The sequence below is a fragment of the Bacillus spizizenii TU-B-10 genome (assembly GCF_000227465.1).
Taxonomy (GTDB): Bacteria; Bacillota; Bacilli; order Bacillales; family Bacillaceae; genus Bacillus; species Bacillus spizizenii.
In genome coordinates, this window is sequence record NC_016047.1 from 2,545,948 (window position 1) to 2,602,276 (window position 56,329).

The 56,329-nt window shown below is 42.2% G+C and carries 64 protein-coding genes and 1 other annotated feature (2 of these 65 running past the window's edge); of the genes, 11 read left to right on the forward strand and 53 right to left on the reverse strand.

Annotated features, from left to right (window positions below; translation table 11 throughout):
- Positions 1–544 carry the 5' portion of an MBL fold metallo-hydrolase gene (locus GYO_RS34660; protein ID WP_041521000.1) on the reverse strand. It extends 92 nt beyond the left edge of the window, so only the first 544 of its 636 coding nucleotides appear in the window; the start codon lies at positions 542–544; its stop codon lies off the left edge, out of view.
- Positions 545–700: 156 nt separating this feature from the next.
- Between GYO_RS34660 and GYO_RS34665 the strand changes: the two genes are divergently transcribed.
- Positions 701–874, forward strand: a complete 174-nt coding sequence (locus GYO_RS34665) for a DUF2759 domain-containing protein (protein WP_014114408.1) — start codon at positions 701–703, stop codon at positions 872–874.
- Between the two features lie 31 nt (positions 875–905).
- Here GYO_RS34665 and GYO_RS34670 read toward each other — a convergent pair whose 3' ends face one another.
- The 12 genes from GYO_RS34670 to GYO_RS34725 all read right to left on the reverse strand — a co-directional run bounded on the left by GYO_RS34670 (position 906) and on the right by GYO_RS34725 (position 11,169).
- Positions 906–1,220 (reverse strand): MTH1187 family thiamine-binding protein, encoded by a 315-nt coding sequence (locus tag GYO_RS34670; protein ID WP_010334936.1) that lies wholly within the window; start codon positions 1,218–1,220, stop codon positions 906–908.
- 2 nt (positions 1,221–1,222) lie between these two features.
- Positions 1,223–2,278: a YqgU-like beta propeller domain-containing protein gene (locus GYO_RS34675; protein ID WP_014114409.1), complete on the reverse strand. Its 1,056-nt coding sequence runs from the start codon at positions 2,276–2,278 to the stop codon at positions 1,223–1,225.
- 66 nt (positions 2,279–2,344) lie between these two features.
- Positions 2,345–3,475: a M14 family metallopeptidase gene (locus GYO_RS34680; protein ID WP_080010089.1), complete on the reverse strand. Its 1,131-nt coding sequence runs from the start codon at positions 3,473–3,475 to the stop codon at positions 2,345–2,347.
- Between the two features lie 81 nt (positions 3,476–3,556).
- Positions 3,557–5,473 carry an LTA synthase family protein gene (locus GYO_RS34685; RefSeq protein WP_014114411.1) on the reverse strand — a complete coding sequence of 639 codons (1,917 nt, stop codon included), beginning with the start codon at positions 5,471–5,473 and terminating at the stop codon, positions 3,557–3,559.
- Between the two features lie 115 nt (positions 5,474–5,588).
- The gene (glcK, locus tag GYO_RS34690; RefSeq protein WP_014114412.1) at positions 5,589–6,554 is read right to left on the reverse strand and encodes a glucose kinase GlcK; all 966 of its coding nucleotides are present in this window, start codon (positions 6,552–6,554) and stop codon (positions 5,589–5,591) included.
- Positions 6,555–6,571: 17 nt separating this feature from the next.
- Positions 6,572–6,781 carry a YqgQ family protein gene (locus tag GYO_RS34695; protein WP_014114413.1) on the reverse strand — a complete coding sequence of 70 codons (210 nt, stop codon included), beginning with the start codon at positions 6,779–6,781 and terminating at the stop codon, positions 6,572–6,574.
- Positions 6,782–6,889: 108 nt separating this feature from the next.
- Positions 6,890–8,413, reverse strand: a complete 1,524-nt coding sequence (gene yqgP, locus GYO_RS34700) for a rhomboid protease YqgP (protein ID WP_014114415.1) — start codon at positions 8,411–8,413, stop codon at positions 6,890–6,892.
- 88 nt (positions 8,414–8,501) lie between these two features.
- Positions 8,502–8,675, reverse strand: a complete 174-nt coding sequence (yqgO, locus tag GYO_RS34705) for a protein YqgO (protein ID WP_003226278.1) — start codon at positions 8,673–8,675, stop codon at positions 8,502–8,504.
- A gap of 66 nt (positions 8,676–8,741) precedes the next feature.
- Complete coding sequence (locus GYO_RS34710) at positions 8,742–9,305, reverse strand: 5-formyltetrahydrofolate cyclo-ligase (protein ID WP_014114417.1); 564 nt, start codon at positions 9,303–9,305, stop codon at positions 8,742–8,744.
- 84 nt (positions 9,306–9,389) lie between these two features.
- Positions 9,390–9,539 carry a 50S ribosomal protein L33 gene (gene rpmG, locus GYO_RS34715; protein WP_003153056.1) on the reverse strand — a complete coding sequence of 50 codons (150 nt, stop codon included), beginning with the start codon at positions 9,537–9,539 and terminating at the stop codon, positions 9,390–9,392.
- Positions 9,540–9,622: 83 nt separating this feature from the next.
- Entirely contained in the window at positions 9,623–10,702 is a 1,080-nt protein-coding gene (locus tag GYO_RS34720; RefSeq protein WP_014114418.1) for a glycosyltransferase family 4 protein, read from the reverse strand.
- The gene (locus GYO_RS34725; protein ID WP_041521003.1) at positions 10,699–11,169 is read right to left on the reverse strand and encodes a hypothetical protein; all 471 of its coding nucleotides are present in this window, start codon (positions 11,167–11,169) and stop codon (positions 10,699–10,701) included. The genes GYO_RS34720 and GYO_RS34725 overlap by 4 nt, the downstream gene beginning before the upstream one ends.
- A 179-nt stretch (positions 11,170–11,348) precedes the next feature.
- On the opposite strand from GYO_RS34725, the gene GYO_RS34730 reads away from it, so the two are divergent.
- Positions 11,349–11,702, forward strand: a complete 354-nt coding sequence (locus GYO_RS34730; RefSeq protein WP_003226272.1) for a hypothetical protein — start codon at positions 11,349–11,351, stop codon at positions 11,700–11,702.
- The gene (locus GYO_RS34735) at positions 11,699–12,163 is read left to right on the forward strand and encodes an endolytic transglycosylase MltG (protein WP_014114420.1); all 465 of its coding nucleotides are present in this window, start codon (positions 11,699–11,701) and stop codon (positions 12,161–12,163) included. Before GYO_RS34730 ends, GYO_RS34735 begins: the two co-directional genes overlap by 4 nt.
- A gap of 29 nt (positions 12,164–12,192) precedes the next feature.
- Here GYO_RS34735 and pstB (GYO_RS34740) read toward each other — a convergent pair whose 3' ends face one another.
- From pstB (GYO_RS34740) to GYO_RS34780, 9 genes are all read right to left on the reverse strand, one after another.
- Positions 12,193–12,975 (reverse strand): phosphate ABC transporter ATP-binding protein PstB, encoded by a 783-nt coding sequence (pstB, locus tag GYO_RS34740; protein WP_041521004.1) that lies wholly within the window; start codon positions 12,973–12,975, stop codon positions 12,193–12,195.
- A 10-nt stretch (positions 12,976–12,985) separates the two neighbouring features.
- A complete protein-coding gene (gene pstB / locus GYO_RS34745; protein ID WP_041521005.1) occupies positions 12,986–13,795 on the reverse strand; it encodes a phosphate ABC transporter ATP-binding protein PstB in 810 nt (269 codons plus the stop codon).
- A gap of 21 nt (positions 13,796–13,816) precedes the next feature.
- Positions 13,817–14,701 carry a phosphate ABC transporter permease PstA gene (gene pstA, locus GYO_RS34750; protein WP_014114423.1) on the reverse strand — a complete coding sequence of 295 codons (885 nt, stop codon included), beginning with the start codon at positions 14,699–14,701 and terminating at the stop codon, positions 13,817–13,819.
- On the reverse strand, positions 14,701–15,630 hold the full coding sequence (gene pstC, locus GYO_RS34755; RefSeq protein WP_013308020.1) for a phosphate ABC transporter permease subunit PstC: 930 nt from the start codon (positions 15,628–15,630) through the stop codon (positions 14,701–14,703). The genes pstA and pstC overlap by 1 nt, the downstream gene beginning before the upstream one ends.
- A gap of 68 nt (positions 15,631–15,698) precedes the next feature.
- The gene (locus tag GYO_RS34760) at positions 15,699–16,601 is read right to left on the reverse strand and encodes a phosphate ABC transporter substrate-binding protein (protein ID WP_014114424.1); all 903 of its coding nucleotides are present in this window, start codon (positions 16,599–16,601) and stop codon (positions 15,699–15,701) included.
- A 154-nt stretch (positions 16,602–16,755) separates the two neighbouring features.
- Complete coding sequence (gene pbpA / locus GYO_RS34765; RefSeq protein WP_014114425.1) at positions 16,756–18,906, reverse strand: penicillin-binding protein 2A; 2,151 nt, start codon at positions 18,904–18,906, stop codon at positions 16,756–16,758.
- Between the two features lie 113 nt (positions 18,907–19,019).
- Positions 19,020–20,312, reverse strand: a complete 1,293-nt coding sequence (locus GYO_RS34770; RefSeq protein ID WP_014114426.1) for an MFS transporter — start codon at positions 20,310–20,312, stop codon at positions 19,020–19,022.
- Between the two features lie 106 nt (positions 20,313–20,418).
- Positions 20,419–21,027, reverse strand: coding sequence for a superoxide dismutase SodA (gene sodA / locus GYO_RS34775; protein ID WP_014114427.1), 609 nt, complete (start codon positions 21,025–21,027; stop codon positions 20,419–20,421).
- A gap of 180 nt (positions 21,028–21,207) precedes the next feature.
- Positions 21,208–21,690, reverse strand: coding sequence for a DUF456 domain-containing protein (locus GYO_RS34780; protein WP_003226254.1), 483 nt, complete (start codon positions 21,688–21,690; stop codon positions 21,208–21,210).
- 110 nt (positions 21,691–21,800) lie between these two features.
- Between GYO_RS34780 and GYO_RS34785 the strand changes: the two genes are divergently transcribed.
- Positions 21,801–22,568, forward strand: coding sequence for a DUF1189 domain-containing protein (locus tag GYO_RS34785; RefSeq protein WP_014114428.1), 768 nt, complete (start codon positions 21,801–21,803; stop codon positions 22,566–22,568).
- Between the two features lie 530 nt (positions 22,569–23,098).
- Here GYO_RS34785 and yqgA read toward each other — a convergent pair.
- The gene (gene yqgA, locus GYO_RS34790) at positions 23,099–23,527 is read right to left on the reverse strand and encodes a cell wall-binding protein YqgA (protein WP_041521006.1); all 429 of its coding nucleotides are present in this window, start codon (positions 23,525–23,527) and stop codon (positions 23,099–23,101) included.
- A 268-nt stretch (positions 23,528–23,795) separates the two neighbouring features.
- On the opposite strand from yqgA, the gene yqfZ reads away from it, so the two are divergent.
- Both yqfZ and ispG read left to right on the forward strand, forming a co-directional pair.
- Positions 23,796–24,095 (forward strand): protein YqfZ, encoded by a 300-nt coding sequence (gene yqfZ, locus GYO_RS34795; protein ID WP_014114429.1) that lies wholly within the window; start codon positions 23,796–23,798, stop codon positions 24,093–24,095.
- A 121-nt stretch (positions 24,096–24,216) separates the two neighbouring features.
- Positions 24,217–25,350 (forward strand): flavodoxin-dependent (E)-4-hydroxy-3-methylbut-2-enyl-diphosphate synthase, encoded by a 1,134-nt coding sequence (gene ispG, locus GYO_RS34800; protein ID WP_072181759.1) that lies wholly within the window; start codon positions 24,217–24,219, stop codon positions 25,348–25,350.
- Between the two features lie 25 nt (positions 25,351–25,375).
- Here the strand turns inward: ispG and GYO_RS34805 are convergent, their stop codons facing one another.
- Positions 25,376–25,765, reverse strand: a complete 390-nt coding sequence (locus GYO_RS34805) for a DUF308 domain-containing protein (protein ID WP_072181758.1) — start codon at positions 25,763–25,765, stop codon at positions 25,376–25,378.
- 133 nt (positions 25,766–25,898) lie between these two features.
- On the opposite strand from GYO_RS34805, the gene GYO_RS34810 reads away from it, so the two are divergent.
- Complete coding sequence (locus GYO_RS34810; protein ID WP_014114432.1) at positions 25,899–26,480, forward strand: nucleotidase; 582 nt, start codon at positions 25,899–25,901, stop codon at positions 26,478–26,480.
- 41 nt (positions 26,481–26,521) lie between these two features.
- On the opposite strand, the gene zur is transcribed toward GYO_RS34810, so the two are convergent.
- Positions 26,522–26,959, reverse strand: a complete 438-nt coding sequence (zur, locus tag GYO_RS34815; RefSeq protein WP_014114433.1) for a zinc uptake transcriptional repressor Zur — start codon at positions 26,957–26,959, stop codon at positions 26,522–26,524.
- Between the two features lie 137 nt (positions 26,960–27,096).
- Positions 27,097–27,978, reverse strand: a complete 882-nt coding sequence (locus GYO_RS34820) for a YitT family protein (RefSeq protein ID WP_014114434.1) — start codon at positions 27,976–27,978, stop codon at positions 27,097–27,099.
- A gap of 116 nt (positions 27,979–28,094) precedes the next feature.
- On the opposite strand from GYO_RS34820, the gene GYO_RS34825 reads away from it, so the two are divergent.
- Positions 28,095–28,349 (forward strand): DUF2624 domain-containing protein, encoded by a 255-nt coding sequence (locus GYO_RS34825; protein WP_014114435.1) that lies wholly within the window; start codon positions 28,095–28,097, stop codon positions 28,347–28,349.
- A gap of 26 nt (positions 28,350–28,375) precedes the next feature.
- On the opposite strand, the gene GYO_RS34830 is transcribed toward GYO_RS34825, so the two are convergent.
- Together GYO_RS34830 and cshB are read right to left on the reverse strand one after the other, a co-directional pair.
- Positions 28,376–29,269, reverse strand: coding sequence for a deoxyribonuclease IV (locus tag GYO_RS34830; protein ID WP_032727307.1), 894 nt, complete (start codon positions 29,267–29,269; stop codon positions 28,376–28,378).
- A gap of 9 nt (positions 29,270–29,278) precedes the next feature.
- Positions 29,279–30,595 (reverse strand): DEAD-box ATP-dependent RNA helicase CshB, encoded by a 1,317-nt coding sequence (gene cshB / locus GYO_RS34835; RefSeq protein WP_014114437.1) that lies wholly within the window; start codon positions 30,593–30,595, stop codon positions 29,279–29,281.
- Between the two features lie 168 nt (positions 30,596–30,763).
- On the opposite strand from cshB, the gene vrrA reads away from it, so the two are divergent.
- Positions 30,764–31,486: a VrrA/YqfQ family protein gene (gene vrrA, locus GYO_RS34840; protein ID WP_014114438.1), complete on the forward strand. Its 723-nt coding sequence runs from the start codon at positions 30,764–30,766 to the stop codon at positions 31,484–31,486.
- A 122-nt stretch (positions 31,487–31,608) separates the two neighbouring features.
- Complete coding sequence (locus GYO_RS34845) at positions 31,609–32,553, forward strand: 4-hydroxy-3-methylbut-2-enyl diphosphate reductase (protein WP_014114439.1); 945 nt, start codon at positions 31,609–31,611, stop codon at positions 32,551–32,553.
- Between the two features lie 22 nt (positions 32,554–32,575).
- On the opposite strand, the gene GYO_RS34850 is transcribed toward GYO_RS34845, so the two are convergent.
- The 25 genes from GYO_RS34850 to rpsU form a co-directional block, all read right to left on the reverse strand.
- Entirely contained in the window at positions 32,576–33,697 is a 1,122-nt protein-coding gene (locus tag GYO_RS34850; RefSeq protein ID WP_014114440.1) for a Nif3-like dinuclear metal center hexameric protein, read from the reverse strand.
- Positions 33,690–34,340: a tRNA (adenine(22)-N(1))-methyltransferase TrmK gene (trmK, locus tag GYO_RS34855; protein WP_014114441.1), complete on the reverse strand. Its 651-nt coding sequence runs from the start codon at positions 34,338–34,340 to the stop codon at positions 33,690–33,692. The genes GYO_RS34850 and trmK overlap by 8 nt, the downstream gene beginning before the upstream one ends.
- A gap of 254 nt (positions 34,341–34,594) precedes the next feature.
- Positions 34,595–34,957 carry a cytochrome c550 gene (gene cccA / locus GYO_RS34860; RefSeq protein WP_014114442.1) on the reverse strand — a complete coding sequence of 121 codons (363 nt, stop codon included), beginning with the start codon at positions 34,955–34,957 and terminating at the stop codon, positions 34,595–34,597.
- Positions 34,958–35,283: 326 nt separating this feature from the next.
- A complete protein-coding gene (gene rpoD / locus GYO_RS34865) occupies positions 35,284–36,399 on the reverse strand; it encodes an RNA polymerase sigma factor RpoD (RefSeq protein ID WP_003226225.1) in 1,116 nt (371 codons plus the stop codon).
- Positions 36,400–36,597: 198 nt separating this feature from the next.
- Positions 36,598–38,409: a DNA primase gene (gene dnaG, locus GYO_RS34870; RefSeq protein WP_014114444.1), complete on the reverse strand. Its 1,812-nt coding sequence runs from the start codon at positions 38,407–38,409 to the stop codon at positions 36,598–36,600.
- 33 nt (positions 38,410–38,442) lie between these two features.
- Positions 38,443–38,937, reverse strand: a complete 495-nt coding sequence (locus GYO_RS34875; RefSeq protein WP_014114445.1) for a YaiI/YqxD family protein — start codon at positions 38,935–38,937, stop codon at positions 38,443–38,445.
- A 253-nt stretch (positions 38,938–39,190) separates the two neighbouring features.
- Entirely contained in the window at positions 39,191–40,003 is an 813-nt protein-coding gene (locus GYO_RS34880; RefSeq protein WP_003226219.1) for a pyruvate, water dikinase regulatory protein, read from the reverse strand.
- Between the two features lie 25 nt (positions 40,004–40,028).
- Entirely contained in the window at positions 40,029–40,667 is a 639-nt protein-coding gene (gene ccpN, locus GYO_RS34885; RefSeq protein WP_003237058.1) for a transcriptional regulator CcpN, read from the reverse strand.
- A 132-nt stretch (positions 40,668–40,799) separates the two neighbouring features.
- Positions 40,800–42,839 (reverse strand): glycine--tRNA ligase subunit beta, encoded by a 2,040-nt coding sequence (gene glyS / locus GYO_RS34890; RefSeq protein WP_014114446.1) that lies wholly within the window; start codon positions 42,837–42,839, stop codon positions 40,800–40,802.
- Entirely contained in the window at positions 42,832–43,719 is an 888-nt protein-coding gene (glyQ, locus tag GYO_RS34895; RefSeq protein WP_003226213.1) for a glycine--tRNA ligase subunit alpha, read from the reverse strand. The genes glyS and glyQ overlap by 8 nt, the downstream gene beginning before the upstream one ends.
- Positions 43,720–43,801: 82 nt before the next feature.
- Positions 43,802–43,977, reverse strand: a binding site (T-box leader).
- A 39-nt stretch (positions 43,978–44,016) separates the two neighbouring features.
- Positions 44,017–44,784: a DNA repair protein RecO gene (gene recO, locus GYO_RS34900; protein WP_014114447.1), complete on the reverse strand. Its 768-nt coding sequence runs from the start codon at positions 44,782–44,784 to the stop codon at positions 44,017–44,019.
- Between the two features lie 36 nt (positions 44,785–44,820).
- Positions 44,821–44,964 carry a YqzL family protein gene (locus tag GYO_RS34905; protein ID WP_003230053.1) on the reverse strand — a complete coding sequence of 48 codons (144 nt, stop codon included), beginning with the start codon at positions 44,962–44,964 and terminating at the stop codon, positions 44,821–44,823.
- A gap of 143 nt (positions 44,965–45,107) precedes the next feature.
- A complete protein-coding gene (gene era / locus GYO_RS34910; protein WP_014114448.1) occupies positions 45,108–46,013 on the reverse strand; it encodes a GTPase Era in 906 nt (301 codons plus the stop codon).
- Entirely contained in the window at positions 45,994–46,404 is a 411-nt protein-coding gene (locus tag GYO_RS34915) for a cytidine deaminase (RefSeq protein ID WP_003226204.1), read from the reverse strand. Before GYO_RS34915 ends, era begins: the two co-directional genes overlap by 20 nt.
- A 120-nt stretch (positions 46,405–46,524) precedes the next feature.
- Entirely contained in the window at positions 46,525–46,896 is a 372-nt protein-coding gene (locus GYO_RS34920; RefSeq protein WP_014114450.1) for a diacylglycerol kinase family protein, read from the reverse strand.
- A complete protein-coding gene (gene ybeY, locus GYO_RS34925; protein ID WP_014114451.1) occupies positions 46,877–47,350 on the reverse strand; it encodes an rRNA maturation RNase YbeY in 474 nt (157 codons plus the stop codon). The genes GYO_RS34920 and ybeY overlap by 20 nt, the downstream gene beginning before the upstream one ends.
- Entirely contained in the window at positions 47,351–49,486 is a 2,136-nt protein-coding gene (gene pgpH / locus GYO_RS34930; protein ID WP_072566562.1) for a cyclic-di-AMP phosphodiesterase PgpH, read from the reverse strand.
- Positions 49,487–49,564: 78 nt separating this feature from the next.
- Positions 49,565–50,524: a PhoH family protein gene (locus tag GYO_RS34940; protein WP_003226195.1), complete on the reverse strand. Its 960-nt coding sequence runs from the start codon at positions 50,522–50,524 to the stop codon at positions 49,565–49,567.
- Positions 50,521–51,717, reverse strand: a complete 1,197-nt coding sequence (gene yqfD / locus GYO_RS34945; protein WP_041521008.1) for a sporulation protein YqfD — start codon at positions 51,715–51,717, stop codon at positions 50,521–50,523. The genes GYO_RS34940 and yqfD overlap by 4 nt, the downstream gene beginning before the upstream one ends.
- 18 nt (positions 51,718–51,735) lie before the next feature.
- The gene (gene yqfC / locus GYO_RS34950; RefSeq protein WP_003226191.1) at positions 51,736–52,017 is read right to left on the reverse strand and encodes a sporulation protein YqfC; all 282 of its coding nucleotides are present in this window, start codon (positions 52,015–52,017) and stop codon (positions 51,736–51,738) included.
- Between the two features lie 56 nt (positions 52,018–52,073).
- Entirely contained in the window at positions 52,074–52,493 is a 420-nt protein-coding gene (locus GYO_RS34955) for a YqfB family membrane protein (RefSeq protein ID WP_014114454.1), read from the reverse strand.
- Positions 52,494–52,517: 24 nt separating this feature from the next.
- Complete coding sequence (floA, locus tag GYO_RS34960) at positions 52,518–53,513, reverse strand: flotillin-like protein FloA (protein ID WP_014114455.1); 996 nt, start codon at positions 53,511–53,513, stop codon at positions 52,518–52,520.
- A 21-nt stretch (positions 53,514–53,534) separates the two neighbouring features.
- The gene (locus GYO_RS34965) at positions 53,535–54,848 is read right to left on the reverse strand and encodes an NfeD family protein (RefSeq protein WP_014114456.1); all 1,314 of its coding nucleotides are present in this window, start codon (positions 54,846–54,848) and stop codon (positions 53,535–53,537) included.
- 130 nt (positions 54,849–54,978) lie between these two features.
- Positions 54,979–55,425 (reverse strand): GatB/YqeY domain-containing protein, encoded by a 447-nt coding sequence (locus GYO_RS34970; RefSeq protein WP_003226182.1) that lies wholly within the window; start codon positions 55,423–55,425, stop codon positions 54,979–54,981.
- 14 nt (positions 55,426–55,439) lie between these two features.
- Positions 55,440–55,613, reverse strand: coding sequence for a 30S ribosomal protein S21 (gene rpsU, locus GYO_RS34975; RefSeq protein ID WP_003152957.1), 174 nt, complete (start codon positions 55,611–55,613; stop codon positions 55,440–55,442).
- Positions 55,614–55,785: 172 nt separating this feature from the next.
- Between rpsU and GYO_RS34980 the strand changes: the two genes are divergently transcribed.
- Positions 55,786–56,329, forward strand: partial view of a Na/Pi symporter gene (locus tag GYO_RS34980; RefSeq protein ID WP_014114457.1) — the 5' portion only. The gene runs 380 nt beyond the window's last position; 544 of the gene's 924 nt are visible here — the first part of the coding sequence; it begins with the start codon at positions 55,786–55,788; its stop codon lies off the right edge, out of view.

Sequence of the window (56,329 nt, forward strand, 5' to 3'; positions counted from 1 at the left end):
CCGGCAGCGTTAGCAGTTTTTCATGAATGGACGTCAGCAGCGTCTCTTGATCGCCGCCTATTAAATCAGTACGCCCTATGCCGCCTTGAAACAGGACATCACCGGAGATCACCAAGTCTGCATCCTTCACGTAGTAAGAAACACTGCCTGGCGAATGTCCCGGCGTAAATAATGTTTCTAAATGAAACGGTCCGATATTCAGCTCACCGTCTCCTTCAATCAGATGATCTGCAGGCTTAGCTGTGATTTCTATCCCTCGCAGCATGCCGGAGCCGTTTAAAGAGGCATCCGTAAGCCAATTCTTTTCATTCTGATGCAAGTAAACAGGGATATCCCATTTTTCTCTCACTTCATCAAGTGCCCCTATATGGTCAAAATGGGCATGTGTAAGCAAAATGGCTAAAGGCGTCAACCCTTTTTCTTTTATGTATTGATTGATTTTATTTCCTTCGCCGCCCGGATCAAAAATCAGGCATTGATCATCATTGATGAGAAAATATGCGTTCGCTTGAATCGGCCCTACTGGCATTCGTCTCCATTTCACTTATATCACCTCTTTCTTTTTTATGTTCCTATTATGAGGGTTTTTGAAAAAAGATTCAATCAATCGCAATGAAAACGCTATCGACAAACCTATAAAAAACAGGTAGAATAAAAATGGAAAGAATTGCAGGTTTTTCAATGTAAAGGGGGCTGCGTAATGTTACTTGTCGTGATTTTCGGCCTTGTCGCTCTTTTCGCTTTATGGGGAGTCTTGCGTTCTGTTAAAAATAGAAATATACTTGGATTTTTATTGGCCGGAGCCACCTTATTTGTCTTTGGCTGGTTTACCGTGATGACCGTGATAAACAGCGGCTATCCAACTGCACATTAAAACCTGTATCCGATCGGATACAGGTTTATTTTTATTGCTGTAAATGTTTATTGACACTTTCAATTTTGCTTTCAAGCGTCGTTTTTTTGTCACGCCTGTCATCGATGCGGATGTTCGTTGCCACTCTGTGCAGCCCTTTTTGAAACGGCGCTTCGTGAATAGCCTGAATGACTGTGAAAAGGTCACTGAGTTCTCCCTCGATCAGCGTATTCATCGGTGTCAGCTGGTATTTGATTTTCCCTTCAGCTTTATACCCTTCTAAAATCTTTTGCACATCGGCCACGTAAGCACTTACACTAGGTGTTTCCGTACCAATTGGGATAATGGTTACATCTGCGATAGCCATCGTTATTCCATCTCCTTTTGATCAATGATAAGTTGCTTCATTTCATGTGATTTCAATAAAATGATCTGCTCAAAATGAAAGCCGTATAACGCATATTCCCCGTTCGGAGATATTTGAATCGGCTCCATTTCCGGCAGAGAGAAAAGATCTTTTGCCTTTCCCGATGCCACATTGACAGCTGCGAGCTTATATGCATCGCCGCTTTCTCTAAACGTATAAAACAGGCCTTTTGCTTCATCATAGTCATACTCCATTGGAGCCAAACTTGTATATTTCGTTTGGAGCGGCCATTCCGCTGTAACTGGCGATTTTGTTTGCGGCGTTTTAAACTGATACGTCCCTTTTTCTCCGGAAGCTGGTTTGACAGTAAAACTCATTTGATGAAAAGAATCAAAGAAGAGAACGTCATCCTCGAGCTTCTGTTCCGCTTTGGAGGCTGTATCGAATGTATATAAAGGCCCTGACTTATCGCCTCTTCCCTCTTTTATATAATCAAATGTGTTTTTGGATGTCCAATGAATAAACGGAACCTGTATTGGACTTAAGGAAGTCTCATCTTTTTTAGCATCCACCTGATATGTATGGAAATCCCAGTTTTCAGTGAATACCGTGACCATCATTTGATAAGGATCATATTGATTCCAAGCAGCCTCAAGTTCATACGTTTCGTAATCTTTTTGGTAAAGCGTCTCTCCTTTTGCATTAAGCAAAACAACTGCCGTCTTTTGGCTGTGTGTGATTTGCAGCAAAATCATCTGCTTCCTCGGATTAATTTGAACATCAACGATTTGACCATCCGTTTGATAGAGCTTTTTCGCTTTGCCGGTAAAGATGCGGTACGCAAAAAGCTCCGTTTTCGTCGGATCAGACGCGGTATATAAAATTGTGCTGTTATTAAGCCATCCTTCCATTCCATCCGCTTTTTCCGCGGAAAGCGGTATGATGTCTTTTTCCTCATCTTTTGCCGCCGCTGCCTGTTTTTGCTGCTGATGAGATGGTTCGCATGCCGATAAACTAAACAGCAATGCCGACAACAGAATGAAACAAACTGATCTCATCAGCTTTCCCCCCGATCATCTTTATTGTCTCATATTTACTTCGGCAGAAAAAAGAAAAAGTTTCAGTTACTCATGAAAAAATAACGCCCTCCACAAAATGCCGTTTGTGGCGTTATAAATATGTGAAAACTGCTGAAACGGCAAAGGGTTTTGGCCTTTTCCAAGTTCCACCGTATACCCTTCTTTAAAATAATGGTGAATAAACCAATCGCGAAATCCCGCATAGCTGTCTATATCCCGTATTCCTTTATAAATGTTCCCGCTTAACTTCTCAAAATCCTTTATGACAGCAGCAGATTCTTCAGGCTCAAGGCCTTTATAGCCCCAATAAATTTCTTCCCCCTGAGTATGGAGAGCCAGCAGTCTGTCAGGCGGATTCTCCGTTATCAGCCGGTACATCGCGATGGATTCCGGCTCCGTGAGTGGAGAGATTCCCGGAAAATCGCGGTAGCTGGGTGCTGTAGGTTTGCGGTATTTTTCAATTTCCCATAGTGACGGAAATTGTTTATTTAAATCGACTCCGTTTATATTTGCCTTCCATTCATTAAAATTCGGACGATGATCATTTAGCCTTTCAAGCTCATCTTGCCTGGCTCCCATGCCTTCTGGTCCGTTCAAGACAAGATCAACGCCATCCGGATTAACAAGAGGTACGAGAGACAAGGATGTGCTGCTGAACAGCTTCATGGGAGAAAAGCCAAAAAAAGGCGAGTTGCAGCATAATGATATACAGTATTCCTTAAACCATTTCAGCAGGACAGACGTTGTGATCCACTCATTCGCATGAAATGAGGCGTTCATATGAACCTTTTTTGCGGCATGCCCCCCGCCAGTTTTTAGCTCCCAGATTGGCCTGCCGAGTACAGAACGGCCGATTTCCCGGCATGAGACAAACGGAAACACATCAATGATCTTCTTTATTTCCTTTTCAACAGCTGAAGCATCATAGATTTTTTCTTGCTCCACCCAGTTATCAGAAAGGTCCAGCTGCCGAGGCTGTAAAAAGCTCTTTATGTCCTGAATGGTTTGAAGCTCTTTATCGTTATACTCTTCTATAAGATAACCAGGACAATACAATTGATGTTTCTGTGCGGATCGATTTGAACTTCTAAGCAATTCCTCGTCTATCTTCAGTTCTCTCGCCACTCTGGCCAAATTGTGCTTGATCTCAGGTTTCACCGTAATAAACGCCATCATCATCCTCCTTTTTTGTTACTATATGACAGTGTATTAAAAAAAAGAAAGCCTCCCGCCACTTTGATGCGGGAGACATTGTGATTACGATGCCTGATCAAGCATTTGTTCTTCTTTTCGTTTTGACGAATTGTCCAGCCTTTTCTGATCATAAAATCGTAACAAATCCCCATAAATGATTTCATCAGAAAGTGATAGCTCCTGTTTTGCTTTATCAGCAAATGCTTCACATTGTTTTGCCTCTTTTAGCGGCTTTCCTGTCTCTTTGTCATAACAAGCACCATCTGTATAAACAACCTGATCCGTAATAAAACTCCCGTCCCGTAGTACCGTAAAGTCCAGTTTTTCATCTGAAAGCAGATCGTTTCCGAATTGAATGTGATCTTTCGTATCAATTCCTAAAAGATTCATCAGCGTCGGCCTGATATCAATCTGCCCGCCTACTGTTTCAATGGTTTGCGGCTTTTTATCGGTAATACCGGGAATATGAATGACAAGCGGCACCTTTTGGAGCTGCACTTCTTCAAATGGTGTAATCTCTTTCCCTAAAAATTGCCCCATCGCTTCATTATGGTTTTCCGATATCCCATAATGGTCACCGTATAATACGATAATAGAGTTGTCGTATAACCCGTCTTCTTTCAGCTTTTCGATAAACCGTTTCAACGCCTCATCCTGATAGCGCACTGTCGGGAAATATTTATTTAGCGTCTGGCTGCTTGAATCATATTCATCAATCAATTGATCCTCTTCATCTAGATCAAACGGGAAGTGGTTCGTCAGTGTGATCAGCCTCGAGTAAAACGGCTGAGGCAAATTTTTCATCAGCTCTGAAGACTGCTCAAAAAATTCTTTATCCTTCAGCCCCCAGCCGACAGAATTTTTGTCAGTTACGTCATACGAGTTAATATCAAAAAACGAATCATATCCAAATGAGTCGTACATTAAATCACGATTCCAAAAGCTTTTATTATTCGCGTGAAGCACCGCTGAATAATAGCCGCTGTTTTTCAAAATCTCAGGTGCGGCCATGTATTGATTGCCCGCATTTGTAAAAAACACGGCACCTCGTCCAAGCGGATACAGTGAATTGTCCACGATGAATTCTGAATCCGATGTTTTCCCCTGGCCGGTTTGGTGGTAAACATTATTGAAGTTGTAGCTCTGTTTTATAAAATCATTCAGAAAAGGCGTGATTTCTTCACCATTCATCTTTTCATTAATCACAAAGCTTTGCGTCGACTCTAAGGATACGAGAATGACGTTTCTTCCTTTTGCAGCGCCGAATAAGCTTTTGTTGGCATCTTTCGCATTAGCGGTTACGTAGTTTTCAATTTCCGTCAGGCTGTTGCTGTCAGCCAAGGCCCTTTGTGCGGACTGTTTTGACTGAAGAACACCGTCGTAAATATGAAAATTAAACAGGCTGATGTTTTTAACAAGCATTTCCCTGTCAAATGAGCGTGTCAATAGCTGAGGTCTTTCCGCTTCAGACAGGCCTAAATTGAAGAAATAAACAGAAGCAACAAACAGAAAATATGCCGCCCGTTCATTTTTCGTGGAAGGAATGTCCGATTGAAAAGCTTTTTGCCGGATGTGAAGCCATATTAAAACCGCAATATCTACAGCCAATAGGAGGTCTGTCGGCTCAAGAAGTGTTCCGATGCTGCTTCCGAGATCACCCATATTGCTCGTTTGAAAAAGGACAGGGATCGTTAAGAAATCATTGTAAAATCGGTAAAAAACCATATTAGCCAGCAATACAAACGTAACAAGACAGCTCATCGCGATAATGTAGCGATTTCTGCTTTTGCCTTTTAAAAACAGGCTGAAGCCAAAGATGAGCAGCAAAAAGCTCAATGGGTTGATAAACAAAATAAATTCCTGCGTTAGATTGTCGATTTTAATATGAAAACTGGTTTTGTAAACAGCATACGTTTTCAGCCACATCAATAAAATGGCAATCAGCATAAATGAAATCTTCGAAAAAAACGTTTTTCGCATTTCAACCTCCTATGCAGCACGCTCAAAAAATCAGTCTATTCCCAACATTCTCATTAACACATCAAATTAAATCTTAACCTGAACATAACGAAAAATCAATTTCATTTACACAATTTTAACAATTTTGGTGTTTCAGCCATTCATTTTTAGCGATCCAAGCGCCTCCGATAACGCCGGCATCATTTCCAAGTGCTGCGATTGAAATATCAGCCGCTTCGGCTGCCCGCGGAAACGCACATTTGCGGAATGTTTTCTCGACTTTGGATCTCAGCAGTTCTCCGGCTCTTGATACACCGCCGCCAAGAACGATTTTTGATGGATTAAGCGAGCTTGCCAAATTTCCCAGCACCACACCAAGATGCTTGGCCACATAATCAACCACTTCAAGGGCAATTTCGTCATTTTCACCCGCCGCTTCAAATACATCCCGCGCTGACAATTGTTCAGTTGCTTTTAAACGTGTCGTCTGCTTAGCTTTTGCAATTTTCTCTTTTGCAATTCTTACAATTCCGGTTGCCGACGCAATCGTTTCGATACAGCCCGTTTTGCCGCAGTTGCAAGGCGCCCCGCCTTCAGGAATGCTACAAATATGGCCGATTTCCCCGCCGGCGCCATTTATGCCATGTACAATTTCACCATTTGCAATGATGCCGCCGCCAACTCCTGTGCCAAGCGTCACGAGAATGACGTCTTTCGCGCCATCACCCGCTCCCTTCCACATTTCCCCGAGCGCAGCAATATTTGCGTCATTTTCTATAACAGCCGGGATTCCGGTTTCTGTCTCGAGATGGTTTTTTAAAGCATAGTTTTTCCACCCCAGATTTACCGTTTCATAAACGACTCCTGCCGCCATATCTACAGGGCCTGGTGCGCCCATTCCGATGTATTTGATGATATGCTTCGGTTTTTGCAGTTCATCCAGCTTACTGTCGATTGTTTTTGCAATTGTAACGGTAATGGTGTCGCCGCTTTTATCAGTCGGGACTTCCCACTTATGCTGAATTTCACCATATTGATTAATAAAAGCGAGTTTAATTGTCGTTCCTCCCAGATCAATGCCCGCAAACCATATTTCGTCCATTTTTATCACCTTAGCCTTTACATCAATCTCTTTTGTTTTTTTGTTTGTTCCAATTCTTTTCGAAGGACCGCTGCCGCTTTGGCCCACTGCTCCTTTTCGATCATGTGATTCATGTATAATTCCTTTAATTCATCTAGCATAAACTCAATTTCAAGCTCTCTGTCCCCAAAGTAAACAATGTGGCCAAACGTTTTTAAAAGCTGCTGCACATCATAAAATGTATTCATTTTCCTCACCATTCTTGATCTTAACTATCATAAGCGTATTCATATGGAAGCGGCCAGTCAAGAAGAAAACGCTGACAAAAAAGCCAGCCTCCTTACCATCTTCCATTACTAAGATTCTTTATTATTTTCAATTTGCTGCTGCAGCTCCTTGTAGCGCTGCTCCTTCGGCTTCAGTTTTACAGCCGACTTGATAGCCGTTTCTGCTTGACCAAGCTCATTTTTTTCCGCATACAACAAGGCTAAATAATAATATGAGGCATGGTCTTTAGGGTCTTTTTTCACTGCTCTTTCCAAAAGGGAAACCGCCTGATCATATTCGCCGATTTGAATATCAGAAACAGCTAGAATTTTCAAAAGATCGGCAGAGGCATCTTTTTGCTCTGCTTCTCCGTTCAGCAATTCTGTTACTTCTTCATACTTTCCTTCCTGATACAGCTCATTTGCCTGCTGAATCAGCGCTGACTCCTGGTGTGAAGGCGAATGCAATCCGTAATATAAAAATCCGGCCGCCAAAGCAATCAGCAAAACCGCTGATAACAATCTTTTTCCTAAGGCTCCGCCTTTGGGTAACCCCAGTGCTGCAGCAGCGAAAAAGCCGCCAATCAAGCCGCCAATATGTCCCGAATTGTCTATATTCGAAACCGCAAAACCAAAGCCAAGGTTGATGATAATGATGACAATAATATTGGTTCCAATGGTTCTTAAAAACATTTTCCGATTTGACAAAGCTACATACAGCAATGCGCCTAAGCATCCGAATATGGCTCCTGAAGCGCCCGCTGAAGGATAGGGACTGAACACAAAGCTCGCGATTGAACCTGTAATGCCAGCCGCCAAATAAATCAGCAGAAATCTGCCCGATCCGTACATCCGTTCAACCACTGTACCAACTGACCATAAAGCAAGCGTATTAAAGGCTAAATGCGTTATGCCGATATGAAGCACAATCGGAGTCAGAAGCCGCCACCATTCTCCGGCTGCAATCAGACTGTTTTCCTTTGCTCCAAAAGCGACCAGTGTCTCCGTATTTGTGCTGCCCCCGTTTATTTCAAGCAAGAAAAACATTAAGACCTGAAACGCGATGAATAAATATGTAAAGATTGGTTTTCCGTTTTGAAAAACCGCCGCTTCATTTTTTCTCTTTTCTTCTTGTTTCAATACGAGCGAAAGGAAGCGTTCTCTCGCCATTTGCACGTCTTCAAATGAATTACGGGCCTCTGTGCATTCTTCTGCAGGAAATGATGGAAAAACAGCTTGAAGATCATCATGAAGCATCGTTCCCCTCACGACCGCCGGCTCAACTGACACAGTTCCGTTCTCAAAGGGCTTTTCGGCAATCTCTTCCCAGTCATCAACAGGGGCTTCCGCTGAAAAAAATACATTCAGCAGCTTCATCTTGCGTCTGCCAAGTTGCTTTCTGACTCGTTCTACCCGCTCAGCCTGCTCTTCGATATCTCTTTCCATTTCTTGACGGAAATCAAGGTCATGCTTATAAAGGCGAACCAGATCATGAGAGGACTTGTCCGGTGCTTCCAGCCATATTTCATCTGACTCACCGGCTTGTATGACGCCATACCCGCTTTTCACTAGGTGCGCCGCGATTTTCCAATATGTATACTCCAGCAAATACATGTTTACCGCTCCAATGGTTTTTTCTCATTATAACAGCTGGCGCTCCGAACGCCTACTGAAAGCAAAAAATCCCGTTTTTCACGGGATTTTAGAAAGCTTGCTGTATAAATTTATTACGGATAAACGGAATTCTTAAAAAGAAATGGATAAAAGACCGCCTGATTCCCGGCTGGCTGAGTACGGTATTCATAAGACGGTAGCGATTTTGATAAAACATGACGGCAGAAACAGCGAAAATGGCATAAATCATAATTTTTTTCATTATATCCCTCCTGCCAATAGGGTTTGTCATTCTTTCATATTTATTCTTGAATAAGGAGCAGGAAAGTTATGAAAAACAAGAAATGATCTGATCCTCTGTTATCAGCTTATGTACTGGGATGTCATGCGGCTGACGGGGAACGTGCGCAAACAACTGGCACTCCAAAAGCAAAGAGACTGTCTTCCCTTTATAATCGCTTAAAAAACGGTCATAATAACCGCCGCCAAAACCGATCCTAAACCCGTCAGTATCAAAACAAACACCCGGAACGACTATCAAGTCAATTTGCGAGGGTTTCACTTCTTTTGTTTTTTCAATCATCGGCTCAAGAAGTCCGGCGTAAACGGTTTCGAGCTGATCATCGGTCTGATATGTGCGGAATTGCATTTTCTTCGTACCAGGATCGCATTTTGGAATACAAACTTGCTTTCCTTCTTTCCAAGCCTGCTCAATAACTGGACGCGTCGGTATTTCCAGCCCTCTGGAGATGGTGACGGCAATGGTGCTGGCATTTTGCCACCCCGGCAGTGAAAACAAATGCTTGTACATACGTGCTGTTTTTTGAATAAGATCTTCACTTGATACAGCAGATAGTGCTTCCATCGTCTTTTTTCTTAATTGTGATTTCATCTCTCATCCCCCTCGGAATAGAAAAAAAGCCAGAACCTTTTTCAAAGCTCTGGCTTTTTTCTCACACCTCAAACAGCTAGGCTGTTATTTTGTTTCACGGTGTAACGTAGATTTTTTATCACGTGGGCAATATTTTTTAAATTCAACGCGGTCTGGATTGTTGCGTTTGTTCTTTTTAGAAATATAGTTACGCTCACCACATTCAGTGCAAGCCAAAGTAATATTAACGCGCATTATTTTCCCTCCAAACTAAAATCATTTACTTATTCAGACTTATATATAATACCACTATAATGGACGGAATGCTAGGCTGTTTTTCAATGAATTGCTGAATTATTGATGATACGCTTATAAAGCTGTAAATATGATTCCGTAATGAGCCGGGGATGGTGGAGTTTGATCACCTGTTGTCTGCCGGCTTCTTTTATCCGGCGGGCTTTTTCCCGGTCTTTTAACAACCTGTCCAGTAGATCAGCCGCTTCCTGTGCGTGCATAAAATCAACGGCGATTGCCGTTTTGTCATGCAAGGCATAGTCACAAAAGCCGCCCGACTGAGAAACGGCAGTCAGCACACCTTGTTCCATGCTTTCTTGCGCGGCAAGCCCAAACGGTTCATAAAAACTAGGGAAAACAGCCATTTCACAGCGAGACAAAAATGCTCTGAGATCCCTTCTATGCAGAAACGGCAGGAACATGACATGTTCCTTCAGGTTCAATGCCGCAGCCAATTTCTCATAGGAGGACAGAGACGGCCCTTCCCCAGCCAGCACTAAATGCAGATCAGGCTGGCGCTGCCTCAAGATAGCAAACACCTTTAACAGCTGAGAAAACCCTTTTTCCGGAACAAACCTACCAAATGAAAATAGGAACCTTTTATTCATACTCCGTGGAATTTGCCCCTTATCTTCCTCCATAGATGCAGGACTCGGGATAACGGTTAGTTTTTTTCGTGTTGCCTTATCAAGAGCCCGTTTCATAAAAGTGCTTAATACAATCAGTTCATCAGCGGATTCTATAAGGAGCCGTTCGGTCTGAAGCCTGTATGGATGCGGTGCTTCTTGGCACGCCTTCTTCCTTTCGCTTTCAAGACCGTGGATTGTCGCAGCAAGCGGAAGGCCAAGCCGTTGTTTCAAATCATGAGCAGCGGGGGCTGTCATGTCGTCATGGGCATGAATCAGATCAAAGCGTTTATTGCAAGATAACACATGCTGAACGATTGTAAAGTTGGCATCCGCTATAAAATCTTCAAACTGCGCATATGAAAATAGCCGCCTGCTTGGAGTGCAAACTGTTATATTGATATGCGGTTTTAAATAGGAAATGAGACGGTTTAAATGGACACCGAGCCCGCTTTTCGGCTCATGGGGATGTTCGAGTGAAAGCATGAGAACGTTCATCGTTCTTTTTCTCCTCTCCCATAACACGTGTAGGCAGAAAATTGCTTCTCCCACCTGATGTGCGCGTCCTCAGTCTGAAAGCTGTTTATATCACTAAACCCATTTTCAGCAAGATAGATGCCCTCTGTACCAGCGAGCTTGAGAGAGACATTCATTGAGTTAACAATTCTATATTCAGCCCGATATACAGCATCACCAGCCGCCTGTCTAATTGTCCATTCCCCTTTATGATACGTTGTGCGCTTTGTCCTGACAGCTTCGATGCCTTTTCTTTTGATGACAATGCGCAATTCTTTTATCATATCCTGCGGCTTTTCGAAAAGCACCGCTTCAGCCAGCCGCATTTTTCCTTCCGATATTTCCCAGCACACGGTCAAGGTGTTTGCGTTTTGAATGATCATGTCGAATGTGTCCCTAAAAAAAGAAAGCTTATGTCGTATATTATAGGGAAATGGGTATTTATCCATGGACTTCTAACATTCTCCTTTCCTATCGGTCACTCAGTGTTCCTATTAAACCATTACTTAGAGAGGAAGCAAAGAAAGATTTCTCGACAAAATCTCGTTTTTTTCGCGAATTCCTTTAGAATCGATTGGTTTTATGGTATAAAAAAGAAGGATAAAAAAAGAATAGAAGGTGATGAAACGTGGAAATTGCTATTATTGCGTTGTTTATCGTCAGTATAGCGCTAATTGCATTCTCATATTCTCAAAGAGATCCGATGAAAGATGTTGAACAGGAGCTCGAAACACTTCAGCTTTCTGCGATGCAGGAAATTTACAAGCTCAAAAAGAAAATGACAGTGCTTGAGGAAGAATTACTGGAAACAAACCTTGTCATCCGCAAATCAAAGCATAGCGACATCAATCAAAAGATCGCTAAACAAATACTTTCTAAATATAATAACGGCATGTCCGCTGAAGCCATTGCTAAAGCTGAGCATGTATCAGTGGAAGACGTGAATACGATTATCAAAGATAACGAGAAGGTGCTCGTATGACAAAACGGGGCATTCAGGCATTTGCTGGCGGCATCATTTTAGCGACAGCCGTTCTTGCAGCTGTTTTTTATCTGACAGACGAAGATCAGGCCGCTGCTGTAAAAGAAACTAAAACAGTAACCGAACAAGACGTGAACAATTACCTTGATTCTAAAAAAATGGTTTCTGTTAACCGTGATGAATATCAAAAACTTCTCGATTCAAAAGAGAAATCCTTGAACGATGACAGCAGCTCAGACACGAAAACAGACAAAGTCAAAACATACAAGCTCACAATTAAAGACGGCATGAGCACCGCAGATGTATCTGCTATTCTTGAAAAAGAAGGCATCATTTCCTCGGCTCAAGACTTTAACGACTATGTCATTGATGCCGGCTATCACAAAGAAATCCGCGCCGGCGAGTTTAAAGTAAAATCAGACATGAGTTTCAAAAAAATCGTAAAAACGTTAACACGATAAAAAAACAGGCTGACTGTCAGCCTGTTTTTTTATCCAAACTTTCCTGTAATGTAATCGAGAGTTCTTTGATCCTGCGGGTTAGAGAACATTTTATTGGTATTGTCGCATTCAACAAGCTCGCCCATGTAAAAAAAGGCGGTTTGATCAGAAACCCGTGCTGCCTGCTGCATGTTGTGCGTGACGATGACAATGGTATATTTATTTTTCAGCTCAAGAATGAGTTCTTCAATTTTTCTCGTTGAAATTGGATCTAGCGCAGATGTCGGTTCATCCATCAGCAAAATATCAGGATTTGTCGCAAGCGCTCTGGCGATACAAAGACGCTGCTGCTGGCCGCCTGATAGCGAAAGGGCTGATGAATGCAAACGATCCTTCACCTCATCCCATAACGCCACGTCTTTTAATGACTTTTCCACAATTTCCTGAAGCTTCTTTTTATTTTTGGTGCCGTGGACTCTCGGTCCATAAGCAACATTATCAAAGATAGATTGCGGAAACGGATTCCCTTTTTGGAATACCATGCCGATATTTTTTCGTAAATCTACGATATCCACTTTACCCTTTAAAATGTTGCTGCCATTATAGTTCAGCTCACCTGCAAGTTTTACATTCGGCGTCATTTGAATCATTAAATTCAATGTTTTAATGAAGGTCGATTTCCCGCATCCTGATGGTCCGATAATCGCCGTGACCTCGTTTTCATGAATGCTCAAATTGATATTTTTCAAAGCATGATGCTGTCCATACCATAAGTTCATTCCATTGACTTGATAGACTTCCTGTTTCATTACAGCTTCGGTAGCAATACTCATTGCCGCCCTCCTATCCGAATTTCCCGTTAATATAATCCTCTGTCTTTTGCTGCTTCGGACTGGTGAAAATCTGTTCAGTCTGTCCGTATTCTACAAGCTCGCCGTTTAAAAAGAATGCCGTCCGGTCAGAAACCCGCAGAGCCTGCTGCATATTGTGCGTGACGATAATAATCGAGTATTCGCTTTTTAATTCTGTAATTAATTCCTCTATTTTTGCATTTGAAATCGGATCTAGCGCTGAAGCTGGTTCATCCAGCAGAAGAACGGCCGGCTTCATCGCAAGCGTTCTCGCGATGCATAAACGCTGCTGCTGGCCTCCCGATAACGAGAGTGCAGATGAATGCAAACGATCCTTCACCTCATCCCAGAGTGCTGCTTTTGTTAAGCTTTCTTCCACAATCTCATCTAAAACAGCTTTATTCCGCTCTCCGGCATATTTCAATGCATGTGTGATATTCGCATAGATTGATTTCGGAAAGGGATTCGGTTTTTGGAAAACCATTCCGATTTCTCTTCTTAAGCTGACAACATTAATATTGCCACCCAGTATATTTAACCCTTCATAAAGGATTTCACCTTCAGCTCTTGCAGACGGAATTAAGTCATTCATTCGGTTAATGTTTCTCAAAAAAGTAGACTTTCCGCATCCTGACGGCCCAATCAAAGCGGTCACCGCGTTCTTTTCAATATCCATATTCACATGGTGAACCGCTTGTTTAGTTCCGTAAAAAATAGATAGATCTTTCACTTCGAGCACGTGGCGCTGTTTTGGAACGAAAACAGCACGCTCTGGCTTTTCTTTTACCATTTGTACAGACATGTTTTTTCGCCTCTTTCCGTTCTAATTTGCCGTAAGCTTTTTGTAGATCATCGTGCCAAGCCATCTTGCTGCGAGATTAAACACAAGAACAGAAATCACCAGCACCGCAGAACCTCCGTTGGCAATCGCTTCAGCATCCGGAATGATTCCTTGCGTATTTACGTTCCAAATGTGAACCGCAAGTGTTTCAGCTGGCCTGAAAATATTAAGCGGCGATGTTTCAGAAAACGGGTTCCACTCCGTAAAATTAAGACGTGGCGTTGTCAGACCGGCTGTAAATAATAATGCCGCTGCTTCCCCGAACACCCTTCCTGACGCTAAAATTGCTCCTGTGATGATAGAAGGAATCGCACTTGGAATTAAAACCGTTTTTACAGTATGCCAGCGTGATACACCTAAAGCGAGAGAGGCTTCCTTCAGATCTTTAGGGACCGAACGGATCGCATCTTCTGTCACACGCACCATGACAGGAAGGTTAAAAACAGTTAACGCAAGCGCCCCGCCTATGATCGTATATCCCCAGCCTGTTAAGTTGACAAACATCAATAATCCAAACATTCCAATGACAATAGACGGAAGAGACGAAAGCACCTCTATACATGTTCTGATGAAATCAGTCACTTTGTTATTAGGTGCGTACTCAGCCATGAACACTCCGCCGCCCACACCGAGCGGGATTGTAATCAGCATCGTAATAAACAAAATATAAAAGGAGTTAAACAGCTGGTCGCGTATTCCTCCTCCAGCTGCAATGGCGCTCGATTTTGTCGTAATAAAGTCGAAGCTTAGCTGAGAAACACCGTTTATAATAATATAGGAAAACAAGCCTACTAGAATTGCAGCGATAATGGCTGCGCACAACCCAAACATTCCAGTCGCCAGTTTATCTGTTATTTTGCGGTTCATTACACTTTCCTCCTAGATGACAAGTAGCGAATCAGCAAGATGAACAAGAATGACATCACCAGAAGCACAAGCCCCATTGACCACAGCGTATTGTTTTCAACGCTGCCGTATGTGGTGTGGCCCATATTCAGCGTGATGATCGTTGTCAGTGTTCCAGCAGTGTCAAACAGGCTTTCTGGCAATACTCTTGTATTTCCAATGACCATCTGAACAGCCAAAGCTTCACCAAACGCCCGTGCCATACCAAGCACAACAGCCGTCATTAATGTTGGAAAGGCTGCAGGCACTAGTACTTTTCTGATCGTCTGCCATCTAGTCGCACCTAACGCGTAAGAACCTTCTCTTAAGCTCTTCGGAAGGGAAGCCATCGCATCAGCAGAGATCGATGTGATGGTCGGCAGAATCATGATAGAAAGGACAATTGTTCCCGCCAATAAACTGTGCCCTGTCCCGCTCGATTTGAACTGGGCGATAAATGGCACCAATACTGTAAGACCTATGAATCCATAAACAACAGATGGAATGCCGACTAAAAGCTCAATTACCGGCTGCAGCACTTTCTTTCCCCAATTCGGCGCAATTTCTGTCATGAAAATCGCACCTGCAATGCCAAGCGGCGCAGCAATGAGAGCAGAAAGAATCGTTACTGCAAATGATCCAAAAATAAATGGCAGCACTCCATATTTCGGATCAGTATCTGTAGGGTTCCAATTTAGGCTCGTTAAGAATTCAATTGGGCTTACACCATTTACAAGAAAAGATTGCAGCCCCTTAACGCCGAGGAAAATAGTGATCGCAACAGATGCCGCTATCATAATAAGCGCACAAGCTGTCACAATCATTCTTCCCCGAACTTCATCCAATTGCCGATTTTGCCTTGAGCTGATCAAACGCTCGCTCACAGACATATTTTCTCTATTGTTTATCATTGTTTTACACTCCTATGAATGTGTTAAGAGGAGAAACGGTTGTCCCCGCACTCCTCTTTTTATTAAGATCAGCTTTGCTTCCCGTTGGCATCGCGTGTCACTTTCATATCAGTAACCGGAATGTAGCCTTGGTCGGTAACAATGCTTTTTTGAATGTCTTCACTCTTTAGATAATCAAGAAATTCTTTAGCTAAATCTGTTGCTTCACCTTTTGTGTAAGAATGCTGATAAGCCCAGATCGGATACTCGCCAGTTGCAACATTTTTCGCTTCAGGTTTTACGCCGTCAATTGATAGAGCCGTTACTTTGTCATCTGTTAAATATGAGAATGCAAGATATCCAATCGCTCCCGGTGTGTCAGCAATGATCTTTTTCACTGTGTTAGAAGAATCTTCAGTAATGCCTTCTGCAGGTTCTTCTCCGTCAAGCGCATATTTCACAAATGTAGCACGTGTGCCAGAAGAATCAGGACGGTTTACAAGTGTAATCTTTTGGTCTTTGCCGCCAAGCTCTTTCCAGTTTTTGATTTTGCCAGTGAAGATTTTTTTCAATTCATCTTTTGAAATATCCTTCACTCCAGCATCAGGGTTTACAGCTGCTGCCATACCAACTACTGCGACTTGATGATCGACAAGCGCTTTTGCATCGATCCCTTCTTTTTCTTCAGCAAAAACGTCTGAATTCCCGATCTGAACAGCTCCTTCAGAGACTTGAGAAAGCCCTGTTCCAGAACCGCCGGCTTGTACCTGTATATCTGCATCAGGGTTTTCTTCCATAAATTTTTCTGCTGCTGCAAGTACCAATGGCTGCATAGCCGATGAACCAGAAATGGTTAAAGAACCTGATGCCTTTCCTTCTCCTTTTGCAGAATCGCTATTCGTTTTTTCACTTTCTCCTGCATTTCCGCATGCAGCTGCAATCATCATAAAAGCAGCCATCAGAAGCATAAGCACCAATTTGTTTTTTTTCATTTCCTGAATTCCCCCTGCGTATAATGTGTAATTTGTCCTACACGTATAGAGTAAAGGTTCTGTGTAAAAAGGGTTTGAATCGAATGTTAAGCTTTTGTAAATCAGTGCGTTTTTTTGTATAAAAAAAACGCCCACATCATGTGAGCGTTTCTTTTTAGTTATCAGAAGACGTTGTGTTTTCTGCATTCTCTTCAATTTTATCTTTATTCTTTTGCTGAGTATCTTCTTTGTCCTGTTTCGATTTCAGCTCAAAGTATTTATCCAATACCTCTCTGCCGATTTCGTTCGTAATGGTATATTTAGCGCTGTAATCAACATAAGCCCAAGGTACTACTACAGAGATCGCAATCTCAGGATTATCGGCAGGCGCATATGCAACAAGTGTCGTATTATAAGCCGCTGTTCCTGATTTTGATTTATCTGGCCCATCATAGAACGACTGTGCTGTTCCTGTTTTAGCAGCTGGTTTATAAGATGCTGAGGCAAGTTGACTGGCAGCTGTCCCCTTCGTCGCCACTCGTCTAAATCCTGCTTGAACTTCTTTAATATAATCGCTTTTCATGTCGATTTTATTCAGCACTTCTGGCTGAACGGATTGCACGACAGCACCGATTCCTTTATCAGGATTAGGTTCTCTGACTTCCTTCACAAGCTGGGGCTTTAAGCGGTAACCTCCGTTTGCAATCGTTGATACGTATTGCGCCAGTTCCAGCGGTGTATACGTATCGTACTGGCCGATCGCATAATCCAGCAAGAATCCTGTCAATCTGCTTGTTCCTTTATAGCCTGTCATTTCATTTGGAAGGTCAATCCCAGTTTTTACACCGAGTCCAAATTGACTGAAATAATTTCGGAATGTATCAAAAGCCGCAGTATCAATCGGTAAAGCTTGATGCGGTTTATATTCACCTTTACCGATTGCGATTGCAGTTTTAAACATAAATACGTTGGAAGATTTCTGTAATGCAGTCTGAATATCAACTGGCCCCATGTTTTCCCAAGACTTTTTCCCTTTTTTATCTTGCCCGATATACAAAGGTTCATCCTTAAAAATCGTATTCAAATTAATAGCGCCAGTTTGCAGGCCGGTCAAAACAGTTGCACCTTTAACAGCTGATCCCATGGCATAGGATGAAGTCATATTTCCTAATGCATAATCATCAAACTTGTATGTTCCATTCTCTCGTTTAATCTGCTTACCCGCCATCGTTAGCACTTCACCGTTTCTTGGATCCATCATGACAACGAAAGCACGGTCTAACAATTGAGTGCTTGCTCGTGCTTTAGCAGATTTTAGATTCTTCTCAATAATTTTTTCCACTTCTTTTTGTAAATCAATATCAATCGTAAGCACGAGATCTTTACCGGCTTTGCCTTCAGAAACCGTTTTTGTTCCTGTCACATTGCCGTTTGAATCGGTGATATTTTCAACTTTTGCTTTTTGGCCCTGCAGAAGGCTTTCGTATTGGTATTCCAGATAACTTTTTCCAACCCTGTCATTTCGGCTGTAGCCAAGCGACAGATAATGGTCGAGCAAGTTGGACGGCAATCCTTCATCAGAGCTGGAAACACTTCCGAGCACTGAGCGAAGAAGGTTTTTATACGGATATTCACGTTCCCAATCGGACGTAACATCAACACCCGGCAGTTCGTCTAAATGTTCACTCACTACTGCCATTTCTTTCGCTGATACATCTTCATTTTTGATATATTGAGGGGTCAATGCATATCCTGAATCCATCTGTCTTTTGATAGCAAGGATCTGCATGTCTTTATCCGTCAGTTCATTCAGCTGCTTATCAGTAATCCGTTTTAGCTGTAGCTGATATAAATCGTCATCGGATAATTTTTTGTCTTCAACCTGCTGTCTTTCTTTAGAGGTAATCAGCTTTTTCGCTTCTTTCGGTCTAGTCAAAATCCAATAATCTTTTTTATCCCGTTCTGTTACTTTTTTTGTGTCGACTTTAATCATTTCAGACAGCTTTTTTGCAATCTTTAAACGCTGCTCTTGCGTGGTCGATTTAGATCTGGTGTATGTGATTGCATTTAAAGCCTTATTTGTCACGATGGCATTGAAGTTTCGATCATAAATTTTCCCGCGCGGCACCGCCGAGCTGACTTCACTTTGTTCCTGCTTATTAGCTTGATTTTTGTAATCATCGCCTTGCACTATCTGCTTGATGCCCAGTTCCACAATGATCCAGGTAAATATGACAAAGGCAGCCAAGAATAAAATATTCAGCCGGATCGGAAGCGACTTCTTTTTCTCTTTATGATTTTGCTTTTTTGGTTTATTTCTCCTCATAACATCACCTTTTTCTATTTACAGAAAGAAAAGACACTCAAGTAAGAGTGCCAGTTTTCATTTTAAAGGTTTTTTCGACTTTTTTCTACAGATAACCCCTTTTTGACAAAAAATTATCTTTCACCTTTTAAAAGATTCGGTTCAGTTACCCGTTTTTGGCCGTCTTCTTCCATGGTTTCATTTCCCTCTTCTTTCTCCTTAAAACGGATATCCTTGACAAAGTAATAAATCAGCGGATGTCCTACGCCCAATATAGCAAGTGCCAAAGGAATTCCCACATCCTCTTTCAAAAGGGCCACAATCAGAAGAAAACATAAAATGGAGACAATCCTGCCGGCGTTTAAAAACAATTCCCTCAGCACGATATATTCAATTCTTGCTTTTCTGGCATGCCTCGCCCGTCCTATCACATCATATGTAAGTGATACATATGGAACGAGCAAAAGTGGATAGCCGATGGCAATAAAAACGCCGTATGTCAATAATGTCGTAAAGCTCATATGAAACAGAATCAAAAACAGCGCTCCATACAGAATAAGTCCGCCCAGCAAAATCGATTTTTTTCTGTTCTTTTTCTTAATCAGCCTGGATGCAAAGTAGTAGGCAAAGAAGGAAACAGCTGAGTTGACGAGGCCAAATGTGCCGAGGGCCAGTTCGCTGTTTGTCTCAATAAATACAAATACACTGATTAAAAAGACAAAAATCCCTTCTCTCAAACCCTGAAAAAAATGCGCATTCGTAATTCTCCGCCAGTTCATATTGCTATGACGCTCTCCAAATACTTTGCTCAGCATAAAACGGCCCTTTGATTCTCTCCGCTTTAAAAAAAAGCTCATCACGACAGCCAAGGCAAATAAACTGAGGGAGAGACTGAAAATCACTGTATAACCCGTATTATTTTCAAGCCTCGAGATAACGAATCCCGCTACAATCGGGCCGATCATTCCTGCAGAGGAAGAGAGAATACCCATAAATCCGTTGAAAAAGTCCCGCGTATCCGGCTCTGTTATTTCAAAGGTCAGCACGTTAAACGCAAGCCAATAAAAGCCATAGCCCACTCCGAGCACCGCGCCGATCAGTACAAGCCCGCTGGCCGCCGTTTCTCCGGCTAAAAGAACACTTAAATAAAAGGCAGCTAAAAAAATCACACCGAACCTTAAAATGAACACCCTGTCTATTTTTTTGGCTAACCGTCCAGCCAAATAAAAGGTTATCGGCTGCATTATCACAATGGATAAATTATATATCGCTAAATCAATAAATTTACCTGACTGTTTCCAAAGATACACATTAACAAATGTATTGGACAGTGCAATTCCTAGCGAATAAAGCCCGCCAATGGTCAGCAGAAAGAGTAATCCTTTGTTTACGTCTACATCGCCAATCACTTTTTTTAGTTTGCTCATTACTGACTCCCCTTTACTATCCCTTAGTCTGTCTCACTCAAACCGAGATATGTAAAAAGAAGACATAAAAAAACAAGGCCCTATATTGAGGACCTTGCTTGTGTCATTATTTTGCTTCGCTGTATAGACGAGCCACTTCGTCCCAGTTCACAACATTCCAGAACGCTGAAATGTAATCAGGACGGCGGTTTTGATAGTTAAGGTAGTATGCATGCTCCCAAACGTCAAGACCTAAGATAGGCGTTTTGCCTTCAGAAAGCGGAGAATCTTGGTTTGGCGTGCTTGTGATCTCAAGTTTGCCGTTGTTCACAACAAGCCATGCCCAGCCAGAACCGAAGCGTCCAGCTGCTGCAGCTGCGAATTGCTCTTTGAATTTGTCAAAGCTTCCAAATACACTGTTGATCTCATCAGCAAGCGCGCCAGTCGGCTCGCCTCCGCCGTTTGGAGATAAAAGCGTCCAGAATAATTTGTGGTTCGCGTGTCCGCCGCCGTTGTTGCGGACTGCAGTGCGGATGTTTTCAGGAACAGAATTAAGATCTGCAACAAGCTCTTCAACTGATTTGTTTGCAAGAGCAGTGTTTCCTTCAACCGCTTTGTTTAAATTTGTAACGTATGTGTTGTGGTGTTTCGTATGGTGAATAGTCATAGTTTCCTTGTCGATATGCGGTTCTAAAGCATCATACGCATAGGGTAATTCTGGAAGTTCGTAAGCCATGATAATTCCTCCTTAATATATATATGTACTGAAATGCCGCTTCACAGCGAGCCTTTCTTCATTCAATGTAACAAAAGAATGCTTGGTAATCAATGAAAATGCTCACATTTTGGCTCATTTCAGCGGACATATTTCACTTTAACCGATAATCCGCCCTATTAAACCTGCCGCCCACAATTCTTATAGGACCGTCCATAAAAAATATCCGATCATCAAAAGCTGTATGATGCCCTTTGCAATAACCCCTGTTAAAAAGCCAATGAGTGAGCCGAGACCGATTTTAAACGCTGACTTTAAGTCCTTTTGATGGACGATAAGTTCTGCACAAACCGCCCCGATAAACGGCCCTAATATGATCCCCGCAACTGGAATGACGAAAGGCCCGATTAATAAACCGATCGTGCTTCCCCATATGGCGGCTTTGCTTCCGCCGAATCTTTTTACTCCAAGCAGATTAGACACGTAATCTGCGGCGAATAATACTGCGGCAAAAACAGCTTCAATGAGCCAGAACATATAAGAATACGGACCGAACGAAAACAAAAATCCATACAATACAAAGCCAGCAACGATAAATACTACACTTGGAATAACGGGATACACCAGCCCAATAAAGGCGATGATAAATACCGCCGCAATCACCAGCCAATACAACAAATCCATGACATCCATCCTCCCTTTTTACATCCATCTTCTTCATGTCTTCCTTGTATTCACACGCAGGCAACGATACAATAAGCAACATATATTAGTATAGCTAGGAAGTGAAGATAGTGAATGTATTTCAGCTTTTCATCAAAAGTACATACTCTCCCCGTGATATTGCAAAAACAAGATTTCAAGGAATCGGAAAAGCGATTCTTTATGTATTTTTGCTCTCTGTCCTTTTTGCAATTCCAACCGCTTATTATGTAAGCTCAGGGACCGTAAAATCAATGAACGGCTTTAAAACCGTTTTAAACAAAGATTTCCCTGATTTCACAATTTCAAACGGCAAACTTCAAACGGATGAGAAAAAAGCCACGGAATCACAGGCAAATGGTTTCGTTATCGTGTTTGATCCGACAGACGCCTACGGCACCGAACAAATTGAAGCAAAGCAAAACGCGATCGGTATCCTTCAGAACAAATTTGTTTTGGCCTTTGACGGACAAGCCCAAGAAATGCCTTACTCAATGATGCCGTCAGAGTTAAAGAAAAAAGATGTCATTGCAGGTTTAAATCAAAATAAAACGATGATCGTAACTGTTCTTTCGGCTCTCATTTTTCTCGTAACAGCCGCAGGAAAATTTATTGAAGTATCATTTTTAGCGCTAATCGGGGTAATCATTAAGAATTCACAGAAAAAACATCTGTCCTACCATCAGCTCTGGAAGCTTTCAGCTTATTCCATCACCCTTTCGACTGTATTCTTTACGATTATGCGAGCGTTAGAAGTGACAGTTCCAAGTGAATTTTTGCTGAACTGGTTTGTCAACTTTGTCATCCTGTTTCTTGTTTTAAAAGAGATTCCTTCCAAAAAAGTAATTAATAAAAATTAGAAAAATTATATTTATTTTAACCCTTTAAGTAGAGAGTGTAAAAGACCATTCCCATTACACTTTCTTACTTGAAGGGGGATTTAATAAAAAGTATAGAATTTTTAAACGGATACATTTATACAAATAGTTGTTCAATCGCTCAAGAATAAGAACTAGTTTCAATCAATGAGCGATAAAAGCAGAGGTAGTGAAGGTGTAATATGAAAGAATCTGCCCTTCTGAATAGCATTTTGATATATGTTTTTGAATAAAATAAGAGTAACGTTTTATTTATAGTAACGAATAGATTAGTTAAATAGCACAATCGCTTCGGACAAATATTTTACAATTAAATATGTAATAGTAAAGTTAAATTAAACACAATAACGAAAAACTAAAGATTCTTGTTTATTATTCATTCACTAAATAGAAGGATAAGATAATTTAAATTTAAAAAGCTAGATGCCACAGGCACCTAGCTTTTTAAATTTAAATTACCAACAAGTTAGAACCAGCTTCCATTCTTCTTGATAATCATCAGTGTTATACTATTATCTTTTTTGTGGATTTATATATACAAATGCAGCTCCCTTAGCTTTGCCCTTATATACGGATAAACCTACTGCCCAAGGTGTTCCTGTCGGTTTTGGTAATTTACTGAAGTAAAATTTTTTGGTTGGAGTTCTACTTGAAAAATACCCTGAATATTGCGGGCCAATGTCCCCACCCTCAACTATAGATACACCAAAGTTCTTATAATTTAGTTTACCGCATTTTCCATTTGTTTCGGCATAAGCATCAATAGATGTTGCACTTTTAGTATATGTATAAGCATCTGTAATAACTCTTATTTTACAACCAGAGATACCGCTTACTGGTTGCCAACCACTACTTGCTGCCTCAGCTCTTTCTTTAGGTATCGCTACCAACGTTAACATAAGTAGCAAAATTAAAAACACAGAAAATTTCCCTTGCTTCATTTTTGGATCCTCCTTTAAACTATTACTTAATTATCTTAACAAATCCATCATTCATTGTAAATAATGGAATATAAATTTATATTATAAAAGACCCTTTTGTTCTAATTTTATACTATTTCTCTCTGAAGAACATGTTTAATCGAAGAGATCCCGTCCAAAAAAGCTCCTGTATAATCCGAGACTATATTCGCAGTCTCTTTTCTTTTGTCATGAATCTAATTGGACAAGCATACTATGGTATAAAATTTCGTATGCGGGAGGAAAAGCGATGAAGCGTCTCACTTTTGTATGCAGTTTTGTTTTTATTCTTTTTATTCTTTTTTATGATCTCAAAATTGGAACAATACCCATTCAGGACCTCCCTGTCTACGAAGCATCAGCAAAAACGGCTGCACAAGAACCAGCATATAAAACAGTGAAGGTAAAGCCGGGTGATACGGTTATGTCGATTGTCGGATCAGCAGGTTCTCCAGACGACATTGTAAAGGATTTTGAAGCACTGAATCCGAATGTGAAAGCCAACGCCATTCAAGCAGGAGCAGCGTACAAATTCCCGGTCTACCCTTAATTAACGTTAATTTCTTGTCAGTTCGGCGAAGACACTGTTACAATATAATTTGTAAAATAAATTCACATAAACCATACTAGAATTGTTATATCTAGAAGCGGCAACTACAATTAAGGAGCGATTGCAAGTGAGTGAAATCACACATCGTACAAAAACGCGTCCCGTCAAAGTGGGACCTTTAACAATAGGCGGCAACAATGAAGTTGTCATCCAAAGCATGACAACAACAAAAACACATGATGTAGAAGCAACGGTTGCAGAAATTAACCGTTTGGCTGAAGCCGGATGTCAAATCGTCCGGGTAGCATGTCCGGATGAACGGGCGGCAAACGCCATTGCAGATATTAAAAAACGCATTTCCATTCCGCTCGTTGTTGACATACATTTCGATTATAAACTTGCGTTAAAAGCCATTGAAGGCGGCGCAGATAAAATCCGAATCAACCCCGGCAACATCGGCCGCCGCGAAAAAGTCGAAGCGGTCGTTCAAGCGGCGAAAGAAAAAGGGATTCCGATCAGAATCGGAGTAAACGCCGGTTCACTTGAAAAACGGATTTTAGAAAAATACGGTTATCCGACTGCCGACGGAATGGTAGAAAGCGCACTTCATCACATTAAAATTCTTGAAGATCTCGATTTTCACGATATTATTGTCAGCATGAAGGCATCTGACGTGAACCTCGCAATCGAGGCTTATGAAAAAGCGGCGAAAGCATTTGACTACCCGCTGCACCTCGGGATCACCGAGTCAGGAACACTGTTTGCCGGCACGGTAAAGAGCGCAGCAGGACTCGGCGCGATTTTAAGCAAGGGCATCGGGAACACAATGCGCATTTCATTAAGCGCAGATCCTGTGGAAGAGGTAAAAGTAGCAAGAGAGCTTCTGAAATCTTTCGGTTTAGCCTCCAATGCTGCCACGCTCATCTCATGTCCGACTTGCGGCCGTATTGAGATTGATCTAATCAGCATTGCCAATGAAGTGGAAGAATATATTTCTAAAATTAAAGCGCCGATTAAAGTCGCTGTTCTCGGCTGTGCCGTAAACGGACCTGGTGAAGCGAGAGAAGCTGATATCGGCATCGCCGGAGCTCGCGGCGAAGGGCTGTTATTCCGGAAAGGGAAAATTGTCCGTAAGGTTCCAGAGGAAACAATGGTAGAAGAACTCAAGAAAGAAATCGACATTCTTGCTGAAGAACACTATGCAAAGCTTGAAGCTGAAAAAGCAAAATTAAAAGAAGAGACACAAAAAGCTTGACGGGAACCCGTCAAGCTTTTTTGTGTTAGAAGAAAGGAATAATAAATATTCCAAGCACTAATGAGACGACACCGATACCCATCGCCCAAGCTCCAAGGCCTTGGGCACCTCTTCTTCTTGCGATATAGCCGACAATAATACCGGCAGCTCCCAATAAAACAGGCAGTACAAACAATGAAATAATGGACAAGGCTAAAGCAATATACCCTATTCCCCGTCCTTCATTGACATTGCCGCCGCTGCGGTCATTGTCTCGGTCATTGCTGCGGTCAGCAGCACGGTAAGGCTCTGCGATTTCAGCAGCCGTTTCCTCAAAAAAACCATCATTGTCGCGGGTAATATTTGTTCCTTCAGAACCATGATCAACATAGTAGCCGTTGTTATCACGTTTTTCGTAATCGTTTGCCACCTTCAATTCCCCCTTCTGTTTTTATTAAAGGAGCTTTTATAGTTTGATCTATTTCGCCTGATTCATGTTTGCTAAACTTTTCTGTTAATGTCAATTGTTTATGTTACACTTGAAGGGATGAAACTGAAGGAGTGTGGGCATGTTACGCTTAGGAATAGATATTGACGGCACAATCACGGCTCAGGATACATTCGTCCCTTATTTGAACCGCTCGTTTAATCTTTCCATTTCATTAAACGATATGACGGATTATGATTTAACAAAGCTGTTAAACATTACGCAGGAAGAATTTTGGGATTGGATGAATCAAAATGAAGCGATCATATATAAGGAAGCATTGCTTGCACAGCATGCAAAACAGTCACTTGACCTCCTCAAAGAGGAGCACAAGCTTATTTATATTACAGCAAGACGGACTCATTTAACTGATATTACCTATGAATGGTTTGACAGACAAAACATTCACTACGACCACATCGAACTCGTTGGCGGTCATCATAAAGTTGAGGCAGTCAAAAATCATAACATCGACTTGTTTTTTGAGGATCATCACGGAAACGCGATGATGATCGCGAAAGAAGCCGGTATACCGGTAATTTTATTCAATTCCCCTTATAATCAGCTTCCGATTGATTCAAACATCATCAGAGTAAACAACTGGCTAGAAGCCGTTCAATGGATGAATAAAAACAAACATCACTTCATACGTGTCAATAACTGAAAAAGGAGCCAAACTGGGCTCCTTTTCTCATATATATGCAATTAAGCAGTCGTGTTTTCTTGATTTTCCACTGTACAATTAGGGCATGTGCCGTAAATCTCAAATTTATGCCCGCTGACCTGATAGCCATCCAAATCATCACAAAGCTTGTCCATCGGACATGATTCAATTTCCTTGGTTTTACCGCAAGCAAGACAAATAAAGTGATGATGATGATGGGTAAATGAACACTTAAATCGGAAGAGTTTTTCACCGGACAGCTCGGTTGTTTCCAAAATACCAAGTTCTTCATATAAAGAAAGGTTTCTGTAGATTGTATCAAAGCTTAAGCCGGGATAATCATCATTTAATGCAGACAGTACGTTTTTAGCGGTAAGATATCTGTCTGAATCAGCAAAAAGCTGCAGCATATCCTCCCGTTTGTTTGTATATTTATATCCATTTTCTTTCAGTAGGTTCAGCGCTTCTTGTACGTTCATGAAGGTTCCCCCTTTTCGCTTTGCTTAAGAACGTATCACATGTATGAAAAAGAAAATGGCAGCTGTCTGACCAGCAAGCCATTTTCTCTACTGCAGATAAAATTATACCCATAAAATGAATAAAAGTAAATGAAAGCCTAGTGGATTGCGTTTTTGAATTTCCCGCCTCTCGTTTCATGAGTATTCATAATTGTTATGAATGCATTTTGATCGACTTCAAACACGATCGATTTTAGCTTAGTCACTTCCAGCCTTGTGACAACCGCGTAAATCACGTCCTTTTCTTCGTCCGTATATCCGCCTTTCCCCTTCAGCTTGGTTGTTCCGCGACCGAGACGGTGCAAAATCGCGTCGGAAATCTCATCATACTGATCAGACACTATAATGACAGCTTTTGTTTCATCAAGCCCCTGAATTACGGCATCAATTGTTTTCATCGCAATATAATAAGTCATGAAAGAGTACATTGCTTGCTCAGGACCGAACACAAAAACAGCCCAAATGAAAATGAATACATTGATGAACATAACGAACTCACCTACTGAAAACGGCAACTTTTTCGTCAGCAAAATACCGAGAATTTCTGTACCATCCATTGAACCTCCGTTTCGAATAACGAGCCCGACTCCAAAGCCGAGTAAAAGACCTCCGAACACAGTGGCCAAGATAGGCTGAGTTGTAATGGCTTCTACATGGTGAAGCGAGGATTCAATAACGGCAAGCCCAACAATCCCAATCATCGTAGAGACAAGGAAGGTCTTACCGATATATTTATATCCGAAGATCATAAAAGGAATGTTTAACACGACAACGAATAAAGCGAAATTCAGAATTGGGGTTGACTTAAAGAGGTGGTCTAAAATTAGTGATACACCGATGATCCCGCCATCAATAAAATCGTTGGGGATTAAAAATAATTCGATACTTACAGCCGCACATGCAGCTCCTGCCAGAATCATGAAGACCCTGAAAATAAAGTGGGAAAATGTTTCTCTCTTATGTTGTTTTGTTGGGGTCATAAAATCTCCTTTCCTGCAATAACTATTTTTAAATACATTATAAATCTATTTTACCATTAAACACTGACACATTTTACTGTTTTGCCCATACATTAAGTCTGGAGGTGGAATGGTCGATGATTTTATTTCAAAGAATTATTTTGCAGCGGCTTAATCAGGCTACTGCTGACGATTTGCTGAAGTACTCAAAACAATACGGAATCAGTTTAACAAGACCGCAGGCCATTGAAGTAGCAAACCTGTTATACGGGAAAAATGTGAACATTTTTAATGAGAGTGAACGAACGCGGCTGCTGAAACAAGTAGAGGCAATTACATCAAAAGAAACAGCCCAAACTGTTGATGAACTATTCAAACAATTTACAACCTAAAAAATGGGGGAGCTATCCCCCATTTTTTATTGCTGTAAAATCTTTTCGAGCAATGTGTCATCAAATTGTTTTTCTTTCAGCATTTCAATCTCGAAACGGTATGGCGGTTTTTTATTCTTTTTATCTTCACCGACATACGGCGTTTCAAGAATTTTTGGAATGTCTTTTAACTGCTCATGGTGAACAACATATTGCAGGGCGTCAAATCCGATTTCACCAAAGCCAATGTTTTCATGGCGGTCTTTTCTTGCACCTTTGACATTTTTGCTGTCATTGATATGAAGCACTTTAATACGGTCAATACCGACGATTTTATCGAACTCATTCAGCACTCCGTCAAAGTCTTCGACAATCTGATATCCGGCATCATGTGTATGGCACGTGTCAAAGCATACTGACAAATGCTCATTATGCGTAACGCCATCGATAATCTGTGCAAGCTCTTCAAAGCTTCTGCCGCATTCTGATCCTTTTCCTGCCATAGTTTCTAATGCAATCTGGACATTTTGATTCGGATCAATCACTTCATTTAAGCCTTCAATAATTTTTTTGATGCCTGCTTCAGCTCCCGCTCCTACGTGAGCGCCCGGGTGAAGGACAATTTGCTTCGCTCCGATGGCCGCTGTCCGCTCAATTTCAGAACGAAGAAAATCGACACCAAGCTCAAAAGTCGACGGATTTGTCGTGTTGCCAATATTAATAATATAAGGCGCGTGTACGATAATCTCGTCAATGCCGTTTTCTTGCATGTGTGCCCGGCCAGCTTCTATATTTAAGTCTTCAATTTTCTTTCGGCGCGTATTTTGTGGTGCGCCTGTATAGATCATAAACGTGTTCGCTCCATAAGAGACTGCTTCCTGGCTTGCAGCAAGAAGCATATGTTTTCCGCTCATAGAGACGTGTGAGCCTATTCTCAACAACAGGTTCCCCTACTTTCTTTTTTTAGATTGGTTTCTTCTCTGTTTTTTCTTGATTTTCTCCATCTCGTAGCTCATTTTCTTTTTATATCCAGGCTTTACCTTTTTCGGCTTTTTCACAAGACGATGCGCAATTTCATCCGCTTCGTTCGGCGTTTTTTTGCGTTTTTTGCGGCGCTGGCGGTCATCGCCTTTTTTCCACTCGCCCTTTTCAAGCTCTAAGTAATCAAATTCGATGCCCATTTTCTCAAGTCTGGCTAATGAATCCTCATCAGAAAGCTCGAAAATGGTCATCGCTTGTCCTGATGAGCCAGCGCGAGCCGTTCTGCCCACACGGTGAATATAGAAATCGAGATCATCCGGCAGCTCATAGTTGATAACATGACTGACACCTTTAATATCAATGCCTCTTGCGGCAAGGTCCGTTGCAATGACATAAGTGAATTCTAAATCATTGATCTGCTTCATGACTTTTTTCCGTTCACGAGGCGTTAATCCGCCGTGTAGCAGCCCGATTTTCATACCTTTTCCAGTTAAATATTGAGCGATATGGTCAGCAGTGTTTTTCGTATTGGCAAACACAATGCCCAAGTATGGATTCAGATGAGACATGATGTCAAAAAGGAGCTTGTCCTTGTCACGATGTTTCGAGGGAATGAGAATATGCTCGATTTTCGCAGCAGTCACCTGTTTTGGCTCCACGTGGGCGTATTTCGGATTTTCCATATATTTTTTCAAAAATGGTTTCAGCTTTTCCGGAATCGTCGCTGAGAACACAAGCATCTGCAGATCCTCAGGCATGCGAGAACCAATGTAATCTACATCTGCAATAAATCCCATGTCCAGCATTAAATCCGCTTCATCAATGACGAGAGATTCCGCTTTATGAACACTTAACGCCTGTTCTTTGATTAAATCGGCAATCCGTCCGGGCGTACCGACAACAAGATGCGGCTGTGTCTTCAGTTTATCAATCGATTTTTGTTTATCTGTGCCTCCGATAAAACATTTCGAGCGAATCTGGCTGCCTTCCTCACCCTGTGTGATTTTAAGCGCTTCCTGATGAATCTGGTTGGCAAGCTCTCTAGTCGGAGCCGTAATGACAACCTGAACGACATCCTTGGCAGGATCGATTTTGTTTAATAAAGGCAGTAAATAAGCATGCGTCTTTCCAGTTCCCGTCTGTGACTGGCCGATGACGCTTTCTTTTTTTAACACTGCAGGAATCAGCCTTTTCTGAATATCAGTCGGTTCGTAAAAACCAAGGCGGTGTACTGCATCTATAATAAATGGTTTCAATTCATAAAGTTCAAATTTCGTTTCTTTCATTTTTCCCAGCTCCTTAAAGCGGCACATTATGTGTCCATCATCACATTATACCCGATTTTGCATAAAAACACCACGTTTGCAAGGCGTTTGTTTTATTCAGTTATGTAAAGCAAATACCGCAGCCCATGCATATTCTAATAGCAGAGAGAGCTGAAAGGAGGTACAAGTATGTTTTCACCGCAGCAGCCGATGAGAAATTATCCGCAGGCCGGACCGCCCCGCCCCATGCCAAATCAGCAAATGATGGGCAGAAGACCGCCTAATATGCGAAGGCCTTCATTTGGACCGCAGCAGCAAGGTTTTCAGCAATCCGGACAATTTCTTCCTCAGGCAAATGCCGGGGCGAGAAATGGTGCGGGCGGAGGCCTAAAAGGAATGCTGTCAAGGTTCTTACCCGGCGGAGGAGGCGCTGGCGGCGCCGGAGCTCCAGGAGCAGGCGCAGCAGCGAGCGGGGGAGCAGGTCTGCAAAGCATTCAAAATATCGCCAATCCTGCATCTTTATCCAGTATGCTTGGGAATGTGCAAAAAGTGCTCGGCATGGCTCAGCAAGTCACCCCCATGATCCAGCAGTACGGCCCATTAGTCCGCAATCTGCCGGCAATGATGAAACTGTACAGCCAATTAAGTAAAAGTGATGATACAGAGAGCAATGAGGAAAATGAAAATCAAACAGATTCACAAGAAACCTCAGAAACAGAGAACGAGGCTGAAACCAAAAGCTCAGATGGGAACAAAAAATCACAACCAAAAAGTTCTTCTCTATCCAAGAAATCAAAAACATCTGACAGTAAAGAACAAAAATCAAAAACATCTGCCCCGAAGAAAAATGAAGCTGCCTCTCCTTCTCCGAAAAGAACATCAGGCAGTTCAAAGCCGAGATTATATATTTAACATTCTTTGATATCTGAAGTGAGATTGGCTATAATGAGATCAGAAGAATGCAAGAATAGAGCCGTTTGATTACGGCTTTTTATATTGCCTTTACTCACTTCAGTATTGGAGGACAACCGAAAATGGACGTAATTAAAATTTCGCCGCGCGGCTATTGCTATGGCGTTGTTGATGCTATGGTCATTGCCAAAAACGCGTCACTAGATAAAAGCTTGCCAAGACCCATCTATATACTCGGGATGATTGTTCATAATAAACACGTCACTGATGCGTTTGAAGAGGAAGGAATCTTTACTTTGGACGGTGCTAACCGTCTGGACATCCTGAAGCAGGTTGAAAAAGGAACTGTTATTTTCACTGCGCATGGTGTTTCTCCCGAAGTCAGAAAAATCGCTGAGGAAAAAGGATTAGTCGCAATTGATGCTACATGTCCGGATGTGACGAAAACCCACAATTTAATTCTAGAGATGAAAGAAAAAGGTTATCACGTGATCTATGTCGGCAAAAAAGGGCATCCAGAGCCTGAAGGAGCCGTTGGCGTAGCGCCTGAGATCGTTCACTTAGTTGAAACAGAAGAAGATGTGAAAAACCTTGATATCCAAGCAGAGAAATTAATCGTGACCAATCAGACAACGATGTCTCAATGGGATGTTCACGACATCATGGAGCTTGTCAAAGAGAAATATCCTCATGTCGAATATCATCAAGAGATTTGCCTCGCTACTCAAGTACGGCAAGAAGCTGTATCAGAACAAGCGAAAAAAGCGGACTTAACAATCGTTGTCGGCGACCCGAAAAGCAACAATTCAAATAGGCTCGCTCAAGTGTCAGAGGAAATAGCCGGCACAAAAGCATACCGAATCGGAGACCTAAGCGAATTAAAACTCGAATGGCTGAAAGGCGTTAATACCGTTGCAGTTACTGCGGGGGCTTCAACACCAACGCCGATCACAAAAGAAGTCATTCGCTTTTTGGAGCAGTATGAGCATGAAGATCCATCAACTTGGACAACGGAACACAATGTACCGCTCAAAAAAATACTTCCGAAAGTAAAAGCAAAAAACTGAGGCTGTATAAGCCTCAGTTTTTTTATAGAAATGCAAATGGATTTGTATCTGTTTCAGAAACAAAGATAGTTACGTCCAGCTTTTTATCATTGCACATTGACGTCAATTTTCTCGTGACGCCTTCTTTCATGATTTTTTCCGCGTAATGTCCCGGATCAACAACATTCAGGCCTAGCATCATCGCATCATGAGCCACATGGAAGTATAAATCTCCTGTGACGTAAACATCGGCGCCCTTTCGTTTCGCATGATGAATATACTTGTTTCCATCTCCGCCTAGAACAGCTACCTTCTTCACCATGCTGTCAGCTTCACCCACCATTCTGACGCCATTCACTTCAAGTTTGTCTTTTACAAATAAAGCGAATTCCTTGAGCGTCATCTCATTTTTAAGTGTTCCGACACGGCCGAGCCCTTTTTCGGCAGGAGACTGTTCGACAGGATAGATGTCGTAAGCGACTTCTTCATATGGATGGCTTTTTATCATTGCATGTATAACACCTTTTTCGATGCTTTTAGGAAACACAGTCTCTAGCCTAACTTCATGAACAAGCTCAAGCTCTCCCACTTCACCGATAAAAGGCTTGGCGCCATCCAATGGCTTAAAGCTGCCGATTCCTTCAGATGAAAATGCGCAATGGCTGTATTCGCCGATATGGCCGGCTCCCGCATTTCCAAGCGCTGTTCTGACCTGCTCTTCATATTCCTTCGGCACGTATACGGCCAGCTTTTTCAGAGGATCAGTATAAGTAGGCACCAACACCTCTGTTTCACTCAGCTCTAATGCTTCAGCAAGCAAGTCATTGACGCCGCCGTCTGCAATGTCTAAATTTGTGTGAGCTGCATAAACAGCGATATCATGCTTCAAACACTTTTCAATTAACCTTCCGGCAGGCTGATCTGTTGAAATATGCTTTAGCGGCCTGAAAATAGGAGGATGGTGTGCAATAATCAAATCAACCTCTTTTTCAATCGCTTCATCGATAACACTCTCCAACACATCAAGTGTAACCATCACATTTTTAATCGGTTTGTTTAAGGTGCCGATTTGCAGGCCGATTTTATCGCCTTCGACCGCATAGGCTTTCGGGGAAAATTGTTCAAACAGCTGGATGATCTGCTGCCCATTTACGCTTTTAGCCATGATCGATAACCTCCTTTAGCAGCTCTATTCGATCCGCGAGCTCCTTTAATTTCTGTTTATTTTGCTCTGTACTTGCAGCTCGGCTGATCTGTTCATAAATGTTTTGCGTGTGCTGAAGCTCTTGTGTCCATTTTTTCAAAAAGACAGCACTCTTTTCTTTTGCCAAGAAAGGGCCGACGAGCATACCAGCTGATAATGAAATACCGGCATAAGCCGCATCTCTGTCTCCCGCTTCGGCGACAAGCACCTCATAGCACTTTCCGTCTTCTTCAAGGATCACTTCATCTGTCAGCGCATATCCTTCTTTATAAAGCCACTCCCTGATATGAACAGCATGAATATTCGGCTGTAAAATAAGCCGTTCTTTCCCGGTTAATTTGTCTTTACCCGCTTCTAAAATGTGAGCGATCAAAGATCCGCCCATTCCGGCAATCGTAATGGCATCGGCTTCACCTTTTTTAATGACTTCCAGGCCGTCTCCCTGCCTTACAGAAATGTGCGCGCTTAAGCCTGATTTTTCTACCTGCCGCTTGGCAGACAAAAACGGGCCGTCTGTTATTTCTCCCGCAATTGCCCCGCTGGCTTTATGATTCAGCACCGCATAACAAGGAAGGTAAGCGTGGTCAGACCCGATATCGGCCATCACCGCTCCATTCGGTATGTATTCCGCTACTGTTTGCAATCGTTTAGATAATTTTAATTCGTTCACTTGTCATCACAACTTTTCTCCATCATTTTTTCCTTTACTATCATATAAAAAATCAGCCCGGAATCCAAGCTGAGCGAATGATTTTCAGTTTATTTCTTTTGATGTGTGTCTACATACGCAGACAAAAATAAAAGGCTGTCGAGAACATCTCGGCGGCCTGAGAACGAATAAGGAGAAAGATAGATTTGTTATTTAATTTTTGACACCCACTCTGCCATATCATCTAGCTTATCAGCCGGAACAAGACCGGAAGGCATTCCATTGCCACCTTTTTCGATCTTTGTTTTAATCTCACCGACATCTTTCTTATCCCCTACACCTTTTAAGCTCGGACCTGAAACACCTTCATAATTTTCACCGTGGCACGCGATACAGTTTGCCTTGTAAATATCCTCCGGTGAAGCGTTTGCATCTTCCTTTTCAGCAGATTTGCTTTCTCCGCCGCTTGCAATCTCCCGAGAGTCATCAAGCCCCTTTACTGATAAAAAGAAAGTTAGACCAATTCCTAAAACAGCGATCAATAAAAATGGAATAAGCGGGTTCCATTTCATTTCCCTTCCCCCTTTTTGATCCTTCCCCTATGTAAACACTTCTAATTCTAACTTAATTTTACAAAAAGTAAATGGATTGCTATACAAAAGTTTTTTATTCACACTTTATACAAAATTGAATAGAAACATGCCTATTTCTCTGATATCCTTTTTATTCTATTGTATAATGTATTGTATACGCTTACAATAGAAAATATGGAATCATATTTGAAATTTTTCGTCACAATGTCCATTTGCAAATGACATCATTTTTCAGTAAAATAAAGGCATATTATCCATATATCTTTTTGAAAAAAGAAGAACGGATCTGCAAGACCCGTTCCATCTTATTCGAGAAAATCTTTCAAACGTTTACTTCTGCTAGGATGTCTTAGTTTCCGCAACGCTTTGGCTTCGATTTGTCGAATACGCTCTCTCGTTACTCCAAATACCTTGCCGACCTCTTCTAATGTTCTTGTACGGCCATCATCAAGACCGAATCGAAGACGCAATACATTTTCTTCACGATCAGTTAACGTATCAAGTACATCTTCCAGCTGCTCTTTCAATAGCTCATATGCGGCGTGGTCTGAAGGTGAAGTTGCTTCCTGGTCTTCAATGAAATCACCAAGATGCGAATCATCCTCTTCACCGATCGGTGTTTCCAGCGATACCGGCTCTTGTGCAATCTTTAAGATTTCGCGTACTTTTTCAGGTGTTAAATCCATATCTTCCGCAATTTCTTCAGGTGTTGGTTCTCTGCCTAAATCTTGCAGTAATTGACGCTGCACACGGATTAATTTATTAATGGTTTCAACCATATGAACGGGAATCCGGATCGTTCTCGCCTGATCGGCAATGGCGCGAGTAATTGCCTGTCTGATCCACCACGTAGCATACGTACTGAATTTATAACCTTTGCGGTAATCAAATTTTTCAACGGCTTTCATCAGACCCATGTTACCTTCCTGGATCAGGTCAAGGAACAGCATTCCGCGCCCGACATACCGTTTTGCGATACTGACAACAAGCCGCAGGTTCGCTTCAGCCAATCTGCGTTTAGATTCTTCGTCACCCTCCTCAATCTTTTGAGCGTAGGCGATTTCTTCTTTTGCAGAAAGAAGGTTAACCCGGCCGATTTCCTTTAGATACATACGAACTGGGTCATTGATTTTGACGCCAGGCGGTACACTTAGGTCATTAAGGTCAAATTCTTCTTCGGCTTTGGCAAGCTGCTGAATATTAGGATCTTCTGTTTCTTCATTCTCACTAATTAATTCAACACCTTGTTCACCTAAAAATTCATAATACTCATCCATTTGGTCTGATTCAATTTCAAAGCTGGACATACGCTCGGCAATTTCTTCATATGTCAAAACGCCACGTTTTTTACCAGACTCTGTTAATTGCTCTTTTACTTGGTCGAATGTTAATTCTGTCTCGTGGGTTTGTTTATCAGCCATTATGGATCCCTCCTTCCAAAGCTTGCAACGAATTCTATAAGCGGTATGATTCTTATTCGGTCCATTCAGGCGTTTTCTATGTGAACTGCCTTTAACAATGTGCGAATAATGAAATGACAATTCATGATGAGGTTAAGCGATCTATTTGCTCCTCCGCAAGGAATCATTGCCAATAAATGCTTCTCACCGGTTTTCCAGTTATTTTAAAGATCGGTTCAATGTAACGATTTCTTGAGCCAGAGAAGCAGCTCTCAAAAAATCTTTTTGCCTTTCGGCTTCGGCTCTTTCCGCCTCTTTTTCTTTTATCATTGACCAATTTCTTTGATTCAACACTTTTTTTACATAATCTGATAACTCGGCTTCGCTGAGCTCTTGATTAATCTGAAGCATTAATATATCAGACAAGAGCTGGCTAATTTGATCATCCGTCACCCTGGCCATCAGATGCTGAGGCGTCAGCTCGGCACCTTCTTCATAAAAAGCGAAAAGATAGGCGGCTAATGCGCGGTGCTCATCAATATTAAATTGAAAGCCTACCCGGTCAATCACTTTTTTGATAACGCTCCGATCTCGAAGCATGTGGGCGAGTAACAGCCTTTCTGCATTTTCATACGCCGGGCGCAGACGTTTTTGCCTTGCTTTTGTCGTCAGATGCGCTCGCCGCGTTTTCGTTTCACCGCCACTGTCAGCAGGTTTGTTTTGCTTGCTGAAAACAGACAGCTGCTCGGTTAAAGACTCCTGTGACAGCGAAAACTCTGAAGCAAGCTGTTTTACATAGACTTCCTGCTCAAGAGACCCTGAAAGCGTGCTGATTTCTTTCAGTACGTCTTTAATGTAAGCTAAGCGGTCGCCTTCATCAGACAGGTTCTTTCCCTTTCGGAAATATTGCATTTTGAACGCCATTACGGTGACACTGGCGTCGATAATGTCGTTTTTAAATTTTTCCCCGCCGAACTTTTTGATGTAATCGTCAGGGTCCAACCCGTCAGGAATCATTGCAACTCTGACTTTGCAGCCTTTATTTTGCAGAAGATCTGAAGCTTTTAAAGTGGCTTCATAACCGGCTTTATCAGAGTCATAGCAAAGAATGATTTCTTCGACATTTCTTCTCAGGATCTTGACATGATCATCTGTCAGAGACGTTCCCATCGTGGCTATGCTTTCTTTCACACCCGAGCTTACGGCCGATATGACATCGGCAAATCCTTCAAATAAGACTGCTCTTTCCTGCTTTCTGATATGAAGGCGGGCCTTATAAAAATTGTAAAGCAGTTTACTTTTATGAAAGAGCGGTGTTTCAGGACTGTTCATATACTTAGGCTGCTGGCTGCCAAGAGCCCTGCCAGAGAAAGCAACAACAGACCCGTGGTGATCATGGATCGGAAACATGACGCGGTTTCTGAAACGGTCAAAATATCCGCTCCCGTCTTCGCGTCTGATCAGGAGACCCGCTTTTTCCATTTGCGCCTCACTAAAGCCTCTCTTTACGAGAAATTTCGTGATGAAGTCCCAAGAATCAAGAGCATAGCCGATCTGAAATTCATCTATCAGCTCTTTCGTAAAGCCCCTTGAAAGCAGATAATCCAGCGCCTCTTGACCTTCTTTTGTATTTATTAACAAATGATGGTAAAATTTCTTTAGGAGCTCATGAGCCTCAGCCATTTTTTGTTCTCCAGAAGATTCTGGCCGGGCTCCGGAATGGACTGTTATATTATCTGGAAAATCAATTTGGTATTTGTCAGCAAGGTGAGAAACCGACTCGGCAAATGAATAGCCTTCCATCTGCCTTAAAAAAGAGAAAACATTGCCGCCCGCTCCGCAGCCAAAGCAATGAAAAATCTGTTTGTCGGGCGATACGGAAAACGAAGGTGTGCTTTCTCCATGAAAAGGACAGAGTCCAAAGTAGTTTCGGCCTTGCTTCTTTAATTGAACATAATCACCTATGACTTCAACGATATCTGCCGACTTTTGTACCTGATCCACAATTTCATCTGGTATCCGATTTCCCATCTTATAACACTCCGTCGTACATTATTCGATGCTTTAGTGCAAAATCCCTTCATCGTTCGACAGGATTTTTTGCAGCAGTGTAATAAATCGTTCTCGATCTTCTTTATTCAATTTTTTAGGCCCTTTGGCGTATATGCCTTTTCTCCTTTGTTTGCCGGAAAAATGACGGCTCTCAAGAGCAAAATCAATCGTGCCCTCTTTGTAAAGACGCCCTCTTTCCGACATGACGGAGACATTTCTGTTCAACAGCAGGGATGCTAATCCGATGTCCTGCGTCACAACAATATCTCCCGGTTTTACGTGATTTGCGATATATAAATCAGCAGCTTCTTTATGAGGATCAACATACTTCCATTTTTCTTCATTGCTTCTCGAAAGCTGATAATGTTCAAATGAAGCGACAAAAAGAACTTGAACTTCATACTTGGATGCTGTTTGTAAAATTTCATCTTTTACCGGACAAGCATCTGCATCGACAAAAATCGTCTTTTCTTGTTCATTAAGAAGAGTAATTCTCCATCCCTCCATTAAACTCCTGCATAAAAGCAAGCAAAATCGCACATCCTTTAACATTGCGGACGTATATGAATTTGTCGAAAAATTTCCGGGAGAAATTCTTGACATCTTACCCATAATAGTTTATTCGTATCACACGAACCTTAAACCTAAAATTAATCATTTTATCACAATTTTTTATTATAATACAAACTTCACAAAGATGCTATTATTTTTCATTATTCCCTTTTGGCATAGCCAAAAACCCAGGATAGAGCGTCCTGAGTTACATGTTTTTTGTTTTGAGATGATGGATAATATTTGCTGTTTCTTCAACCGCTTTATTTGAAACATCAACAACCTGGCATCCGATCCGGTCCACAATCTTTTCGAAATATTCCAGTTCCTCTTTGATTCTGTTGATATTTGCATAGATCGCTTTGTCATTAAGCCCAAGTGATTTTAACCGTTCTTTTCTGATATGATTCAGTTTATCCGGGCTAATCTTTAAGCCTATGCATTTTTTCGGATCAACGTTAAAGAGTTCTTCCGGCGGGTCAACCTCGGGAACAATCGGAACATTGGCAACCTTCAGGCGCTTGTGGGCGAGATATTGAGACAGCGGTGTTTTAGACGTTCTGGATACCCCGATCAAAACGATATCAGCTTTTAAAATCCCTCTTGGATCACGTCCATCATCGTATTTTACTGCAAACTCGATAGCCTCCACTTTTTTGAAATAGTCTTCATCAAGCTGGCGCACCCGCCCTGGTTCGTATTTCGCTGTTAAACCGTAGGCTGTTTCCATTTTATCAATTAACGGGCCGATAATATCATAATATAAAACATTTGCTTTATCCGCTTCGGCAATCAAATATTCTCTGATTTCCGGCACCACTAGTGTGAAACAAATAATGCCGCCGTCTGCCTTTGCAAGTGAAATCACTTCATTGATAGTGCCTATATCTTCAACATAAGGAATTCTTCTGACATGTGTATCGTCCGCTGAACCGTTAAATTGGCTGAGCGCTGCTTTTACTACCAATTCAGCCGTTTCACCGACGGAATCCGATACAACATAGATGATGCGGTTATTCATATTATCCCCCCGTTAGTTTGCGATCTTATAGGATTTCATTTTCAGATAAACTGACAAGTATTTTTGTCATATTTGTTTTTGTCACTCTGCCGATGACTTCAAAGCCTTTGTCGGTATCTTTGATGACAGGCAGTGCATCAATTTGTTTTTCTATCAAGTGCTTTGCAATGTCCATCACATAATCCTCGCGTCTGCACACCGTAATATTCGGCATCCTTGTCATGATGATGTGAACAGGGACAGATGTAAGCTCCTGCTGGCCTATGCTCGCTCTCAGCAAGTCTTTTCGTGAAAGCACCCCGACTAAAACAGCATCGCGGTCCACCACAAACAGAGTACCTACATCTTCTAAAAACATGGTGCAAATCGCATCGTAAACAGAAACATTTTCGTGAATCACGACGGGGATAGATTGAAAGTCTTTCACTTGAAGCTTTTTGAGTTTATCTGCCAAAAGCTGGGTACCGGTTTTCCCAGTGTAGAAATAACCGACTCTCGGGCGCGCCTCAAGGAATCCTGACATGGTGAGTATGGCTAAATCCGGACGCAATGTTGCCCTGGTTAGGTTCAGCTTTTCTGCAATATGCTCCCCTGTAATCGGCCCGTTTTCTTTTACAATCTGCAAAATATGTTCTTGCCGTTTATTTAGTTCGATCGTACTCACCACCTTTTCACTTCATATCTATGTAAAGAATAATAATCCATATTATATCGTAAATATCTTGTAATCAAACAAAAAAACTCATAAATGGGGAAAAGACGATTACCGATCACACAGCAACCGCCTTTTCTCTCTTTATTTTACAATAAGGGCATTCATATTCGCAAAGGACTTGATCTCATCCGCCAAGCTTACCATTTGCGCCAAACGGTTTGCCTTTAATGTCTCATTATCTGCTATAACCATTGTATGATCGAAGTAAGCATCGATCGGTTCTTTTAAGGCTGCAAGTGAAGCAAGCGCCGCCTCATAATCTTTTTTGCTGAAGTTTTCCTGCAGGTTTTGCTTCGCTGTTTGGTAGGCATCAAACAGTTTTGCCTCGTATTCATTTTCAAACAGATCAGGCTGAATGTCTCCGTGGACTCCTTTTTTGCTGATAGAGATCACTCGGCCTAAAGCCTCAGCTGTTTCCTTAAAGCCCGGTGCACCAAGCTTTTGTTCCAGCACTTGTGCTTTATGCAGCGCTGAGTATGGCTCAAGCTCAGAGCTTTCCAGCACGGCGTCGATGACATCGTGTCGAATCTGTTCCGCATTCAAAACAAATTTCAGGCGCTGAGTGAAGAAATCCATCAGTTCATTTTCTTTTTCGGTTTGTACGAAAGAAAGCAGCTCTTCAAACGAAATTCCCCAGTTGCGGTCCAGAAGAATCGCAACAATACCGCTTGCTTGGCGACGCAGCCCGTAAGGATCCTGAGAACCGGTCGGAATAACGCCGATAGAGAAGAATGAAACGATTGTGTCTAGCTTATCCGCCATTGCTACAACAGCTCCGGTGAAAGTAGAAGGCGTTTCTCCGCCTGCTGATCTAGGCATATAGTGTTCGTTGACTGCCGCAGCCACAGCTTCATCTTCGCCAAGCATTCTCGCATACTTTTCACCCATAATTCCTTGGAGCTCAGGGAATTCGTATATCATGTGCGTGACAAGATCAAATTTAGAAATTTCAGCAGCTCGCTTCACATGTTTTAATGTATCTTCATTGGCCTGAAGACGAACGGCAAGCTTTTCTGCGATTGAAGTGACTCTTCTAACCTTATCTGCCAGAGAACCAAGCTCTTCATGAAAAACAATGTTTTCAAGCTTCTTCACGTTTGCATCAATATTTAGTTTCTGATCTTCCTTGTAGAAGAATGAAGCATCAGATAAACGCGCGCGCAGCACTTTTTCATTGCCTCTGGCCACATTTTCGATCGCGTGGCTGTTCCCGTTTCTGACTGTGATAAAGTGAGGCAGCAATTCTCCGTTCTTGTCTTTGACAGGGAAGTAGCGCTGATGCTCTTTCATTGTCGTGACAAGCACTTCCTCAGGAATTGACAGAAACTCAGATTCAAATGAACCATAAAGAGCTGTTGGGTATTCTACTAAATGATTCACTTCATCAAGAAGATCTTCGTCAACTGGAATGCTCCAATTGTTTTCTGCAGCCATCGCTTCCAGCTGAGATTGAATCATTTGTTTTCGGACGTTAGGATCAGCAATAACGTGCTGTTCTTTCAGCTGCTCTTCATAAGCTGAAGGTGATTCAATTGACACTTCATGTCCAAGGAAACGGTGTCCCTGCGTTGTCCGTCCAGACTCAACGTTTGTGATCGAAAATGGAATGACATCCTGTCCAAATAAAGCGGCAATCCATTTGATTGGCCGTATATAACGCAAATCCTCATTTCCCCAGCGCATGTTTTTTGGGAAATGCAAGCTAGTAACTAAACCGCTCAGTTCCGGCAGAAGCGATTTCGTTTCTTGGCCGGCTTGGAATTTTTGCACGAATACATACTCTGTGCCTTTTACTTCTTTGATGTACAGGTCTTTTACGTCTGCGCCTTGGCCCTTTGAAAAGCCGATTGCCGCTTTTGTCCAGTTGCCGTCTGCATCAAGGGCAATTTTTTTCGCAGGCCCTTTCGCCTCTTCTTTTATATCATCCTGCTTTTCTGCTACATCCTTTACGAAGACAGCAAGGCGTCTCGGTGTATTGAAAAGCTTCACTTCACCGTGTGTGATATTTTTTTCTTTAAGCCAGCCTGTCAGCTTCTCACCAAGCTGAATCATGCTATCATTTAAAAAGCGCGCCGGCATTTCCTCTAAACCGATCTCTAAAAGTAAATCCTGTTTACTCATGAGAAGAACCCTCCCCTTTAAGCATTGGGAACCCTAGTTTTTCTCGTTCCTCATAATAGGTTTTTGCTACTTTTCTCGCTAAATTTCGCACTCTTGCGATATAGCCTGTCCGCTCGGTAACAGAGATCGCACCTTTGGCGTCAAGCAGGTTGAAGGTGTGCGAGCATTTCAGCACATAGTCATATGCAGGATGAACAAGTCCGTTATCCATTTGCTTAATCGCTTCTTTTTCATACGTGCTGAACAACTGGAACAGCATATCGACATCTGACGTTTCAAACGTGTAAACGGAATGCTCGTATTCCGCCATCATGAATAAATCTTTTACTGTAAACCCTGACGTCCATTCCAAGTCGAAAACATTTTCTTTATCCTGGATATAAGACGCGAGACGCTCAATTCCGTACGTAATCTCTACAGAAACCGGTTTACACTCTAGTCCTCCGACCTGCTGGAAATACGTAAATTGTGTGATTTCCATTCCGTCAAGCCATACTTCCCAGCCAAGACCTGCGCAGCCTAAAGACGGATTTTCCCAGTTGTCTTCAACAAAGCGAATATCGTGCTCAAGCGGATCAATTCCAAGCGCGCGCAAGGAATCTAAATACAGCTCTTGAATGTTATCAGGAGACGGTTTAATAATGACCTGAAACTGATGATGCTGATACAGTCTGTTCGGGTTCTCCCCGTATCGTCCGTCGGCAGGGCGTCTGGAAGGCTCTACATAAGCCACTTTCCACGGCTCAGGGCCGATACTGCGCAAAAATGTATACGGGCTCATCGTGCCGGCCCCTTTTTCTACATCGTAAGCCTGCATAAGCACACAGCCCTGACTGGACCAATGCTTTTGCAATGTTAGAATCATGTCTTGAATATTCATTTCAAGCACCTCCACTTTTCCTTCATAAAATGACTGCGGCAGCAACCAAAAAACTCCCGTCTCTATGCTTGCCAGCCGCAAACATAGGGACGAGAGTTCTCCCGCGGTTCCACCCTAGTTGCTGAGAACAAAATCCCAGCCTCTTTTTTTGAAATTGCTCAAGAATGCCTTTCGTTGCGTGCTCATCCTTAGCTTACACCGCCCTAAGGTCGCTTTCATGAGGTAAACGCAAGTACTTCTTTCTCTCACTGCAACATATTTTATAATAAATGATCATATAAAAAGATGGACCAGATGTCAACTTTTGTTTTCACCCATCAGATGTTTCATGCTTTCCATTTGATCTAAAAAGCGCTTTGATTTTAAATATAACCCTGAATATTCTTCATAATATAAATCAATCACTTGCTTTAATTCAGCTTTTGTTTCCTGCTTTAAGGACACATTGCCCAACCTCGACAAATCGAAGTAATAAAACAGTCTCAAAAGCCTTGCCGTTTGCGGTTTAATTGGAACCCTGTAGGGATCTTTTTCAAAGCAGCGATGGCAAATAAAACCGTTATCACGAACAGAAAAATGGAAGGTCCCATCCTGGCTTTTACAATGCACACAGTGATTCAGCTCAGGGTACAGCCCCATGACACCGAGCATCTTCATTTGAGCAATGAAGATGATGACATCCGGATCTGTTCCTTCATTCAGCTGTTTAAACGATTCTAAAATGAATTCAAACAAATAAGGGTTTGGCTTCTTTTCTTCTGTGCCTTTGTCGACTAGCTCAGCAATATAAGCAGCATATGCTGTTAAAAACAAATCTTCCCTGATGCCTCTCATGCTGAGGATCATTTCACCCTGCTGAAGCGTTCCGAGGCCCGTTGTTTTTTGCATTAAAAATGAACCATACAAAAAGGGCTGGCTGACTGCTGATAAACGGCTGTTCGGTTTTTTGGCGCCTCTTGCCATAACACCTATTTTTCCGTGTTCTCTTGTCAGTAATGTAACGATTTTATTCGTCTCTCCGTAATCATTTGTGCGAAGAACGATTCCTTCACATTTTGTCAGCATTTCCGCACCTTCCTAAAGCAGGAGCGGCCAAGAGGTTTATAAAATTGGATAATCAAATCGGGCTAGCTCATCTTCTAGTTCTTCGGGTCTTTCCATGTTCTCTTTTTCCAGCTCTTTAAAAAGAAGATACGTATCAACATTTCCTGTTTGAGAAAATACGTTCCAGGTAAAATTCAACACAAGAAACCCACCTTTCTGTAGTTAAACTAGCTTACCTAACTCCAAATTCTTACCTTTATCTTGACCAGATGTCCTCCATTTCATGTTAAACAAAATTTGCTAATGTATCCCTGTTCCTGTGAGAAAATGACACAGCAAGGAGATTAATATTCGTCCTCTTTAAAGCCAAAATCGCGAAGCTGGGACATTTTATTGCGCCAGTCTTTCTGCACTTTGACCCACAATTCAAGGTAGACACGGGAGCCTAACAGTGCTTCAATATCCGCTCTCGCTCTTTTTCCAACCTCTTTCAGCAGGCTTCCTTTTTTTCCGATCACAATGCCTTTCTGGGAATCCCGTTCGACCACAATCGTTGCCGCTACGTGCACAGAACCGTTGTCCTGTCCTTTGATGGATTCGATGGCCACCGCAATGCTGTGCGGGATTTCTTCTCTCGTCAGATGCAGCACCTTTTCCCTGATTAATTCAGAAATGATAAAGCGCTCTGGATGGTCGGTTACCTGATCACTCGGATAGAATTGCGGCCCTTCCGGCAAATACGCTTCAATCTGCGTGAGCAATGTTTCGATATTATTTCCTTCTAAAGCAGAAATCGGAACAATTTCCTTAAAAGGATAACGTCCCCGGTATTCGTCAATTAACAAAAGCAATTGATCGGGATGAATTTTGTCAATTTTGTTTACGATTAAAAATACAGGCGTAGACATATTCTGCAATTTCTCAATGATGAATTCGTCGCCCTTCCCGTAGCCTTCCTCGGCGTTGATCATAAACAAGATCAAATCGACTTCTTTTAATGTATTTTGCGCCACTTTCATCATAAAGTCCCCAAGCTTATGCTTAGGTTTATGAATCCCTGGTGTGTCAATAAAAATCGTTTGTGATGTGCCTGTCGTCAAAACTCCTTGCACCTTGTTTCTCGTCGTTTGGGGCTTATCGCTCATGATCGCGATTTTTTGTCCAATGACTCTGTTCAAAAATGTAGACTTTCCTACGTTTGGTCTTCCAATAATGGATACAAATCCTGATTTAAAGCTTTCGTTCGTCATGTAAATCCTCCGATGAAAATGCGCCTGGCAATAATTCTTCCACAGTCATTTCTTTTATTTGTCCTTGTAAATTAGTCAGCACGACAATAACGTCCTTTGTGCAAAGCTCAGAAATCACCTGGCGGCAGGCTCCGCACGGAGATACCGGTCCAGGGGTGTCAGCCGCAACGGCCAGCATCTGAAACTCTGTATCCCCTTCAGAAACAGCTTTAAATAAAGCGGTACGCTCAGCGCAATTGCACATGCTGTATGCCGCGTTCTCGATGTTGCAGCCTCTGTACACTTTTCCATCCTTGGTAAGAAGAGCGGCTCCTACTTGAAACTTGGAATACGGCGCATATGCCATATCACGTGCTTTTAAAGCTTCTGTTATCAATTCTTGTTTGTTCATGTGTACATGTTCCTCTCTTACCTATAATGGTACCGCTATCACTTTATATTTTACATAATCGCGCGCTTTTTTTCACGCCCATTTCTAAAAATGTAAAATAAATGTAAGAATCTTCAGCCATTACAGCTTTGGCAAAAAAATAAGTAAACCAATGATACACGAAATGACGGCAAAAACGCAAACAGCCCCGGCGGCAGCGTCCTTAGCCGCTTTAGCAAGTGGGTGATGTTTGTCTGTTATTAAATCAACCGTATGCTCAACGGCTGTATTTAAAAGCTCCAGCGAAAACATTCCCCCGATCAAAAGGATAATAATCGCCCACTCAATTAGGCTGAGCTCTACGAGGAAGCCGCAAATGAGAACAGCGCAGGCGGCTGCGACATGAAATTGGAAATTCCGCTCCGTCCGCGCTGTTTCCCAGATGCCCCGGCCTGCATGCACGAAGCTTTTGAAGAATCGCTTCAGCTCATTTCTATGATCTCTTGAGTCCATAGGCGTCCAGCAAATCCTTTTGCTTAGTAAACATCTCCTTTTCTTCCTCTTTCGTCATATGGTCATATCCTAAAAGATGCAGAAATCCATGGACGGCAAGAAATCCGAGCTCTCTTTTAAAAGAATGATTATATTCCTCTGCCTGCTCCCTTGTGCGATCCGCACTGATGATAATATCACCTAAAACCGGCGGCATTTCTGCGCCTACGATTTCAACCTCGCCTTCTCCCTCTTCTTCAAGAGCAAATGAGATGACGTCTGTCGGCGTATCCTTTCCGCGGTAATCTTTATTGATCTGCTGGATGTCTTCATTGGTAACGATCGTGACAGAAACTTCAGCTTGATCCTGAACGCCTTCACGTTCAGCGGCAAATTGAAGCAGATTTTCTACTTCTTTGAGCATCTCTTCAGAGACACTCCCCGTTTCATCAACAATATCAATCAGTAAACTCATCTATTTCACCTTCTTAGTAGCCTCCGGATATTCAATCCGGGAGTGGAAAATTCCTTTTAATGTTGCACAGAGCGTTTTTGCGATTGTATCCAGCTCCTTAAATGTCAAATCGCATTCACTGAACTGTCCGTCCTGAAGCTTATCGGATATAATACCCCGGACAAGCTTTTCAATTCGTTCAGGATTTGGATTATGCATGGATCTGACTGCCGCTTCAACACTGTCAGCAACTGATATAATCGCGGCTTCCTTTGACTGCGGCTTTGGTCCTGGATAACGGAACTCTTCTTCTGTAATCTGGTCGCCTTTTTCCTTCGCTTTATAATAAAAGAACTTTAAAAGCGAGGTTCCATGATGCTGCTCAGCAATATCGACAAGCTCTTTCGGAAATTTATAGCTTCTCAGCATATTCGCACCGTCAGTGGTATGAGAAATGATGATATTTTTACTCAGCTGAGGAGACAGCTTGTCATGCGGATTGTCAATATTCATTTGGTTTTCAATAAAATATTGCGGACGCTTTGTTTTCCCAAGATCGTGGTAATACGCGCCGACTCTTGCAAGCAAACCATTGGCTCCAACCGCCTCACAGGCTGCCTCTGACAAATTGGCGACCATTACACTGTGATGATATGTACCTGGTGTTTCTGTTAATATTTTTCGCAGCAGCGGATGGTTAGGATTAGACAGCTCAAGCAGCCTCATAGTGGATAAAATGCCAAAGCCTGTCTCAAAAAACGGCATCAGGCCGATGATCAATACAGACGAAGCAAATCCCGACACAACGCCCATCAGCATTAACGTGCCGATTTCAAGACCCGATAGCGCAGTGTTTTGGATCAATAACAAAGAAAGAACGACAACCATATTAATAAACGCTACGAAAAGCCCGGTCTGCAAAATCTTTGATCTTGCATTGTGTTTTCCTAAAAATAAAACACCTGAAATCCCGCTGATCAAATAATAAATTCCTATGACATAATTGAATGTTCCTGTCACACCCTGATTAAACATCATACTTCCGCAAATCGCAAGAATGATACTTCCCAAAATGGCAATGCGTTCATTCATTAGCAGTTTGATTAAGATCGCGCCGGCCGCAATGGGTACCAGGTAGCCGATATTATTATATTCCATCTTCTGGAACAAACTGACAACCTCCATAATAACAAGCAAAAGCGTTGTGATAATGGAGAACAGCAGGATGGATTGGTTTTTAAACTTCAGGTTTTGTTTCTGTTTTTCAAAATAATATACAAGTGTTGCAATGAAAAGTCCGATCATAATCAATAGGCCGCTGATCGGTTTAAAGAGATTTGAGTTATTTAATAACCCGGTCAGCTCGAGTTTTCTGTACACTTCCCGATCAATAAGGTCATTTTCTTCCACGAGCACCTGACCCTGTTTGATCTGAACCTGCTGGACATTGTCTGACGCTTCCTGCCGCTTTGCCTCTGTCGCTTTCGGATCGAAGACGTAATTCGGGATAATAGCAAAACGCCCGATTTCTGTCGCAGCTCCCAAGTATTTAGATGGGATAGAATTGCCCTTTAGCTCTTTTTCTACTTTATCCTTTGCATCAGATAGTTTATCCGATGAGATTTCACTGCTCATGACCGTATTCACTGCCGTGATGACCGTATCTCTGACAAAAGAAAAGTCTTCACTGTCTGCTTTCAGCAATGTCTTGATGGAATCCTCTGATATGGAATCATTCACATCTGACGTTAATTTGTTCTTCACAGACTTAACCATTGATTTTTCCGATGGTGATTTACTGTCTTCTTCTGATGATTTTTTCACTTCGCTGATACTGTCAAATATAGATGACACAAGGTCAATCCGGTTGTCTGTGTATTCTTTTTTTAATGTATATTGATCTTCAACCGCGTCCTCAGCGGCTTGCTTTTTTTCCTCTGTGGCTTTTTGATCTTCCACGGTTGCCGGAGCATAAATGGTCTTGTCGCTGACTGAAAATAGGTCTAAATCAAGTGTTTCCGGCTTAACATGTACAAAGAGCAAAGCAAACATAATGGCAGCCAGCAGAAGATACAGCAGTACATGCATGGAGCGGGCATTTTTAAAGCTGCTCCATTTTTTTGAGCTGCTTTTGGTCTTCCCCTTCTTTTTCAACACAAGAACCTCCTCTTGAAACATCAAGCCCATAAGCAATCATAAAAATGACCCGATAACGCGCGATCGGGTCATTCAGCATTAATTTTGCTTATCGTATGCTTCAATAATTTTCGCAACAAGCGGATGTCTGACCACGTCTGTTTGGTCTAGCTCAATCATAGAAATGCCGTCTATTCCTCTCAGCATCTCCTTCGCTACTGCAAGTCCCGATTTGACGCCTTTCGGCAGATCAATTTGGCTAACGTCACCTGTAATGATCATTTTAGAGCCAAAACCCAGTCTCGTCAAAAACATTTTCATTTGAGCAGGCGTGGTATTCTGTGCTTCATCAAGTATAACATAAGCATCATCAAGCGTCCGTCCCCTCATATATGCAAGCGGAGCAATTTCAATGATGCCTCTTTCCATCAGACGTTCTGTATGATCTGCCCCAAGCACATCATGAAGAGCGTCATACAGCGGGCGCAAATAAGGATCTACTTTTTCTTTGAGGTCACCTGGGAGAAAACCGAGGCTTTCACCAGCTTCCACGGCAGGTCTTGTTAAAATGATTTTTTTGATATGTCCGTTTTTTAAAGCATGGACTGCTTTTACGACAGCCAGATACGTTTTCCCGGTTCCCGCCGGGCCGATGCCGAATACAAGGTCATTCCGCTTCATAGCGGCCACGTATTCCCGCTGTCCCATTGTTTTCACACGGATTGGTTTGCCTTTTGCGGTTTTTGTAATTTCTTCTTCATACATGCTTTCAAAGTATTCAAGTTCATTCTTCTTTGCCATTTTGACGGCGTAAATCACATCACGTTCAGAGATCTCTATCCCCTTGCGAATTAAAGCGAGGAGCGATCCCAGCAGCCTGTCTGCAATCTGAAACGATTCTTCATCGCCTGAAACATAAATCGTTTCGCCGCGCGTAATGATATTTACATTCAGATCTTTCTCCATCAATTTCAAAAAAGAATCTTGGTTCCCGAACAGTGAAAGCGCCTCGTCCGGGCTTTTCAGTTTTTGATTCATCGCAAGTAAATGTTCTGTCATTCTTCAGTCTCCCTGACAATAGGTGTGGTTTGAACGATATCTTCTATAACTTGGTAGAGAATAATCAACTTTACTTTACCATTCTCAACAGTCTGGTGCAAAACTTTTTCACTTTTCACCTCGCCGTCTTCGCCTATTTTATCCTCTACATCCTGTTTACCCAATTTAATGCCTTCTTGAACTGCTTCTTCTTTCGTATATTTTCGCAAAGCCTCTTCACTTTCTCTCGTTTGCTCTTTGATATAGGATACAGGGAGCTTAAATCCGAGAAAATTCAGCGAATGCTTTTCTTGTTCTGTTTTTGGGTGCTTCAATTCCTCTTTTTTAAACGTCATCCCCCAGATCGGGATTGCCAAAGAGCCAAAAGAAAGCTTGTGCTTTGTCCTTACTTTGCCCGTATAGACGTTAAATAATGTTTCAAGCGGGATCGTCACTTCGGATCTGTACCAGGTTTCTCCATAAATTTCTGCTTTTGACGCGACTTCCTGCTGATGCTCTTCACTGCCGATCAGTCCCGAAACAAGCAGCTGTCCCTTTTCCACATGATCGTGGATTGCGGCCATCGGCTGTCCTTTTTGCACAAACATTCTTGTAATGGTTGCTTTCTTTTTGGCGACAATATCGCGCGGGCTAACATACTTTTCTTTTTCGGGCTCATTTTTCTCCACGACTTTCATGTGAATGGTCGTCCCCTTCAGATCAACTCCGACCCAAGTGATATTGTCTATTCCATTGGTTAACGATTTTTGTATTTTTTCGGGCGACATCATTAAAAACTGCAGACGCCCCTTTTTGACGCCGATTTCATTAAGATGCTGCATCATTTGATGTTCCGTTTCAGGCTTAGCGCCTGTCACATCAATTTTCCACACCATATTGGAAAGCAAAAACAAAAGGATGAAAAACATTGCAAAACCGATCGTAAACCCTATATTCAGCTTTGATTTCAGCAACAGGAAAGGAAATCCCTTCCGATTGATAAATCGGGCTTTACATTTAAATTTTCTTCTGACCCGCCGAAAGGCATGTACATCCTGAAGCTGTATATATAACGATACGGCTTCTTTCTTTTTTTTGACATGAAAAACCGGAATCCCCTGTCTTGTGCATTCATTAAGGAGCCTCTCGATCCCTCTTCCCGTCAATTCAAGCTGGACCTTACCCGAAAAAAAAGACAGCCATTTATTTTTCACAACATTTCCCCCTCGGCTTTATGACTCAACATATCGAACGACATCAATCGTACCCTCCAAAAGAATTTCTTCCGGAAGAATTGCCTTGATGACAAAGTTTTTACCTGATATGATGCACTGGCCCTGCTTCAGCATCAACCTCACTTCATTCTCACTGAAAAGCAATAGGCCTCTGTGGTTTTCTATGTAGATATGAAGTCTGCCAACCATTGTAATCCGCGGCAGATCCATCATAACGTCCGGGGGAATTTCCAATGCTCTTGTCAGCCAAGCTTTCATACGATTCTTTCTTTGCCCCATACAAAAAGAACCCCCTTTCATCTCATATGTATGATTTGAAAGGAGGTTCTAACACTTTAATTTTTACGGGCCGAGCGCATCGTATGGTGAGGTTTTTTCGCTCTTGGAGGCCCGAATACCTCTCCTAAGACGATCCCCTGTACCACAGTGTCTTTATTAACCTGGAGCATTTTTTGTTTTGTGTATACTGCTTTTTGTTTAACTGAAGTAAGGTCACGTTCCAGCCCTTTCAGGTTTCTTTCTGTTTCTCTGCGTCTTTCTTCCGCTTCCCGCCTTACCTGTTCCATGCGGTTGGAAATAGGTACAGGAGCCTCTTCTTTTGACTGCTTCTTTTGAGGAGAAGCCGTTTGCACCTGCTGAGGTTTATTTCTGTTTTGGCTGTTGTTCTTTTCCTCTTTGCTCTTTTTACCAAAAATCATAGAAATGATTCCGATAACCGCTGCGATGATTAGCGGATTGGTCAGTATATCTTCCATCAGCGTTCTCCCTTCTTAGAGAGATTATGATTTACTATCTTCATCAGACGAATCTTTCGTCAACTTGCCGAATGAATCGCGCATTTCTGTATCAGCATCAATGTTTTTGATATTCATGTAGTCCATGACGCCAATATTCCCTTCACGCAAAGCTTCTGCCATCGCAAGCGGCACTTCCGCTTCCGCTTCTACCACTTTCGCGCGCATTTCCTCTACGCGGGCACGCATTTCCTGTTCTTGAGCGACAGCCATCGCACGGCGCTCTTCCGCTTTAGCCTGCGCGATGTTTTTATCAGCCTCGGCCTGATCGGTTTGTAAAATCGCGCCGATGTTTTTGCCAATGTCAACATCGGCAATATCGATCGAGAGAATTTCAAACGCAGTTCCTGAGTCCAACCCTTTTCCAAGTACTGTTTGTGAAATCATGTCAGGGTTTTCAAGCACTTTCTTGTGACTTTCGGATGAACCAATTGTAGAGACAATCCCTTCGCCGACACGGGCCACAATGGTTTCTTCCCCTGCTCCCCCAACGAGACGGTCGATATTCGCTCTTACTGTAATTCTCGCTTTCGCTTTTACTTCAATTCCGTCCATAGCCACACCAGCAATGAACGGCGTTTCAATTACCTTAGGGTTAACGCTCATTTGAACGGCTTCCAAGACGTCACGGCCGGCAAGATCAATAGCAGCACAGCGTTCGAATGTGAGTTCAATGTTGGCTCGCTGAGCAGCAATCAGTGCGTTAACGACTCTGTCAACATTTCCTCCGGCGAGATAATGGCTTTCAAGCTGATTAGTGGCAACATTAAGCCCAGCTTTATGCGCTTTAATCAATGGGTTCACCACTCGGTTTGGTATAACGCGGCGAAGCCTCATTCCGATTAAAGTGAATATGCTGATTCTCACTCCGGCTGCTAATGCGGAAATCCAAAGCATAACAGGCACAAATGTAAAGAATACAGCTAAAACAATGATCCCTACTACGATAATAGCCAGAATCATAAGTGTTGATGGATCCATATCAATTCTCCTCGTTTCTGTTTAAATTTCTCTCACGACGATGCGTGAGCCTTCCACTTTTACTACTTTTACTTTCTTATCTTTTTCTGTAAACGATCCCTCCGAAACAACGTCAAGGCGTTCATCATCAATAATGACAGTACCAGCAGGACGCAGCGGTGTAAAGGTTACTCCTACTTTGCCTATTAAATCCGTGCGCGTTTGATTTGATACGTAGCCGCTCTCCGTATTTGTAGAATCATTTAATACAAATTTCTTAAAGAATTTCATACGCTTTCCCAACACCCTTGTCAGTAAGATGAAAGCTGTTATAGAAACAGCTGAGGCGATCAAGAGAGAAACCGCCATGACAGTGAAGCTCCCCGCGGCTAAAAACAGGCTCGCAATAATCGCTCCTAAGCCCAGTAATCCAATGATTCCCCCGGGAAGGAAAATCTCAAGCAGGATGAGGATCACCCCTGCTATAAAGAGAAGAACTGTCTCGTATCCGGCAAAGCCGGCTGCAAGATGCCCGTAAAAGAACAGCAACAAGGCGATGAATCCAACCGTTCCAGGAATGCCGACGCCCGGGGAAAAAAGCTCTACTGTCAGGCCTAAAAAAGCGATTGTCAGCAGAATAGGAACAATGACCGGATTCGTCAGCCATCTTGCTGTCTTTTCTGCAAAGCTTTCCTTTGCATAGATGGTTTCCGCCTTTTCGAACCCAAGCTTCTTTACGAGCACGGATAAATTGTCAGCCGTACCTTCTGAATAACCTACATCAATCGCCTTATCAGCGTTGAGTGTCAGCAGATCTCCCTTCGGCGCGCCGGCTTCCTTGGCATCTATATCCGGATCAGCCATTGCGAGCGCATATTTTGGATCGCGATTATTTTTCACTGCGGCATCTTCCAGCTCTGCCAGCCAAAGTGATTCAGCTTTTTGGTCAGCGGCATTGCCTTTACCGTCAATAATCGCGGCTGCTCCCATTTTTCCGCCGGGCGCCATATAAATGTTATCGGCTTGCAGGGCAATATATGCACCAGCTGACAACGCACGTTTGTTTACATATGCAGTTACGGGGATCTCGCTTTCGGTTACCGAGTCCGCTATATCAATAGCTGATTTGACCAATCCTCCCGGCGTATTGATATCAAGAATAATATGATCTGCATGTGCTTCTTTTGCATCCTGTAACGAACGGGACAAAAACGAGGCGAGGCCCTGTTCGACATTTTTTTCAACCGGGATCACATAAACCGTTTGTTTTTCTGCTTTGGCGTTCAGCTGTACGCCTAATAAAGAAAGTAAAAATATACTCAAAAGAGCAGCACGAAATCCTTTGATTTGAAGCAAGGGCGGTGTATCCCTCCTTCCATTTATAATAGGTGCCTTCTCTTCATACGTAACAAATGTATCAAAGGTTTCATTTTTTTATGTATAAAAAAAGACATCTCTCTTAGAAAGATGTCCTTTTTTACGCCATTTAAGACAATTGACTGCTGACAAGCTTATTAATTAAGCTTCCGTCAGCTTTACCTTTTACTTTAGGCATAATTGCACCCATTACTTTTCCCATGTCCGCTTTTGAGCTCGCACCAACCTCAGCAATGGTTTCATTTACGATTGTAAGCAGTTCTTCTTCTGACAGCTGCTCGGGTAAATAAACTTCTAAAATGTCCAGCTCTTTTTGAACTTTATCTACTAAATCTAAACGATTAGCGTTTGAAAATTCCTGGAGGGAGTCTTTACGTTGCTTAAGTTCACGAGAAAGGACAGTGAGTTCCTCATCCTCGGTCAAACTGTCTTTCTTAAGCTTAATTGCTTCATTTTGAAGTGAAGCCTTAACCATTCGAACGACAGTAAGTTTGTCTTTCTCACGGTTTTTCATATATAGCTTCATATCCTGGTTAAGACGCTCAAGAAGACTCATAAATCCACCCTCTTTTAGAATTTGCGTTTTCTAGCAGCTTCAGACTTTTTCTTGCGCTTTACGCTAGGTTTTTCATAAAATTCGCGCTTTCTTGCTTCTTGCAAAGTACCTGTCTTTGATACACTGCGTTTGAAGCGACGAAGAGCATCTTCAAGCGATTCGTTTTTTCTAACGACCGTTTTTGACATTCTCTTTCCCTCCCTCCGAATACACCAATCGACTACCTTTAAGTTACACATATAAACATGTACTTTGACATTATAATATAAGCCTTCAGTCAGGTCAACTAAGTGAGTTCACTTTTCCGTCATGTGTGCGACTGCCTGTCTATATAATGATAGAAAGGGGTTGATGAATAGGATGTTAATTCTGATTAGCTTTACTGTTCTTATATTATTCTTTCTCGCAGGCATGAACATGCTTCGAAAAGGCTTAATTTCAATGGCGTACTCAAAAATTGAAGAACGTTTGCTTTTATTTACGGACCATCCGTTAAAAGCGTTTCTGATCAGCATTGTATTTACAGGGATTCTTCAGAGCAGTTCAGCCTTTATGGTTATTGTCATCGGCTTTGTCAGTGCGGGCGTTCTTTCTTTTAAGCGGACGATACCGATGATTCTGGGAACAAATGTCGGATCTACCTTTACAACTGAGTTTATTGCTATCAAAATGGATGTTTTGATTTGGGTTCTTTTAATAGGAGGTTTATTGTTTTTTCTGACTGGCAGATATCCGTTGAAACAGCTCGGAACAAGCTTCCTCGGTCTCGGCATCATCTTTTTTTGCATCAGCGGGTTCAGCCACCTTGCAGGGCCGCTTACAAAGCTGAAAACGGGAGCTGAAGTTCTATACCATGTTAACGATTCAAACTGGTCCGCTTTGCTTATCGGTATGGTGTTGACCG

Excerpts from the sequence above, each read along its gene's own strand:
- GYO_RS34915 (WP_003226204.1), bottom strand. The coding sequence starts at position 46,404 with ATGAACAAACAAGAATTGATAACAGAAGCTTTAAAAGCACGTGATATG.
- glyS (WP_014114446.1), bottom strand. The coding sequence starts at position 42,839 with ATGAGTAAACAGGATTTACTTTTAGAGATCGGTTTAGAGGAAATGCCG.
- GYO_RS34710 (WP_014114417.1), bottom strand. The coding sequence starts at position 9,305 with ATGAAATCACAATTAAGAAAAAAGACGATGGAAGCACTATCTGCTGTA.
- cccA (WP_014114442.1), bottom strand. The coding sequence starts at position 34,957 with ATGAAATGGAACCCGCTTATTCCATTTTTATTGATCGCTGTTTTAGGA.
- vrrA (WP_014114438.1), top strand. The coding sequence starts at position 30,764 with ATGTTTTCACCGCAGCAGCCGATGAGAAATTATCCGCAGGCCGGACCG.
- GYO_RS34875 (WP_014114445.1), bottom strand. The coding sequence starts at position 38,937 with ATGGAGGGATGGAGAATTACTCTTCTTAATGAACAAGAAAAGACGATT.
- rpoD (WP_003226225.1), bottom strand. The coding sequence starts at position 36,399 with ATGGCTGATAAACAAACCCACGAGACAGAATTAACATTCGACCAAGTA.
- GYO_RS34845 (WP_014114439.1), top strand. The coding sequence starts at position 31,609 with ATGGACGTAATTAAAATTTCGCCGCGCGGCTATTGCTATGGCGTTGTT.
- GYO_RS34825 (WP_014114435.1), top strand. The coding sequence starts at position 28,095 with ATGATTTTATTTCAAAGAATTATTTTGCAGCGGCTTAATCAGGCTACT.
- GYO_RS34970 (WP_003226182.1), bottom strand. The coding sequence starts at position 55,425 with ATGAGTCTTCTTGAGCGTCTTAACCAGGATATGAAGCTATATATGAAA.
- yqgA (WP_041521006.1), bottom strand. The coding sequence starts at position 23,527 with ATGAAGCAAGGGAAATTTTCTGTGTTTTTAATTTTGCTACTTATGTTA.
- GYO_RS34675 (WP_014114409.1), bottom strand. The coding sequence starts at position 2,278 with ATGAGATCAGTTTGTTTCATTCTGTTGTCGGCATTGCTGTTTAGTTTA.
- rpmG (WP_003153056.1), bottom strand. The coding sequence starts at position 9,539 with ATGCGCGTTAATATTACTTTGGCTTGCACTGAATGTGGTGAGCGTAAC.
- GYO_RS34820 (WP_014114434.1), bottom strand. The coding sequence starts at position 27,978 with ATGACCCCAACAAAACAACATAAGAGAGAAACATTTTCCCACTTTATT.
- glcK (WP_014114412.1), bottom strand. The coding sequence starts at position 6,554 with ATGGACGAAATATGGTTTGCGGGCATTGATCTGGGAGGAACGACAATT.
- zur (WP_014114433.1), bottom strand. The coding sequence starts at position 26,959 with ATGAACGTACAAGAAGCGCTGAACCTACTGAAAGAAAATGGATATAAA.
- GYO_RS34810 (WP_014114432.1), top strand. The coding sequence starts at position 25,899 with ATGTTACGCTTAGGAATAGATATTGACGGCACAATCACGGCTCAGGAT.
- dnaG (WP_014114444.1), bottom strand. The coding sequence starts at position 38,409 with ATGGGAAATCGGATACCAGATGAAATTGTGGATCAGGTACAAAAGTCG.
- GYO_RS34725 (WP_041521003.1), bottom strand. The coding sequence starts at position 11,169 with ATGGATAAATACCCATTTCCCTATAATATACGACATAAGCTTTCTTTT.
- era (WP_014114448.1), bottom strand. The coding sequence starts at position 46,013 with ATGACGAACGAAAGCTTTAAATCAGGATTTGTATCCATTATTGGAAGA.
- GYO_RS34760 (WP_014114424.1), bottom strand. The coding sequence starts at position 16,601 with ATGAAAAAAAACAAATTGGTGCTTATGCTTCTGATGGCTGCTTTTATG.
- pstB (WP_041521004.1), bottom strand. The coding sequence starts at position 12,975 with ATGAGTATTGCTACCGAAGCTGTAATGAAACAGGAAGTCTATCAAGTC.
- floA (WP_014114455.1), bottom strand. The coding sequence starts at position 53,513 with ATGGATCCATCAACACTTATGATTCTGGCTATTATCGTAGTAGGGATC.
- GYO_RS34680 (WP_080010089.1), bottom strand. The coding sequence starts at position 3,475 with ATGATGGCGTTTATTACGGTGAAACCTGAGATCAAGCACAATTTGGCC.
- GYO_RS34670 (WP_010334936.1), bottom strand. The coding sequence starts at position 1,220 with ATGGCTATCGCAGATGTAACCATTATCCCAATTGGTACGGAAACACCT.
- GYO_RS34940 (WP_003226195.1), bottom strand. The coding sequence starts at position 50,524 with ATGACAGAACATTTACTTGCGATGAATCAAAAACTGAAAAGCCCGGAC.
- pbpA (WP_014114425.1), bottom strand. The coding sequence starts at position 18,906 with ATGAGGAGAAATAAACCAAAAAAGCAAAATCATAAAGAGAAAAAGAAG.
- GYO_RS34695 (WP_014114413.1), bottom strand. The coding sequence starts at position 6,781 with ATGAATACATTTTATGATGTGCAGCAGCTTTTAAAAACGTTTGGCCAC.
- GYO_RS34780 (WP_003226254.1), bottom strand. The coding sequence starts at position 21,690 with ATGGATTTGTTGTATTGGCTGGTGATTGCGGCGGTATTTATCATCGCC.
- GYO_RS34720 (WP_014114418.1), bottom strand. The coding sequence starts at position 10,702 with ATGAACGTTCTCATGCTTTCACTCGAACATCCCCATGAGCCGAAAAGC.
- GYO_RS34735 (WP_014114420.1), top strand. The coding sequence starts at position 11,699 with ATGACAAAACGGGGCATTCAGGCATTTGCTGGCGGCATCATTTTAGCG.
- yqgP (WP_014114415.1), bottom strand. The coding sequence starts at position 8,413 with ATGTATTTGCTGGAGTATACATATTGGAAAATCGCGGCGCACCTAGTG.
- pstC (WP_013308020.1), bottom strand. The coding sequence starts at position 15,630 with ATGATAAACAATAGAGAAAATATGTCTGTGAGCGAGCGTTTGATCAGC.
- yqfZ (WP_014114429.1), top strand. The coding sequence starts at position 23,796 with ATGAAGCGTCTCACTTTTGTATGCAGTTTTGTTTTTATTCTTTTTATT.
- GYO_RS34920 (WP_014114450.1), bottom strand. The coding sequence starts at position 46,896 with ATGGACTCAAGAGATCATAGAAATGAGCTGAAGCGATTCTTCAAAAGC.
- GYO_RS34685 (WP_014114411.1), bottom strand. The coding sequence starts at position 5,473 with ATGCGAAAAACGTTTTTTTCGAAGATTTCATTTATGCTGATTGCCATT.
- yqgO (WP_003226278.1), bottom strand. The coding sequence starts at position 8,675 with ATGAAAAAAATTATGATTTATGCCATTTTCGCTGTTTCTGCCGTCATG.
- trmK (WP_014114441.1), bottom strand. The coding sequence starts at position 34,340 with ATGGCCGATATCGGGTCTGACCACGCTTACCTTCCTTGTTATGCGGTG.
- pstB (WP_041521005.1), bottom strand. The coding sequence starts at position 13,795 with ATGTCTGTACAAATGGTAAAAGAAAAGCCAGAGCGTGCTGTTTTCGTT.
- pstA (WP_014114423.1), bottom strand. The coding sequence starts at position 14,701 with ATGAACCGCAAAATAACAGATAAACTGGCGACTGGAATGTTTGGGTTG.
- sodA (WP_014114427.1), bottom strand. The coding sequence starts at position 21,027 with ATGGCTTACGAACTTCCAGAATTACCCTATGCGTATGATGCTTTAGAA.
- yqfC (WP_003226191.1), bottom strand. The coding sequence starts at position 52,017 with ATGGGGCAAAGAAAGAATCGTATGAAAGCTTGGCTGACAAGAGCATTG.
- GYO_RS34880 (WP_003226219.1), bottom strand. The coding sequence starts at position 40,003 with ATGAATAACCGCATCATCTATGTTGTATCGGATTCCGTCGGTGAAACG.
- cshB (WP_014114437.1), bottom strand. The coding sequence starts at position 30,595 with ATGAAAGAAACGAAATTTGAACTTTATGAATTGAAACCATTTATTATA.
- glyQ (WP_003226213.1), bottom strand. The coding sequence starts at position 43,719 with ATGAATATTCAAGACATGATTCTAACATTGCAAAAGCATTGGTCCAGT.
- GYO_RS34770 (WP_014114426.1), bottom strand. The coding sequence starts at position 20,312 with ATGAGCAAACTAAAAAAAGTGATTGGCGATGTAGACGTAAACAAAGGA.
- GYO_RS34955 (WP_014114454.1), bottom strand. The coding sequence starts at position 52,493 with ATGGAAGATATACTGACCAATCCGCTAATCATCGCAGCGGTTATCGGA.
- recO (WP_014114447.1), bottom strand. The coding sequence starts at position 44,784 with ATGCTGACAAAATGTGAAGGAATCGTTCTTCGCACAAATGATTACGGA.
- ybeY (WP_014114451.1), bottom strand. The coding sequence starts at position 47,350 with ATGAGTTTACTGATTGATATTGTTGATGAAACGGGGAGTGTCTCTGAA.
- GYO_RS34850 (WP_014114440.1), bottom strand. The coding sequence starts at position 33,697 with ATGGCTAAAAGCGTAAATGGGCAGCAGATCATCCAGCTGTTTGAACAA.
- rpsU (WP_003152957.1), bottom strand. The coding sequence starts at position 55,613 with ATGTCAAAAACGGTCGTTAGAAAAAACGAATCGCTTGAAGATGCTCTT.
- GYO_RS34665 (WP_014114408.1), top strand. The coding sequence starts at position 701 with ATGTTACTTGTCGTGATTTTCGGCCTTGTCGCTCTTTTCGCTTTATGG.